This is a genomic window from Martelella mediterranea (genome assembly GCF_004342225.1).
Taxonomy (GTDB): domain Bacteria; phylum Pseudomonadota; class Alphaproteobacteria; order Rhizobiales; family Rhizobiaceae; genus Martelella; species Martelella mediterranea_B.
This window is the reverse complement of the sequence record NZ_SMAR01000030.1, coordinates 1-47,081: the sequence shown is the minus strand read 5'-3', so window position 1 is coordinate 47,081 and position 47,081 is coordinate 1. Positions and strand designations below refer to the sequence as shown.

Here is a 47,081-nt window from a genome sequence, read left to right as displayed (position 1 = left end):
ACAGCAATCATGCGAAAGCTTATCGAAATCGCAAACGCACTCATCCGCGACGACAGAAAATGGGCGCAAAATCCTGCTTGATAAAGACGGATACTTGTCATTTCAGCAATGAGCGGCCCCAAGAATTGAGAAGCCGGTATACCTGCCTTCAGGCCGCAAATGATGATACAGCAAGTATTTTCAGCATTATGGGTATCGTGCTGGCCGGGTTGGACGGTACTGACGGAGCGCTCAGCCTCGGTATAATGGATATTGCTTGTTTGTACTGAACTTTCGCAATGCACAGCCGCCAGGCTGACAGAAGGTGACAGCACGACAAGCGCGATGGCCGTGACAATCAACAGCACATTCATCATCGCTTTTGTTTGCTGCATAGGCGTCATGTCAGATCCATTTATAGCACGGGGATCAATTTCTTGCCTGAAACCGTGTGATGGAAAATTCAGAAATGCATATAACTGCGTTCGCTCAGAGCATTTCACAGTTAGATGGAGACCTCTGACGTTCGCGAGAATACGTCGAAACAAGTAGATAAAGCAGCCCCGTTAGCGTTCCGAACTTCTCGCGCAACGCGACGTGCCTTTCCAAAAGTCCGGCGTGACATCGCCATGCAGAGTTGTACGGGAAGACAGATAAGATGGCGGCCGGCCAGTTGGAAACCCATCTCCAAATAGTCATCAACGCCTATAATTTCGGGCGGCGTTTGAAAACCATGCACGGCCTGACGCCATACGAATACATCTGCAAAATCCGGGCTTCTATATCACAATGGTTCAAACTTAATCCGATCCGCTTGACACCAAATGCCGGAATCAAAAGAACCACTAGCTAAATTTATGTTTCTAGTGGAATTTTCGAATTTGACATTTGAAACGATCACTGGCGGCAGGTGGGATTCAAATGTCAAAATCATTCCACTAGGTCATTGTAATAAATAAACTTTATAGCTAGAAACGCCTCGTTTGCTGAAAAAACAAGAGCCGTATTGAGGAATTTCATGCGCCTTAAATATCTGTCTATCGCTCTCCTTATATCCGCCTCTGCCGCCACCGCTCAGGACTGGGCCGACCCGGACCACCCGGAAATCGATTACTCCGGCGTTTACGGCCAGCTTGCATCGGAAAACGGCTATAAAGAAATGATGGGCTGGTGGTCATATGGTGACGACAGCAAGGGCTATGACGACATTGATCAGCTTGTTGTTGCGGCCAATGAATATCAGCTGATGAATGAGCATAAACACTGGACGCTCGCCGGTGAATGCCTTGATGGAACGCTGATCGTTGCATTGAATCACGATGTATCTGCAGCGCCGCGGACCTTTGCGGTCGCCGACGACGGCTTTATCGACGTAAATTACACCGTCGATGGCAAGCACCGTTACGAGGAAGGCTGGGTCGAATCCATGGCAGGCACACGGGCGGCCCTGTACAATGAGGATGCCTATACGATCCTCAAGGATTTCGCCGAAACCAGCGAAGTTGTCTTCGAGGTCACCAGTGCGGACGGTACAGCCAATGAACTGAAGTTTGATCTGACCGGCTCAGAAGAAGCTTTGCCCCGCTTGTTTGCGGAATGCGGACTTTAAAACGGATCTTCTTTTTTGAAAAGCACGACCATTCTGGTTGGTCGTTATAGCGATTTTTTGCGGGCGTCGGGTGATTTCACCTGACGCCCGCGACGTATATCAGTCGAAAATCTCGGCAAGATCGGCGTAGCCGACGCCCTCCTTGATGTCGCGCAGCCGTGCATAGGCCACCGAAACAGCGATCGAGACCAGAGCGGTCGTAACACCGTTGATCAGTCCCAGAATAATCGCGACGAGAATTGCCGGAACCGGCAGAAAGGCAGCTGCCATGGCAACAAGAAACGTGATGACGCTGATGATGATATAGGTGAGGACAACAAACCCGACGATCGGCCAGCGGTACTCCTTGGTCAGTCTGCTGCTGCGCGCAAGAGCGCCAATGCCCAGACCTTCAATCATGATTGCAGGAACGCAGACTGCCCAGACACCTGCAAGCCACAGGCCTGGCACGAGGAACAGCATAGAACCGATCGTGATGCCCAGCGCCGCGATAATGGTCACGATCACCAGTGCTGGCAGGCGGCGAACCGTCGCAGTCAGATAGGCGCCGAAACGAACAGGGCGGCCTGCTTTGGTATCATAAGCCGCCATCACCATCATGCCCGTCATCACCGCGTAGACGAGGATCGGCAAAACCCCCAGAACGAAGATGGCTGTGCCGACAGATTGCGTCATTGCGGCGGTGGCTGCCGGATCGGCCTCCAGAGGATTCGTGGTCCCCAGACCGGTCGCATAGGACGCAAGCTGCACAAGGATGCCCGGCACGGCGGACAGAATGACAAAGGTCAGGAACCGCTGGCGCAATACGGAGAAGGTTTCTCCGATCCGGTCGGCAACCCCAAAGGATGGCTGGGTGGTCGTTGCGTCGGTGGATGTCATGTCTGGTCTGCTCCTTCAACTGCTTCAGACGTGGAAAAGATCGTGTGTAGTGAACGTGTCAGAACAAAAAGTCTATAAAATTCAATAAAAAAGCACGCTCAGCTTGCATCGGAATGCTGTGCGTCGTGATACTTGTCGGCACGTGCATCCCCAAATAGTTTTTTCTGTTCGAGATACCCGCGCTGCGCGATGTAAAAGGCCTGGAGAAATTCCTCTTCCTCGTGCGGCGCGACAGTTTCCTCATAGCCGATCTTGCGACGAATACGCATTGCCACATCGGAAAGCCGTGGCCGGTTTACATCGTTCCGCTCACCACGCAGCAACTGCTCCAGAACCTGAAGTTCATACGCGCCATAGAGATCCATCTGAGCGGGCGTGAAAACGAACCGTTCGGCTGATGGAATTGTCGCAGACTGGCTGGCGAGATCAGGCAATAGTGCCGCAGACGGTTTCGCAATCACTGCCGTTCCGGCAATCAGGTCTCCGATACGCTGAGAGTGCCTGGTTACGGCAGGGAAAATAATGACGACGATCAGCCATAAGATTGCCATCAGGGGGATAAGCAGATTATCGGCCGACGATGAGAAAAGAAGGAGGATTGGCGTGAAGATCTCAATCTCCTTCATCAGATTGCGTACCACAATGCGGTGCACAGACAATCCGCCGCCATCAACGGCGACAACGCGGATACCAAGCATCCGCTTGCCGGGGGTCCTTCCATTCGAAAGCAGTTCGGCAATGATATAATAAGGCGTGCCAATAAAGAGAAAAATCAGGGATGCAATCGCCTGGGCAGTATCAAAATCAACCGATCCGGTCAGTCCGAGTGCCAACAGCAAAAGCAGGCTGGAAACAACGGTAATGATGATATCGATGATCTGAGCACCAGTCCGTGCAAACAGGCTGGCTAACCGGAGATCGAACGGTACGCCCTCGGGCGGCACGATCGTAAGGACCCTTCTGCCGCCTGCTTTCCTTTGCGTCCGCGGTTTCCGCTTGCCTTTCACGATCCCGGATTTTGCGGCTGCCTCCCCGGCCTTCATGACGCCACCTCCGTGACCAGTTGACGGGCATCTTCATCATCCGCCGAACGTGCTTTTGCCAGCTCCCGTTTCCGCCCTGCGCCCAGCAACCATAAAAGCCAGAGCGCACCGATACTCCAGCCGATCACGATCCGCCACATCGGTGCGCTCACCAGTTGCCGGGCGAAGCCTTCCAGAAGGCCTGCAGCCAGCAGCATCAGGGCCGCAAGCACTGCGAGCTTGACCGCATCGTGCGCGGCATATGCAAGAGCGGCCTTGCGTGTTTTTTCTCCCGGAAAAAGGACTGCGCGGCCCAGGCGGAAGCCGCCCGCCGTTGCAATGGCAATCGCGGAAAGCTCTGTGACGCCGTGGATCGAGAGCCATGCGAACAGGTCGAGCCCCAGACCTTTGTCGGCATAAATCGCCCCCATCGCGCCAATAATGCTGCCATTGTAGAGCATCAGCAGTGCGCTGGGCACACAGGCGATGATGCCGAGAACGAAGGAGAAGATCGCTACACGCGTATTATGGGAAAAAAGATAGGTCGCAAAAGCGCCGAGCTGGTCAAGCGCGCCCGGCTCGCTGTCGTAGATCACCCTGCGCAGCGCATCGGCGCTGGCCTGAGGCCCGCGCCCCGCCGCCAGTCCTTCCGGAACGAAGGCATAAAACCAGGTCGGATCCGTTTGTGTCAGCACAAAAGCGGCCACCCCACCCAGAACCATCAAAGCGAAGGCAGCCAGAAGCTCTAGACCGGAACGGCGAAATGCCAGCGGCGCGCCTGAACGGAAGAAGCGAGCAACAACGCCGCGAACACTGGCGCGAGGTGCATAGACAACCAGATAGGCGCGTGCGCACAAGCTCTCCAGATAGACGATAATCGCGCTGTCGAGCGAGATCTCACGTGCGACGGAAAGCGCATTGATGGCTTGACGGTAGAGCGTTACGAGATCGCGTGCATCTTTAAATGCGAGGCTTTTCAAGCCTTTCCGTTCGGCTTGGTCCAGAATGGTTTGCAGCCGCAGCCAGTCGTCTTCGCGCTCCAGGCGGAAGCGGCTTGAACGGATCGTTTCGCCGGATGTTTTCATATCAACTCCCGCGACCTGATGGAGAGGTAGGTTGAGATAAGTTCCGGCCTGAGGGCGCCCGGTGCTGTTTCAATGACGAACACGCCAAGCCGGGACAGCTTGTCCAGCACCCGCCGGCGCTCACGCTCAAGGTCTGCGGCAGCCACAACCTCGGAAACATTATTGAGACTGTTTACCGGCTTGCGGTGATAGGCCTCAAGCAGCGGGTCGCGCAGACTGACGAAAACCACGACATGATGCCTGTTGAGCACCTGCATGTTTTCAATCAGAAGCTCTGCCGTCGTTGTGTCGACGAAATCGGAGAACACGACGATCAGACTGCGCCGTGAAAGACGCTGATGCAGGTGACTGAGCGCAAGCGTATGGTTGGTTTCGACCAGCCTGTATTCCAGCCCGGCGGTGTGAGAGCGCAACTGGGTGAAGGCGCGTCGCCCATCCATTGGCGGAACGAACAGGCGTGGCCGGGCATCGAATGCGAAGAGGCCAACTCTGTCCCCGCTCTGGATGCCTGCCCAGGCAAGCGCCAGCGATGCATTGATCATGTGATCGATCTTGGTAAGCCCGTTGATCGGCTCGCGCATCAAATGGCCGTTGTCGAGCGCAAGCACAATCGAATGGTTGCGCTCCGCCTGCATCTGGCGCGCCACCAATGCGCCATGCCGTGCGCTGCGCTTGTAATCGATCGTTCGGGTATCCATCCCGGCCACGAATTCCCGGAGTTGATGAAACTCCGAGCCTTCACCATGAACGCTGGCTGCTTTCGCTCCGAATTCCGTTGCCGCCAGTTGCATGTCGATTTCGCCCGAGGTGATCGAGCGGATATTCGGAACCACCGATATTTCGTGTTCAATCGGATGCCTGCCGATCAGATCGATCAGGCCGAAACGGCTCTTGCGAAGGGTCCAGACGGAAGTGAGCTGCCACTTGCCTCTTCTCATCGCGCGCGCAGCAAGATCGACAGAGGCTCTGTCTCCACCACTGGGCATAAGCCTGAAAGTGCCCGAACCGTTCACGCCATCCGGCCAGCGCATCCGCCCGAAAGCTGGCGGAACCGGCTGTCTGCCATCTCTGCGCTTCAGGTGAAATGCGACAATCGCCTCCTCGCCCAGAAAGATTTCAGCAGGGGCGCTCACGTCCATCGTGAAGTGACGTGCGCCCGGGCTGAGAATCCAGTCTGAAAGACCGGCAGCGGCGAGCAGCAGCCATGCGCCGACAGCGATTTCAACCGGAGCCGAAGGCACAGCAAGAACAGCGACCGTCAGAGCCGCAACAGCACATGCCAGAACCAGAGCGAGAACGGATGGACGCATCAGCGCGGTGCCTCGGTTCTGTCGAGGATAGCATCCAGCACCGCCCTTGGTGTGCGGCCCTCGATTTCTGCAGCAGGTCCAAGAACGATCCTGTGACGCATCACCGGGATAAACAGGCTTTTGACGTCGTCGGGAAGCGCATAATCACGTCCGTCGAGCGCAGCGCGCGCACGAACCGCGCCACACAAGGCATCAGCGGCGCGTGTCGATACACCGTAGGCGATATCACCATCTTCACGCGTCGCCCGCGCAAGCGCCAGCACATAACGCAGGATCGTGTCATCCAGTCGAATTTCGTCGATCAATGCCTGTCCGGCGCGGATGTCTTCCAGACCCGCAACGGGGGTAATCGCCGCCTGTCGCGCATGCGCATCAAGTCCCTGATTGGCATGACGCTTGAGAATTTCCAGCTCCGCGGCCTCATCCGGGTGGTCAACGATCAGCTTGAACAGGAACCGGTCAAGCTGCGCTTCCGGCAAAGGGTAAGTGCCCTGCTGTTCTATCGGGTTTTGCGTGCCGATCACAAAAAACACATCGCCGACGGAATGGTCGACGCCGTCAATGGTCGCCTGACGTTCGCTCATCACCTGCAGAAGGGCAGCCTGCGTCTTCGGCGGCGCGCGGTTGATCTCGTCGGTGAGCAGGATGTCGGTGAAGATCGGCCCTTTGACCAGTTCGAAACGCCGCGCATCGAAGTCGAATATGTTCGAGCCCGTCACGTCTCCCGGCATGAGATCGGGCGTGAACTGGATACGCTTGAAATCGAGGCTGAGTGCCGCGGCGAGGCTGCGCGCAAGCAGCGTCTTGGCTGTGCCGGGCGGCCCTTCGAGCAGGCAGTGACCGCGCGCAAACAGGGAAACCAACAGGAGCTCGACAATTTCGCCCTGCCCCTGCACCGCTTTTTCAATCTCACCGGTCAACCGGTCACGAAGGTCGCGAAGCATGTCCAAATGCATCAAGGGTCTCCTGAAATGCTTTTTCAAAGGGTATGAGCGCAGCAAGGCGCTGTTGTGAAGCCGCGGCAGGGCCGGCAACCTGATGATAGGCATCCGACAGACGCGCACCGGTTTCCGGAACGCGGTGCCTGACCCGCCGGAGTATCTCGGCGGCCACCTCATCGCCGCTCATCGGACGCCGGGCTGCGCCAAGCACGATATCATCAAGTGTCACCATGCGGGCCCGGAGATAGGCAGAAGCAAGATCGTCCTGACTTCCTGAAAGCCTTAACAGTCTGGCAGAAGCTGCAATTGTGCGCACCTTGGATGCCACATCGAGGATTTGGGCTTCGCCGACAGGCGCGCCGAAACGACGGCTTCCGCGCCAGAGCGCGAGCCCGGACGCGATGACAATACCGATCCAGAACAGCGAGAACGGGTATTCGAAGAACCGCCGCAGATCCGCAAGCGAACGCTGCCGCGGGTCAAGCCCGCTTGTATCGGCGATATTGGCATAGGTGGTCGTATCGATATAGACCGGACGGCCTTCGGCAAGTTTCGAGATTATCCGCGAAGCCAGATCGGCATTGTCGCCGTTGGCAAGTCCGTGATTATTCACCAGATCGGGGTCGGACAACAGGTAGAAGCTTAGCCCTTCGCCCCAGATATCTGCGCAACGGGCCAGAAGCGTGCCGCGTCCGGCCAGCGTCAGTATTGGCTCGCAAACATCTTCGAGGCTATCTCTGAGCACACGCGGCGCATAGAGTGCGGCATCGCCTTCAAACGTTTCTCCGGTCTGATCCCCAGTAATGGCAGACTGCACAAAACCATCACCGGCGGTGGTAATCAAAGAGCCGCGGCCATAGCCAAAGACCGTCATCTGGCCTTGTGGAATAAGGACACCGGGGTCAGCTGTCCCGCTGGTGATCATGTCGCTACGCCATTTGGGCAGCACCACGAGCGTATCCGCACTTTCAATCTTGGCCAGAAACGTTTCAAGAGACAGGTTGCGAAGGGTCGCGCGCGGATAATCTGCGTCCGCTTCCTCTATATCCTGACGCCCGGCGGTCAGATCGGTGTCGTAGAGCGGCAAAATCCGCAGGATTGGTGTCTTTTCGCCGACGATCTCTTCGGGCGCTTTCTTCTCGACCCCAAGTCCCTGCTCTGCCAGCCATATTCCAAGGCCATCCGTGCCTATGGCACTGCGCTCAATACGCCCTGACGATGAAAAGAACATCAGCGCAATTCCGGCAATCACAACCGAAGCCAGGACAATGAGAGGGACGGAATTGCCGGACGCACCGTCCGGTGATCGCTCGTTCACGGCTTTGCCCTCCTGAGAAAGGGAGCCGCCAGATCGAGGCAATGTTGATATTGCTCTGGTTCGATCGGCTTGCCACCGAAAACAACGCGTTCGACTTCGGACGCCAGTGTTTCGAGCGCGGACCGGTGCGAAAATTGACCCGGCAAACGCTGCATGATTTCCCGCGTGGTCAGGCTGCGTTTGACCGCAACACTATTTTCCTGCGCCGCGAGCACGAGAAACCTCTGAAGAACAGTCCGCAAGCCTTCACCGGCGTCCGGCTCCGCACGCAGTCGCTCAATGAGATCATGATCGATTGGTGCGGACGCCTGTTTCAACGGCTCTTGATCCGATGGCAATGGGCCTCGTGCTTTGGGGCCGGCCATTTCCCCCAGCGCATTGCGTGACCGGTATATGATAACGGCCATCGCCAGAGCCAGCAGCGCCAGCAACACCCAGCCGGTGGTTTCACCTAAATCGAACCATCCCCCGTCAAGGTTTTTGGAAAGTTCGGGCTCGGAATGATCGTTATCGGCGACCCGATAGGTGATTTCGGTTTGCAAGCCGTTTCCGCCGGTTAAATCGAGGTAGGCTTGCGAGGATGCGCCACGTGGTGGCAGGAGCTTGCGCCCGGCTTCAGCAGCGAAGGTGCTGCCCGCGCTAACGGCCACCAGCAGGAAAACCATGCAAGTCGCTATAAAGGTTCGAATTCCCGGTTTCATCGAATCTTTCCTGTCGAACGGCTTTGCGGGTTTAGCACGAGCCTAAAACGGCTTCCAACCGATGAAAGAGCGCATATACCTTTGAACTTCAATCTAGTGTGGTGAATTTGAAATTCGCCTCACTATTGCAGCAACCTCAAATACGAATTCCAAATTCGAAAACCACACTAGAAACATAAACTTGCTAGTCACCCTCGTTGAATCTGACGTTCGTTCAGAGCAAGCGGAACAATGAGACGAACTTCAGATTCGGGTGACTAGGGGCGCGCGCCGGAAGCGACACCGGAAACGACAGTTGCAATGTCCGTTCACGGCGACATTCAACGGTTCCACCCCCTGCTGAACCACCGCATCATCGAATATCAAGGCAGCGCCCGGACGGATTTACTATCAATGGGAAACGCAGTGCTTTGCAGATCATTCCGGCAAGCTGTTTACTTGCTTTTCCAGTAGACCACCCGCATATTTAGTAAAATTTTACCCACTCAGGCACAACAGCCTCAGGACTGTGTTAAAGATCACAACACCCTAAGGGTAAGACAATTGAGAAGCCGAGGAGAATAAGACGTGGTGACGATACGCGAAATTGCACGGGCTGTCGGCGTTTCATCCGGCACGGTTTCGCGGGTGCTGAATTATGATCCTTCGCTTTCAATTTCCGAACCGAAAAGAAAGGCGATCATCGAAACCGCCGAGGCGCTGAACTATGAAACGCCACGCAGCCGGAACCGGCTCAAAATGGCCCCGCTACGCGCCGCTAACCGCATGCCCGGCCTGCAGCAGCTTGCGACGGTGCATTTTCTGGAAGCCGACGAAGAGCTGATCGATCCCTACTATATCGGGGTCCGGCTTGGTATCGAACGGCGCTGTCGGCAGTTTGATGCGGATATTATCAAAGTTTTTCATGCCGACCTGGCTTCAAGCGCCGCACTTTTGGAAAGCATGGCTGGTGTTATCGTGATCGGCAAACACCGGCCTGCCGATATCGATTTTATTGCTAGCCATAACCGTCATGTCGTTTTCGCTGATTTTGTCCCGAAAGATGAGAACTTTGACTGTGTTTTCAGTGACCTGGGTGCTGCAACGCGAACGATTCTCGATGGCCTCAAACATGCAGGCTACCAGCGCATCGCTTTCATCGGAGCACACGACCGCATTGACGAACCCTGCCAGCCCTACAGCGAAGTACGCTGCCGCGCCTATGTTGACTGGCAAAAGGCCAATGGCACGTTCGATCCGGCACTGATTGCGCTCAACGACGATTGCAACAACGGCCAGAACCTGAAGCTTGAAGTCGGTTACGAGCAAGCCAGAACACTTCTTTCAAACGACATCAGACCGGATGTAATCGTGACAGCAAACGACAATATCGCGATCGGCACGGCAAGAGCGGCTCTGGAAGCCGGGCTGACAATACCCGACGATATTGCCATCGCTTCCTATAACGATATCCCGGTTGCCCAGTTTTTGAACCCTGCGCTCTCGACCATGAAAATACCGGGCGAAGCCATCGGCGAGACGGCCGTCGATCTGCTGGCCGAGCGGATCAATGGCCGGGAAGACTATGCCAAACGGGTTACGATACCGACGACCATGATCTGGCGAGACAGCTGCCGCCCCCCGAAAGATCGGTAGCTGGATGTGCTGGCCTGATAAATTTTACTAAATTTTTTCTTGCTTAGATTTGTGTTTTGTCGTTACCTTCTATCAGCGGCAGGGAGAGAGCCGCCTGGAGCGATAATCCGATTGGGAGGAAACCATGGACACGCATTCCGTGCTGAAGCGGGCTAAGGCTGCTGCCTTGTCCGGTGCTTTTATGATGACTGCAACCACCGCATTTGCCGGTGAAATCACAGTCTGGTGCTGGGACCCGAACTTCAACGTCGCCATTATGGAAGAGGCTGGCGCACTTTACACCGCCGAGCACCCCGACACGACCTTCAACGTCGTCGACTTCGCCAAACTCGATGTCGAACAGAAGCTGCAGACTGCCCTTGCCTCCGGCACCACCAGTGCGCTGCCGGATATTGTTCTGATCGAAGACTATGGCGCGCAGAAATATCTTCAGTCCTTCCCCGGCTCGTTTGCGCCGATGGATGATGTTGTCGATTATTCCAAATTCGCGCCCTACAAGGTCGAGCTGATGACGCTCGATGGCAAGGTTTACGGCATGCCCTTCGACAGTGGCGTGACCGGGCTTTACTATCGCAAGGACTATCTGGAGGAAGCCGGATTCAAGCCGGAAGATATGGAAGGGATCACCTGGGACCGTTTCATCGAGATCGGCAAACAGGTGGAGGAAAAGACCGGTCACAAGATGACCTCGATCGACCTCAACGATGGCGGTATGACCCGCATCATGATGCAGTCTGCTGGCGGGTGGTATTTCGATGAGAACGGCGACCTTGATATAGTCGATAATCCGGCGCTGAAGGCTGCACTCGAAACCCAGGCCAAGATGGCCAATGCCGGGATCCTTTATCCGGCAACAGGCTGGGCCAATTATGTTAACGCATTCACCTCGGGCAACACCGCATCGGTGATTACCGGCGTCTGGATTACCGGCACGATCAAGGCGCAGGAAGATCAGTCCGGCAAATGGCGCGTCGCCCCCATTCCCTCACTTGATGGTGTCGACGGCGCCACGCATGCCTCCAATCTCGGTGGTTCAAGCTGGTATGTTCTCTCGTCTTCCGATGTGAAGGACGAAGCCATCGATTTCCTCAACGAGATTTACGCCAACGATGTCGACTTCTACCAGAAGATCCTGACCGAGCGTGGTGCTGTCGGCTCCCTGCTGGCCGCACGCGATGGCGCTGCCTATCAGGCGGCTGACCCTTATTTCGGCGGCGAGGAAGTCTGGCAGCAGTTTTCGGACTGGCTGAATGAGATCCCCGCAGTCGACTACGGCATCTTCACCAACGAACTGGATACCGCAGTCACGGCCAACCTGCGTTCGCTGGTCGATGGCAAGCCCATCGACGAGGTGCTCAAGGCAATCGAACAACAGGCCAAATACCAGATCCAGTAAAGGGCGATCGCGGCAGCGGGCTTTTGGCGCTCGCTGCTGGCGCTTTCTCCGGCGGGCGGAAAGTCCGCCGGACGATCTGGCTGTTTTCTTAAAGGCTTGTGGGGCAAGAGACGGACATGGTGAATGCAAGATCCGGCAATCTGAAACGGTTTTACGACGTGAATGGCTGGCTGTTCGTGGTGCCGGCGCTACTGTTGATCGGCACATTCATGTTCTATCCGATCATCCGCTCGCTTGTGCTGTCGTTCTATTCTGGACGCGGCATGATGATGAAATTCGTCGGATTTGGAAACATCGAGCGGCTGTTCAACGACCCGGTGTTCCTGCAGGCACTGACCAATACGCTGACCTTTCTGATCATTCAGGTACCGGTGATGATCATGCTGGCGCTGATCCTGGCCAGCGCGCTCAACAGTCCGAAGCTGAAATTCCGCGGGCTTTTCCGTACCGCGATTTTCCTGCCCTGCGTCTCGTCGCTGGTGGCCTATTCGATCCTGTTCAAGAGCATGTTCGCCACCGACGGCATCGTCAATTCAACGCTGCAATCGCTCGGTCTCATCGACATCCCGATCCCGTGGTTCACCGATCCCTTCTGGGCGAAGCTTCTGATTATCCTGGCGATCACATGGCGCTGGACCGGCTACAACATGATTTTCTATCTGGCCGCACTGCAGAATATCGACAAGTCGATCTACGAGGCGGCTCGTGTCGATGGTGTACCGAAATGGCGTCAGTTTATGCATCTGACGATCCCGATGCTCAAACCCGTGATCCTGTTTACCACCATCACCTCGACCATCGGCACGCTGCAGCTCTTCGACGAGGTCTATAACCTGACCGAAGGCACCGGCGGTCCGGCCAATTCGACACTGACGCTGTCGCTTTACATCTACAACCTGACCTTCCGTTTCACGCCCAATTTCGGTTATGCCGCGACGGTTTCCTACGTCATCGTCGTCATCGTCGCCATCCTGTCCTTCCTGCAATTTTATGCCGCGAGGGAACGCAAATGATGCCGCGTTACACCACACGCTATCTTTCGACCGCGCTGCTTTACGGTGCGCTGGGGCTTGCCGCCTTCATCTCCGTCTTTCCGTTTATCTGGATGGTGATTTCGGCGACGAACACGACGGCCGACATCGTCACCGGCAAGGCATCGTTCGGGCTGGCGTTTCTCGACAATATCAAAATGTTCTTCTCTCAGGTCGATGTACCGCTGATCATGTGGAACTCGGTGAAGATCGCCATTGCCGGAACGGTGCTGACGCTGCTGGTCTCATCTCTGGCCGGTTACGGCTTCGAGATTTTCCGGTCAAAATTTCGCGACAAGGTCTACACGCTGGTGCTTTTGACGCTGATGGTGCCGTTTGCCGCAATCATGATCCCGCTGTTCATGCTGATGGCCAAGGCTGGGCTGATCGACACCCATATCGCTGTTATCCTGCCAACCATCGCCTGGGCCTTTGTGATCTTCTATTTCCGGCAGGCATCCAAAGCCTTCCCGTCAGAACTGCGCGATGCCGCTAAGGTCGACGGGTTGAAGGAATGGCAGATCTTCTTCTACATCTATTTTCCGGTGATGCGCTCGACCTATGCGGCAGCCTTTGTCATCGTCTTCATGCTGAACTGGAACAATTATCTGTGGCCGCTGATCGTGCTGCAATCAAACGAGACGAAAACGATCACGCTGGTCGTCTCCTCGCTCGCATCGGCCTACTACCCCGATTACGGCACGGTGATGATCGGCACTATTCTCGCCACGCTCCCAACCCTGATTATTTTCTTCGCCATGCAGCGCCAGTTCGTCCAGGGCATGCTTGGCTCGGTCAAATAGGATGACGACAATGCGCCAGATGGAAAAATTCAATGCAGGCTGGACTTTCCGTGAAGGCTTCGATGCCAGTTCGCCTCAGTCTTTGCAAACGGGCGAAGCAGTGCGCTTGCCCCATACGGCGGTTGAGCTGCCCTACAACTATTTCGATGAACGGTGTTACCAGAAAGTATTCACCTATCAGAAGGTGCTTGCCTGGCAACCTGCATTTGAGGGCAAACGGGTTTCGCTTGTGTTTGACGCCGCGATGGCGGATGCAACGGTCTATCTGAACGGTGAGCAGCTGGCCCGTCACAGGGATGGATACACGCCTTTTGAAATCGATATCACAGCGCATCTTAACCGTTCCGGTAATCTGCTGACTGTGCGGATCGATGGTTCGGAAAATCCTGAAATTCCGCCATTCGGCGGCCAGATCGATTATTTGTGCTATGCCGGGCTTTATCGCGATGCCTGGCTGAAAGTCACCCCGCTTGTCGCAATCGACAAGGTCAAGGTCGAGACACCGGATGTGCTTTTTGATAAGAAAACCGTCTCGGCGCGCGCTTATCTGATCGGCGATATGGCAAAGGCGCAAAATGGCGAACTGCATGCAAAACTGACCGATGCAGAAGGCAATGTGCTTGCCGTGGCGAAAGTCACGATCACCGGCCCTGAAGCACTGATAGAGCTGCGCGAACTCGATGGCATCCGCCTTTGGGATATCGACGATCCTGCACTTTATACGCTTTCATTCACCCTGGAGACAGACGCGGGCACGGATATGCTGGAGACACGCTTCGGCTTTCGCTCAGTATCGTTCGGGACGGATGGTTTCCGTCTGAATGGCCGCCCGCTGAAGCTCAGAGGCCTCAACCGCCATCAAAGCTGGCCGCATCTTGGTTATGCCATGGGCCGCCGGGGGCAGGAAAAGGATGCCGATATCCTGAAATACGAGCTGGCCTGCAATGTCGTGCGCACATCGCATTATCCGCAGTCGACCTACTTTCTTGACCGCTGCGATGAAATCGGCCTGCTCGTGTTTGAAGAAATTCCGGGTTGGCAGCACATCGGACCTGAGGTCTGGAAGCAGGAATCCATCGAAAATGTTCGGCGGATGATCACGCGGGACTGGAACCATCCCTCAATCATCATCTGGGGCGTGCGCATCAACGAGTCAGCTGACGACCACGACTTCTATGCTGAGACCAACCGTCTGGCGCACGAACTCGACAGTACACGACCAACCGGCGGTGTGCGCTGCATCGAAAACAGCGAATTGCTGGAAGACGTCTATACGATGAACGATTTCGTTCTCGGCGATGAAGAGCTTCCCGGCCGCAATGCCAGTCGCCGGTTCCGCCGCGAACAGAAACAAGTCACCGGGCTCTCCCACGATGTTCCCTACATGATCACCGAATATTGCGGACATATGTATCCGACAAAGCGGTTCGATCAGGAACAGAGGCAGGCAGAGCATGTGACCCGCCATCTTCAGATGCTCAATGCCATTGCCGGAGATACTTCGATTTCTGGCGGAACCGGCTGGTGCATGTTCGACTACAACACACATGAGGATTTCGGCTCCGGCGACCGTATCTGCTATCATGGCGTGCTGGACATGTACCGGGAGCCCAAATTCGCGGCCTATGCCTATGCGTCACAGGGAGATCCCAGGCAAAAGATTGTGATGCAGCCAGTCACCTTCTGGGCGCGCGGCGAGCGCAATATCGGCGGTGTCCTGCCGCTGATCATCCTGACGAACTGCGACTATGTGGAATTACGTTTCGGCGACGAAGCACCGAAGCGCATCGAGCCGGATCACGCGACCTATCCGCACCTTCAGCATCCGCCGGTGGTGGTCGATCTGCGTTCCGTCACGCCGGAGGAATTCGGCGAATGGGGGCGCGTCTGGCACGATGGAACGATCACCGGCTATCTGGATGGCGAGGCGGTCACGACGGTCAGGATGCCCGCCGGGCCGGTTCCGACAACCCTTCAGATCGATCCCGATGCGACCACGCTTTATGCGGAGGAAAAGGATTGCGTTCGCGTAATCCTGCGGGTGCTTGACCAGTGCGGCAATCTCCTGCCGTTCTTCGATGAGCCGGTGCATGTCTCGCTCACCGGTCCGGGGCGCATTGTCGGGCCGGACAGCCTGAGTTTCAGAGGCGGCACGGCCGGTCTCTATATCGAAGCCGGAGACAGCACCGGCGATCTGACGCTTCAGGTGCGCTGCAACGGTTTTGCAGACCAGACCATTCGCTTTTCTGTCGAAGGAGCACGGACCGATGGCTGATGTAACGCTTTCCGGCATTCGAAAGTCGTTTGGCAACCTCGAAGTGATCAAAGGCGTCGACCTCGATGTCGCCTCAGGTGAATTCATCGTCTTTGTCGGACCATCCGGCTGCGGAAAATCGACCCTGTTGCGTATGATCGCGGGCCTTGAGGATATCACTTCCGGCGCGCTTGCAATCGGCGGCAGGGATATGACCGACGAGGACCCGGCCAAGCGCGGTATTGCCATGGTGTTTCAGACCTACGCGCTCTACCCGCACATGACGGTGAAGGAGAATATGGGCTTTGCGCTTCGCTTCGCAGGCATGGATAAAGGCGAGATTGAAAGCCGCGTCGACGAGGCGGCCCGGATGCTGGAACTCGAAGCGCTTCTGGACCGCAAGCCGAAGGCGCTTTCCGGCGGCCAGCGCCAGCGTGTCGCCATCGGCCGCGCCATCGTGCGCCATCCGGATGTTTTCTTGTTCGATGAGCCGCTATCCAACCTTGATGCCGAGTTGCGGGTGCATATGCGGGCTGAGCTTTCATCGCTGCACGACCGGCTGAAGACGACGATGATTTATGTGACCCACGATCAGGTGGAGGCGATGACGCTGGCCGACCGCATCGTGGTTTTACGACAGGGACAGGTGGAGCAGATCGGAACCCCGCTTGAACTCTATAATGAACCTGCGAATACATTTGTGGCAGGGTTTATCGGTTCGCCCTCGATGAATTTCCTGCCCGCCACCGTCAGCGCCGGTGACGACGGTGCGCCGGCCCTTAACCTGTTCGGAGAGGTGATGCCGGATATCCATCTGCCTCCATCCGTCAAACCCGACGCAAAGGTGACCGTCGGCGTTCGCCCGCAAAGTATTCGCCTGGCCGAAACAGGTGCTGCGGCGATTGAAATCACCACAACGCTGGTTGAGGCGCTGGGCGCGGAGACCGTCGTCTATGCCACGACAAAGCGCGGTGAAGACATGCTGGCGGTTCTGTCCGGACAGCATATGCTAAAGACCGGCACAGCGATCCAGGTGACGTTCGACAGAGCCGATATTCATCTTTTCGACGAAAACGGAAAACGGCTTGCAGGGTGAGGAAAACGCATGTTCTGCGAGGCCCTGAGCGACTCCATAATGAAACGCAAAGACCGCCGCTCATGGCGGCAGCGCCGCGAAACATGGCACTTATCGCCGTCAAAGCAGGTCCGCGCGGTCGTTGACTTTTGTCATATCAGGGATTTTGCATAATAGGGACCAATCTGATTTATTCCGGCAGGATCATAAGATCCAGGCTCTTTCCCGCAGCGCCACTCACCACAAGGAGCATGCCGATATGAAGACGGTTTCCGCGACATTCCTGACCGGAGAAAAGGCGGGACAGGAGCCCGAGGACGAGCGCGAACTGGTAGCCGCTTTGGCGGAAAAGCAATTGCTCTGGATCCATCTGGATGCTGGTGCAGCGGAAACACGACTCTGGCTTGAGCAGAACCTGAAAGCGCTGGACCCCACAACCATTGATGCCTTGCTGCAGAATGAGACCCGTCCGCGCGCCGAAACACTCAACGATGGCGCGTTGATCAATCTTCGCGGGGTGAACACAAATCCCGGCGCCGACCCTGAAGATATGGTCTCAATCCGGATATGGGCCGATGAGTGCCGGATCGTCACCCTGACGCTCAGACCACTGGCGACGATTACGGCACTGCAGGAAGAAGTACGCGCTGGCAATGGAGCCGGAACGTCAGGTGATTTTGTGTGTCGCCTCTCGGAGCTTTTGTGCACACGTATTGAAGGCTTTCTTCGTGATCTTGAAGAACGTGTCGACTTTCTCGAAGCGGATGTGCTTGGCGAACCGGATCAGGCGCTGCGTCAGGGAATAACCGATGCCCGTCAGGACGTGATCCTGTTTCGCCGTTTTGTCGCCCCGCAGCGCGATGCGCTGGCCTATCTCCTGCATTTTCGCTCGCCGGCATTCATGTCTTCCAAAGAGTTGCGACGCCTCAGCGAGGTTCATGACCGGGTCGTGCGCGTGGTTGAGGAGCTTGACGAGTTTCGAGACCGGCTCGTCGTCATTCGCGATGAGCTGGCAAATGTGATGTCGGAGCGGGTGAACCGGAACCTTTACCTGCTTTCTGTGATCTCGCTGATCTTCCTGCCCCTCGGTTTTCTGACCGGCCTGCTGGGCATTAATGTCGGCGGCATTCCCGGAACGTCTGAACCCGTCAGCTTCTGGGTTGTCTGCGCAATCTGTATTGCTGTTGTTGCACTGCTGCTGCTTGTCCTTCGCAGGAAAAACTGGATCTGATCGCAAAAGTGCTGCAGGGCACTACGCAACCTTGGTTCAATGCGCACGATCATCCCTTCCCTAAAACCCGGTTTTCGAGCACAATCAATTTGCGGCCCGTGGAGGAGCCCCTGAAGAGCACGGCAGAGGAGAGCCGGTTTTCAAGGGAACGGTTACCGCATGACAGGGAGGAGATACCAATGGCGTTCTTTTCAGGGCGGGCCGAAACCCGCCTGCATGCCGACATCGTTCTTTCTGCGGCGCTTTCAGCGAATGGTCCTGCCCGTTCGCCAGTCGCCGCATCATGGTGGCGATCCCATGTTCAGTACGGATTGGATCCGGCAGGCCCGGCAAGACGGCAGGCCGAAAGGACGACACGCACGGAGCTGAGGCAACGCAGACAGCGCGCAGATTTCTTGCTGCATATGGCTGCAAACCGGCTGGATCGGCTTTTCCGCTGTGTCGCGCAATCCGGCTGCGGCGTATTCTTAAGCGATCAGGACGGCTATGTTCTCGATGGACGATGGCGCAACGGTGATGCATCGAGTTTTGAAAACTGGGGACTGGTGCCAGGTTGCAACTGGTCGGAAGCCGCTGTTGGAACCAACGGTATCGGCACATGTCTTGCTGAAGAGCGGTCGCTGATTATCCACCAGGATGAGCATTTTCTCGAACGCAACATTGCAATGAGTTGCATGGATGCGCCGATCCACGGGCCGGATGGTCAGCTGATGGGGGCGCTTGATGTCTCATCGGCCAGAAGTGATCAGACTGCCGTTGCCAATCAGATGATCGCGGCGCTGGTGCGGCAGGCGGCCCGGCAGATTGAGGCCGACTGCTTTCGCCATAGCCATCACGGCCAGCGCATTATTCTGGTCGGTGAAGCAGAGGATCCGGGCGAACCTTCAGACACCGCTGTAACAGCGCTTGTGGCTGTGAACGAGGATGATCTGGTGATCGGGGCCACGCGCGCTGCCCGCAATATACTGGGGCTGAAAACGGTCGGTGCATTTTCTCCCCTGCCCGCAGATGATCTGATCTCTGCAAAGACACAGCCCGGCGGGTTCTGGTCTGCGGAGCGCTCGACCATCGTCAAAGCGCTGGCACGCCAGAACGGCAATATCAGCAGTGCAGCCCGCGAACTCGGCATCGGACGGGCCACGCTTTACCGACGCATGAAACGCCTTGGTATCACCGCAAACGATGAGGCACCGTCTCTGCGTTCCTGAGTCAGCTGAAAAGCATTGACCCCTTGCAAAGCCATTCGGATTTCCGCCGAAACTGTCTCATTTGTGAGACACAAATGGCTGGTGGCCGCACCGTCTCAGCAGACACAATGGGCTTCAGGGTTTTACATTCAGGCATCACGCAAGTTCAGACCAATTTCTGGGAGGAGATTCATGAACGAGATGCCGAAAGCAGAAGGGCTGCTGAAATCCCCCTTCAAGGACCGCTATGACAATTTCATCGGCGGCAAATTCGTCGCGCCCAAAAACGGGCGCTATTTCACCAACACGACACCGATCACCGGGGCGGCGATCAACGAAATCGCCCGTTCAGATGCCGCTGATATCGAGCTGGCGCTTGATGCCGCCCATGCTGCAAGGGCGGCCTGGGGCAGCAGGCCACCGGCAGAACGTGCCAATATGCTGTTGAAGATTGCTGACAGGATCGAGGCCAATCTTGAGCTTCTGGCCACCGCCGAAACCTGGGACAACGGCAAGCCAATCCGTGAGACGATGGCCGCCGACCTGCCGCTTGCAGCCGACCATTTCCGTTATTTCGCCTCCGCGCTTCGCGCACAGGAAGGCTCGATGAGCGAGATCGACGACGATACGGTCGCCTATCATTTCCATGAACCGCTGGGCGTTGTCGGTCAGATCATTCCGTGGAATTTCCCGATCCTGATGGCATCATGGAAGCTGGCTCCGGCGCTGGCGGCGGGCAATTGCGTTGTTCTGAAACCGGCGGAGCAAACCCCGGCCTCCATTCTCGTGCTGGCCGAGCTGATTGCCGATATCCTGCCGCCGGGTGTCCTGAACATCGTCAACGGTTTCGGTCTGGAAGCCGGTAAACCGCTGGCGCAAAGTCCGCGCATTGCCAAGATCGCCTTCACCGGTGAAACGACAACCGGTCGTCTGATCATGCAATATGCAACTGAAAACCTGATCCCGGTCACGCTGGAACTGGGCGGAAAATCGCCGAACATCTTCTTCAAGGATGTGATGCGTGAGGACGACAACTTCCTCGACAAGGCGGTTGAGGGGTTTGTATTTTTCGCCCTCAATCAGGGTGAGGTCTGCACCTGCCCCAGCCGTGCGCTCATTCAGGAAGACATCTATGATGAATTCATGGAACGCGCGATTGCCCGCACCAAGGCCATCATTCAGGGCGATCCCCGCTCCGCAGACACGATGATCGGGGCGCAGGCGTCCAGCGAACAGCAGGAAAAAATTCTCAGCTATTTCGATATCGGCAGGCAGGAAGGTGCCGAAGTTCTGCTGGGCGGCGAACGTGCCGATCTCGGTGGCGAGCTTTCGGGTGGTTATTATATCCAACCGACCATCCTGAAGGGTCACAACAAGATGCGGGTGTTCCAGGAGGAAATCTTCGGCCCCGTCGTCTCGGTCACCACCTTCAAGGATGAGGCGGAAGCGCTGGAAATCGCCAATGACACGCTGTACGGGCTTGGCGCCGGTGTCTGGTCGCGGGATGCCAATACCTGCTACCGCTTCGGCCGCCATATTCAGGCCGGACGCGTCTGGGTCAACAATTATCACGCCTATCCGGCCCACGCCGCCTTCGGCGGTTACAAACAATCCGGTATCGGACGCGAAACCCACAAGATGATGCTCGATCACTATCAGCAGACGAAGAACCTTCTGGTCAGCTACAGCACTGACAAGGTCGGGTTCTTCTAAAACGATCCGGTCTTCCCAAGACCCTGACCGGGCGGCAGGCGGGCATTGTCCTGCCTGCCGCCATTGACCTTTGAAACGGAGGAGCGAGAATGGTCGACACGGATCAGGACATCACCTGTATCACCGACGAAGGCCTTCCCGAAGGGGCTGAATCCGGTTGCCGCGTGACGGCCACGACGGCGGCGCGACAATTGATCCGCGAGATACAGGCCGAGTACGGCGCCATCATGTTTCACCAGTCCGGCGGATGTTGCGACGGCTCGTCGCCAATGTGCTATCCGAAGGACGAGTTTCATATCGGCAGCGCAGATGTGAAGCTTGGCACGGTGGAAGGCGCCGACGTCTTTATTTCCGGCCCGCAGTTTCAGGCGTGGAAACACACGCAGCTCATCCTCGACGTTGTTCCCGGCCGCGGCGGCATGTTCAGCCTCGATAATGGCCGCGAAAAGCGTTTCCTGACCCGCTCCAGGCTTTTAAGCGCTGCGGAACAGCAAGCGCTTGATCAGGCTTCGCCGTAGATGGCTGCACATGCTGTTCCCTGTCCTGAAATGGCGGCGGCTGCGTTTCAGTGAAAAGCGGAATGTGCCTAAGCTTCAACAGTGTTACGTGCAATTTCAACCCGGTTTCGCCCGGCCTGCTTCGCCCGGTAAAGCATCTCATCTGCGGATTTGACCAGTTCCTGATAATCCGGATGGCCTTTAAATTCGGCGATACCGATTGACGCGGTAATATTGACGTTCTGTTCGTCGGTAATCGCGATCGCTTCGCATTCGAAAGCCGAGCGAATACGCTCTGCCATGTTCAGTGCGTCATCCACGCCTGTTTCAACAAGTGCGATCAGAAACTCTTCGCCGCCGTAGCGGAACACGAAATCACCGATCCGCGTGAGGTCAAGGACGCGCTTTGCGCACGCCTGAAGAACAAGGTCACCACCGGCGTGCCCGAACCGGTCGTTAATGCTCTTAAAATGATCGATATCGACCATGATGATGCTGAGCGGGCGGTGCATTTTTCGTGCATAGCTGATCTCGCGCATCAGGATCGTTTCCATGAAACGACGGTTCAGCATCCGGGTTTGTGGATCATGGCCGCCTTCCAGCCGGGTTGCTGCGGCAAAACACTCGCCCAGAAGGGCCTTGATCTCATTCACTCTGGCCTGCAACCGCACCAGATCGGCTGCAGGATTCTGTCCTGATTTAAGGCCCGGCATGATGGTTTTGTCGATCTCAGAGATCGTTGCGTTGACTTTCTTCAGCTCGGCCATGCCCTCGAAAATGACATTGCCTCGATGGGTAACCCAAAGGCCGAATTCAGATTCTGCAAGCGCTGTTCTGTCGCCGGCATAATGGTCTGCCGCAATCGAAAACAGTATGTTCTGCGTCCATTCAGCCAGAGCTGCACGCTGCGCCTCGCGTTCCTGTGAAAGGTTCTGGCCAAGCGAGTAAAGACGATAGGCTTCCTCGCTGCGCGCGGCCCGGGTGGTATCGCGGTTGTAACCGGCTGACATGATCTCAAAGGCGATGTTGAGTGTGGAGGAGACAACGCGAAGCAACGCATTCATCATTGCCTCGGTTTTGCTGTTCCTGAGGATCCGGACCTGCAGATCCTCAGCCAGTATCCGCCAGGCATGATTGACATACTGAACAGGAAGCCCGATCCGGGCATGAACGGAGCCCACCTTTAGCTGCTGCTCCATCATCGCTTCGAAAGCAGGGGGCTGATCTTGCGGGAACAGCGCAAGCAGCCACTGTGTAAGCGTGTGAACCAGGCGGCTTTCGACCAGACCGTCCGGCAGCATGTCCGAAAGCTTTTCGTGGCTTTGCAAGATTGCGTAGAAATACTCGACCAGATGCGGTGCTTCGGAACGGACAATTGCTGCCAGTTGCATGCGCTCAGACTTTGAAAGCGAGTTTTGCAGAGCGTCCCACTCCTTTTCAAGTTCAGTAGAGTCAAGGTCGTCGAGAGAACCGATAGGCATGAAAGACACTCTTTGCGCAGGCATGTCAGTAATGCGCCACTGATACCGCAGAGGCATGCAGTTGCGTGATTTCAGATTTTTGTACCTACTAAACGAGGTTTCTATGAAGTCAAATATGTGACGGGGATTTGACTGCCTGTCCGCTTGTCCGGAGACTGGCCCGAGGCCGGATCAAACGTGTTTCGCCTCCGTGCTTTTGAAATGAACCGGCGCAGGACGAGACATTAAAAAGATGGTTCCCTGACCATGCCGTGAAACGGCGCGGCCTGCACCTTCAGCTATTCTGAATTGATTTTCACCGGAAGGCTGCAGAAAGCTCGTCACTGAACGCAACAAAAGGAAACCAGAATGCCAGTTTCTGATCTGATGTCTATCCGCCGGTCACACTCATCCGGTGACCTGCCTTCCCTGCCCACCGAAGCTATCCGGCGGAAGCAGGCTGGCGCGCTTATGGGCGAAGCAAAAAGGCTGCAAACGTGGACAGATGCGCGACTCCCCACGCTCCGTCAGGAACTGGAAAAGCAACCGGCGGTAAAAAGCATCGAAGAGCAGTTGGACATGACTTCAATGATCGCCAACCTAAGCCAGAATAGCAAGCAACTCTGTGAAACTGTCGACAAGCTGTCTAGTCTATTGAAGCAGGCTGAAAAAGCCACCTCTGATCTCTTGCTTCGCCAACCGCTTTCTCGCGGCAGGCGTGCTGACCGGCAGCACACTCTGATGATTTCAGAAGATACGAAAGCGGAGAAACGCTCGCAATCTCTCAGCCGCGGGATCGCACAACACCGAGCCGTCAGTAAGCAGTTGCCACCCAATCCCAAAGATCACCCGCTGGTATCCCGAGACGCATTCGGTCTGATGGTCAATCGCGTCAAGTTGCTTCAAGAAGCTGATCGTCTCAACGGAGAGGAAGATCTTGGCGCAGAAGAAAAGCAGCTTATACGCGAACTTTACAATACCCTTGATGATACTGCGAATAACCTCTTCGATCTGAGCAACCTCGTACATAGTCTGTGCGATGGCCTGGCGATGCATCAGCAGTATCAGCAGGAAAACGCCCACCTCTTGCAGACTTGTAATGAGGAAGCCGGCAACCGGTTGCCGCCAGCAGAGTGACAAACGTCTGTAGTGGGCCAATGCGGTGAATTTCAAATTCGAAACCCACATTAGAAACAACAACCTTTAAGCCACCTTCCTTGAACCTGACGTTCGTTCACAGCAAGCCGAGCGATGCGACGAACTTCAGGTTCGGGTGACTGGATGTTGGTGTTCGTACAAGAGATTGCCCAGGTCTCGGGAGAAGAACATGGCTTCGGCTGCCCTGGAACGCCTTGGAATCGAAAGCCTGGTGATTGTCCGTCGTCGAATGATTATGGACCGTATGGTCGCTGCCAGCGTATCTGAAGGTTCTTCAAAGGAATACCTTCTATATCGGTTCCGGGATCACTGCTCTGGAATGAGGATATGAAAACCGTCGGATCAAAGTCCCTCATCCAGGTGAACACACCCAAGCGTGCTCCAAGGTCAGGTTGAATTTACGTACAATCCGCTCGGTTCTATTTGCTCGATTCCACGATAGGGACTTGCATGGGCCGTTAATAACCAGAGGCTCGTCGTGGCTGCAAGCACATAAAGGAAAATCGCGATACTCCCGGCGCCTTTTCTATCTGCGTGGGTCACCGCGATTGTAACGGATGTCAGGATGGTCAAGGTCAGAAGCATGTACCATTTATACTGACTGACAGTCGTGCTGGCGATGGCCAGACGCAGATCACGTGTTTCCTGCAGGTCATTGAAAATGGCGACGGTCTGATTGATGATGGGCGCGGGAGCATCACTTTGTGCGATATCCATGATGATGATACGTATTTCCTGAAGAATTTGTTCGACCGAAGCCGCAGGGCGAAGGTTGCCCTTGCCCTCCCATTCATCTGAAATCACCTTTTCACGATAGGATTGAATCGCCAATTCAAGGTCAGGCCTGTTCAGCACTTTCGCTTCAGCATTTCCGATCAACCGATTGATCGCTGATCTTTCAGAAGTGAGTTCGTGGTCAGCTTTCGCATGTAAGGTCCAGATGTCAGCGGCAACAAAGCCGAGAGAAAGGGCCCAGGATGTCGCGATCGTTCCAATGAACGCGCCCAGCGGAATGACGAGAGCATCCTTACGGGCATACCGGCCAAAAAGGCAAAGGATCCAGTAGGTCATGGCGAACAGGGAAAGTCCGAAGACCAGAAACAGCAGGAGCGACGGAAACAGGGCGAGGTTCAGGAAATACGACATTGAAATCCACTTTAAGGAAAACAGGGATTACGCTTTCATGAAGCTACAATTGTCGGGTTAAAATTCTGATTACTGAAACGATCGGGTATAAATCGTGAACTGAAACCCGGACGCGATACCCAATGAGAAAAGCCGGTCCGTTTTACCGGGCCGGCTCAATATCCGATGCGTTCTTGCTTCAGTTATTCGGCGCCAATGGCATCAAGGCCGACACGGGCGCACATGGCATCGATATCGCCTGTCGGCGCGCCACCGACACCGATGCCGCCGACCAGGGCGCCATTGAAGCTGATGGGCAGGCCACCCGCCTGGATCACCATCCGTCCGTCCATGTCGCGCATGCCGTCATTTTGCGGATTGGCGCCGATGAAATTGGCTAGTCCGGCCGTTTCCCGGCCCATGCTTGCAGACGTGAACGCCTTGCCGAAGCTGCTGCCAACCGTATGTGGGCCGGCATTGTCGGCGCGCAGCAATACCTTTTCGACGCCGCTGCGGGCAACGATCGAGACACTGACATTGTGGCCTTCAGCCGAGCATGCCTGAACTGCTGCCTGGGCGGCATTGGTTGCCAGATCCAGCGGCAGGTAGGGGTTGGTGGGCAGATCCTGCGCGAATGCGGAAACGGGTGCGAGCAGGGCGGCGGCGAGAGCAGTTTTACGGATCATGTCTGAGTTCCTTTCCGAAGTTGGTGAAAGGAATTTAGCCCGGACATGCGCTGGCTGATATTCGTAGTGCTTGCGTGACACTCGGTAGTTCTACGGAGTGTGCTGCGCCTCCAGCCACAAGCGTGTCAGTTCTGCCGGGGAGCTTGTGCCGGCCTTGTGCCCGATCGCGGCGCGGTGGCTGTCGACGGTTCGTGGCGAAAGCTCAAGCGCATCGGCAATCTGACGTGATGTCAGCCCGCGCGCGATCATCTCCAGTACTTCAATTTCGCGGCCTGTCATGCTGGCCAACATCTGTCTTGTCTCGCTGGTCTCCGATGCTTCACGGGTCTGCACCTCAAGCGCGGCATGTCCTTTCTGGATCGCGTCGATCAGGTCCTGTTCGTCAACCGGTTTGGACAGAAAATCGATGGCACCGTTGTGAAATGCCCGTCGGCAGGCCTCGATATCGCCATGGCCGCTGATGATCACTGTGGGCCAGTTGAGGCCACGTGCGCCAAGCTGTTCCTGAAGCTTCAGGCCGGAGATCAAGGGCATCCGGATATCGAGAATGAGACATCCGGGTGAGAGAGCGGCCAACTGCGCAAGGAAACGTTCCGGAGACGCGAAGGCGTGCACCTCCAGGCCGATCGTGCGCAGCAGCAGGGACAAGCCGTCCCGCACGGCTTCATCGTCATCGACAAGGTAGATCGGGTAGCTCATCCTTTGGTTTTCCCTCCGTTGCGGCCCTCAAGCGGAATTCGGACCCGAAATGTGGTCCGTCCCGTTCCAGGCAAAAGTCTGATATCTCCGCCCATTCCTTCGGAAAGCCGTTGGCAGAGCGTTAGCCCGAGACCGGTTCCATTCGGCTTTCCCGTTGTGAAGGGCTCAAACAGGTGGTCGCGGATTGCGTCGGGAACACCGGGACCTGAGTCGCTTACGTTAATCTCGGCAAACGAATCTTGCGCGCGAACCGAAACACTGACCTGCTTTTCAAGCATGCCTTCGACGGCCTCAATGGCATTGCGGACAAGGTTGAACACGATCTGCTCCAGTGCGACCTGATCACCGCGTACGCTTAAGCCTGGCTCTGCGGTGTTCACCGCCAAGGTGACGCCGTTTTTTCGCGCCTCTGCCGATAGAAGAAGCTCTACGTTCTTCAACACGCCGGCAAGATCGACCTCGGTTTTTTCCTCCGGGGCCATACGGCTCCAGTTGCGAAGGCGCATGATGATCGCAGAGGCCCGCTTGGATTGATCGGCAATGCTCTGCAGCACGTTTCCGACTGCCTCCATATCGCCGCGCGCTGCCAGATGCCGGCCCGCCTGCGCCTGGCTGAGTATCGCGGTCAACGGTTGCGTCAGCTCATGCGCCATGCCGCTCGCCATTTCACCAAGAGCGTTGACGCGGGAGGCATGCGCCAGCCGTGCTTCGCGCGCGCTGATCTCGGCCTGGCGCTCGGCCCGTCGGGTAAACACGCGTTGACGCAGCCAGAGCATGAAAGCAAGATAGACAAGTGAAGACAGGACAATCAAGGGGATCACCAGCACCCACGGAAGAAGATCGGAGAGCGCCGGACGAATGCCCGCGCTGAGTTCAAGTGGCTGCGACCGGCTGCTGAGGCGCCGCATGAATTGCGGGCTCTGCGTCGGAGGCTCTCCTGCCAGAAGCGATCGATCGGGCAGAGCAAGCGAGCGCGTCACGGCGGGCCGTGACCAGAAATCCGAGTCCATACCAAGCAGCGACAGCCCGTCCACTTCAAGAGCCAGCCCGTAGCGGGCATTCTCGTTGTTGGGGCTGCGCTTGATCAGCAGGTAGCGCCCGGCATCGCCGGGGGCCTTTGTGATGACCAGTTCACCATGCGAGCCCTCGGCGGCGGCCCTTATCATCTGTTGCCGTTCCGCCGAGAGACCGTCGCGGGTCGACAGGACCGTTCCGCCCGGCGTCAGGGATACGAGGTCAACGTCTTTTACCCGAGGGTAGAATTGCTGGATCGTGCGCGCCACATTCAGGAACACGCGGTCGCGGCCATCAGTTTCGCTATCGGCAATTGCCGAAAGGGCGGTGAGATGTGCGTCATGCTGATCGGCCCGTTGTGACACGAGCCGATGCATGACCGTGGCCTCATCGTAAAACTCCGACATCAGCCGTCTGTGCTCGAAACCAACTGCGGCGGCAAGCATGACAACCGTCACGACAACCCAGCCCAGAAACAGGAAGAGAGGGCTGCCCAGGATCTGGTAGATGCTATGCCTGTTGTTCATGCCTTACGTTATCACCGTACATCGCTTTAAGAAACTGTTCTGAATGACCCTCTGCACTGAACGGACAGACCGTCAGTACTGTTTTTTCTGTTGAGCCCACCATGTCTCGTAAAGGTCAGTCATTCCAGTCTCTTCGGGCGGTGTATGCCTGACCAGAGCCCATGCCTGGGACTCGGTCGGAGCACGCAATTCGTCGGCAACCGCCTCTGTAGAAAGCCCATACGGCTCACCTTCAGCATTTGAAAAGGCATAGAAAATCTCTGAAATGCCGGATAGCCGCATGGCGGCCAGACACATGGGACAGGGCTGACCACTTGCATAAACGATACAATGATCCAGCCGAGTTGTACCCAGTTTCTGACCGGCCATCCGCAATGCCAGAAGCTCGGCATGTGCGGTAGGGTCATTGTCGATGTGCATGAGGTTCACTGCTTTCGCGATGATCTCCCCATTCTTCACGACGACAGCACCAAACGGGCGCCCGCCTTCTGCGATGTTTTGATGCGCGATCGCGATAGCCTCTTGCATGAACTGTCCGGTATTCATCGCGCCCCCTCCTGCACAAGTATAGCAACAATTTCAGTGTATCCACTCTGGCGGGCGTGCTGAAGCGGCGTGACGCCGTTGTTGTCGGCAAGGTTAACGTCAGCTCCGGCGGTGACGAGCTGGCGAACGATCTCGGTGTGACGCTCTCCGCCGTTTCCAAGAATGATGGCCTCCAGAAGCGCCGTCCATCCCAGATTGTTGACGTGATCGATGTCCACACCTGCATCAATCAGCGTCTTCACCGTCTCGACATGACCCCGTTCTGCTGCAGGAATCAATGCAGTGCCACCATAACGGTTGGTATCGGAAAGATCGGCGCCGTTTGCAAGCGTCAGCTTGAGGATCTCCAGATGTCCTCGCGCGCCGGCATAAAGATACGGCGTATCCTCTATAGCGTCTTTCGCATTGACGTCAGCTCCTGCTTCAATCAACGCCCGCGCACTATCCACCTGGTTGGCATGTGTTGCCGCCAGAAGCGGCGTGCGCCCGCGCTCATCGCGCACATTGAGTGGCTGGCCGCTACTGATGCTATTGCTCAGAGCTCTCAGCTCCCCGCTCTCAGCTGCGGCGATAAAGGCCTGATCGGCCTGGGAAGCGGATGCTTCGTTGGTCGAAATCATCATGAACGATCCTGCAAGTGTCAGAAGAGCCAGAGAGAGCGGCTTGGTTTTGAGCATTTTCATCTCCAAATTGGTTTCAGCCTTTCAGATGGGATGGATAGCGTTCATTTTAAAATCACATAATCGTATGTCGGAGGGACAAATGCATGCGTCCTTCAAGCTGGATATGTTGTTACCCAAATCCGATATCGTGACAGGTCGGCGACACCTCAAACAGAATGGGAAAGACCCAACATGAAGTGCCATTGCCTTTCTGTTTCTGTGGACCAGCTGGCGAACATCTGGCTTATATTTTGGTTAAAGCTTACAAAAGGCAATGCTACAAAGGACGCTCTAACGTCAGTCTTCAGCTTTGCCGGACGGGGGAACACGTTGAAAAAACAACTCATTGCATGCGCTCTATTTCTGTGCGTACCCCAAATTCTCCATGCGGCTGACACGATCGCCGCAACCCCGGAGGCCTCAACACCTTCGCAAACAGTCGCCTCTGACTGGGCGCTTCAGATTACTCCCTATCTGTGGGCTACCGGCGTCAAGGGGAAGGTTTCCCCCTTCGGCGTTGGGCCGACCGTGAACATTGATCGCTCTTTTTCCGAGGGACGCGACGGGCTGAATATTGCTGGATTTGTCAATCTCTGGGGGCGCTACGACCGTTTCGTGGTCTCTGCGGATATGATGTATACGGATACAAGCGACGAGAACACATACTGGTTTCCGGGCACTTCGCTGCTGCCGCCGTTTGAAGCGAACGGCAAACTCAATACAAAGCAGTTCATGGCCACCGTGCAGGGCGGATACCGCGTTGTCGATACACCCGCCTTTACGCTCGACGCTTTGGCCGGCATACGTCTGTGGCATATTTCGAACGAAATCACGGCCAGTGGACTGGGCAGATCGGTTCGTTATGACGAAAGCTTCGGCTGGGTTGATCCGGTCGTCGGTGCCCGTGTGTTTTTCAATCTGACAGACAGATTATCGGTCCAGGCTCAGGGCGATATCGGTGGCTTTGACGCCAACTCCGATCTGACGTGGTCTTTCCTCTCGACGGCGAACTATACCTTCACCGAACACCTGTCACTTTCCGCGGGCTACAAGATCGTCGACACCGATTACGAAAAAGACGGCCATGTCTATGATACGAGGCTGAGCGGGCCGGTTGTGGGGCTTACCTACAGGTTCTGACCGATACTGACTTGGTCGCGAATATCCGCGATTGGAACGACAGGTCCCGTTGAGAACAGAATGATCCGGCCACCGCACGGGACTGCGGTGGCCGGCATGTCTCAGTTGACCGGCTCGAACTGGAAAGGTTCAGCAGGCTTGAATTCTGCCGAGACCTCGCCTGACTTGAGTTTGACCATGTCAACGCCCAGATCCAGCATCCGCACCCCGGCCTCAGCCGAGAAATCCAGATTGTTCAGGTCGACCCAGAACAGGTTCGGCGAAATCGCGGACTCGACATAAAACAGCTTGTCCTTGTGATCCGCGACGACCCTCCAACGCGTGGTAGAAAGGTTCGGCGCGTCCGGCGTGTTGATGCCATAGGGAACAGACGCATTGCGGATCACGCTCATGGCGGCGGCTGCCGCGATACGCGGTTCATCCGACTGGACCACCATGTCGATATAGGTGTCAGCACGGGTAAAACGATCCGGAGAGCGGGTTGTGCCGGGCAGCGACTCACGCGGATTGACGTCCTGCCAGTACCTCTTGATCGCCAACTGCTGATCATATGGCGGATCGTTCGTCATGGTACGGTATTGCGGGCCGTGATGGATGACCAGTTCGCCATCCAGCCATTCCAGAATGGCGCTGTCGCCGCTTGCGTCCGAGAGGGAAAGATGCACCTTCGCCAGGCGGCCGGGCTGATCGGGAACGTCGGCGGTCACCACGTCGAAAGGATTGGCTTCCATATCGGCGACGGCTTCAGCAACGCTGCCGTAATTGTCCAGGAAATACTGCGCCCAGATCGACAGCGATATTTCGGGTCTTGACCCGTCATTCTCGGGGTATTCGGACGCCACAAGCCAGAGCATATTGGCCACCAGACCGGCTTCGTTCATGCCGTCCACCGTGGAGAAGTCATAGCCGGAGACAATCATGCTTCCGTATTTCGACGTCCAGGTCAGCGAATTCTCGCCCGCTTCGCCATTTCGCTCCATGCCGCGCGGGAACACCCACAGGTTGGAAAGCATCGGCAGGCTCCAGTCCATGGAACGCGCCGTCAGGATGCGGTCTTCCGGGCCATGATAGACGACCCGCGTACAGGCGTCGGCGATTGGTGCCGCAGCGACGGACAGGGTAACTGCCAGTGTCAGACTGCGCCAAAGCGATCTGTTTGCTTTCAAAATCATTCCTCCAGTTTGGACAGCGGCCACCCTTTGAACCTCAGGGGAAAGACCGGCTCAACCAACTTGGACGGTCGCAGGCGTGTTGGTCAAGGTTAAGTGGCCGCAAACACACTACAAGCCACCTAAATCTTGAGTTTGCCTGCTTTTGGGGTTTGAAGCTCTTCCCGGTAAGAGTGGGAATGCGCTGCGGCTTTTCGTTTTGCTCAAATGAGTGGGATCCGGCAGGCAAAAGACGCCTAGATGTGAGCTTTCAGGAGGTTGTCCATTCGGAGCGGACCGAGGAGACTGGAGTTACCACGCTTCAGCACTCACCGGATAAGCTAATGCTGCTTCCGCAGCACTTTCAGAAACGACCGCTATTCAGATGAGCAACGGCCCGTCAAACTGTCCGGGATGGAGGCTTCCAGACCGGAAGAAACGGGGACGAAAGCGGACTGGCGGGTTTGGAATCGCGTGAAACGCAAAGCGGGCACTCGCATTCTGCGAATGCGCAGTCGATTCAGGTCCGAAGCTGCTGCCCGTTCTATCTGCAGCGAAGGATTGCAACGAGCGCAACCCGGCCTGAGGTGACGAACCAACAGTGTCAGACGAAAGTTTAGTTTCATGATCCCTGGCCCGTATTCGTCAAGAGCTGGCATGCTCGAGCATAATCAGTTGACGTAACGGTTTTAGATGTTTATTTCCAACCGGTCGGAAATAAACAGGTGATCCATGGCACGTCCCAGAAAACACGATCAGAGCAAGATACTGGATGCGGTTGAGCGCGTTGTCGCACGGGACGGCGTTCTGACCGTCGATGCCGTGGCGAAGGAAGCCGGTGTTTCGAAGGCCACGGTGCTTTACGAGCATGCCAGCAAGCGCGAGCTTGTTGCAGCATTGGTGGACCGCACGATCAGGGCCGACAACGCCTTCAACGAAGCCTGCGCGGCGCAGTTCGCAGGTGAGGCGGATGCCCCCCTCAAGGGCCGGATCGAGGCGGCCCGGCGCAGTCCGCCGCTGCCCGAAGGAAACCCTGCGGTGTTGAGCCTCGTCTCCGCCCTGATGCAGGATGCCGATCTGCGCGCTCAATTCCGCCAGAACCAGAAGACCCTCTCCCGTCAGTTGCTGGCGGAAGCGAGCGATCCCCGGGCTGCACGGCTCGCGTGGCTTGCACTGGAGGGTCTGAAATACCAGCAACACCTCGAACTGCACGACTGGGACGATGCCGAACGTGCAGAGATCCTGCAGGATATCGAAACCCTCGCCGGGTTAGGCAAAGACAGCATCGGAGATGACAATGCCTGAAAGTCACGTATTCATCACCGGCGCCGCAGGCTATGTCGGGCGCAACCTGTTGCGCCACTTCATCGCCAAGGGTCACCCGGTGACCGGACTTGTCCGCAGCCCGGAGGCAGCCGAGCGGGTCGTGTCGTGGGGCGCGCGGCCTGTTCTGGGCGACATGCTGACGACCGATCTGGCACCGCTCATGTCTGGCGCCGACATGCTGATCCACGCAGCGGCCAATGTCGATCATGGAGCGGGATCGAAGGCCGCCTCCGTCAATCCGGATGGCACGCGCCGGGTCCTGCAAGCGGCAGACGAGGCCGGTGTGAAAGCGGTGGTTCACATCAGCACGGATTCCGTGCTGCAGGATGGCCGTCCCCTGCGCAACGTCGATGAAACAACGCCTTATCCGGATCATCCCGCCGGCGCCTATTCCGCCGGCAAGGCCGAGGCGGAAAGGATGGCCCGGAACGCCGCAGCCCGGGGCCAGCATGTTGTCATCCTGCGCCCGCGCATGGTGTGGGGTCGCGATGACACGACCGCGCTTCCGGTACTGGCCGATGCGGTGAGGAGTGGCAAGTTCGCCTGGATTTCAGGCGGCGGTTACCGCTCCTCCACCCTGCATATCGCCAATCTCTGCCATGCCGTGGACCTTGCCTTCACCCACGGAGAGCGCGGTGAGATCTACCATATTACCGACGGCCCGGCGCACACGTTTCGCGAAACCGTCAGCGGTCTGCTGGCAAGCCAGGGACTGGAAGCCGGCAACAAGAACGTGCCGCGCGGCGCAGTCCGTCTGATCGCCCGCGTTGGAGACGGGTTATATCGCCTGAGCGGCGGCAAATTCAGCGGACCGATGAGCTATCAGGACTATGCCACCAGCGCTGTCGAGATCACACTCGACACCCAAAAGGCAGAACGCGAACTCGGATACCGGCCGGTCATGACCTGGGAGGAAGGCCTGAGCGAATTGCGGACTCTTCGGTAACCGGACAAGACCAATGAACCTTTGGGCGAAAATCGCCCGTGCATGAAAGACGAAACAGGCCGGCGCTATGGTGTGCCATCGTTGCCGTCAAGTTTACACTGTCCTTTTGCCTCTCCGCTCAGGCTACATGTCATCTTTTGATCGCAATTATAGGTAGAAGTTTAACGGGTTTCCCGTATTTGCGTTACAAAGAGAGGATCGAACATGAACAAGCAAGCGATGAGGTTTGGCGCGGTTGTGCTAACTTGCGTACTGGGCGTGATGCCGGCCATAACGGCAATGGCAGCGGAACCGTTGAGCGCGTCGGAGGCCGAGGAGATCGCCATCGGCGCCTATCTCGTTGGCTATCCGCTTGTGACCATGGATATCAGCGAGAAGGTCACGACCAATTGCGCCCAGGCCGGCAGCAGTTTCGGCGCGGCGATCAACCAGTTCTCGAACATGAACGAGTTCCCCGACGCTACATTCACCGATGTCGTCCGGCCGAATGCCGATACGCTCTATTCGTCGCTGATGTATGATGTCTCGAAGGAGCCGCTGGTCATTTCGGTGCCCGCATCAGGCGGTCGCTACTGGCTTTTGCAGATCATGGATGCCTGGACGGATGTCTACACGACGCCGGGCTCGCGCGCGACGGGCAACGAGGCCCAGACTTTCGCCATTGTTCCGCCCGGTTGGCAGGGAACCCTTCCCGAAGGCGTGAAACGCTATGACAGCCCTACCGATCGTGGCTGGGTGCTTGGCCGCGTTCAGACTAATGGAAAGGCTGATTACGGGAACGTCCATGCCTTTCAGAAGGGGCTCAAGGCCGTTCCGCTGAGCGCTTCCGGCAAGGATTACAAGGCGCCTGCCTGTGTCGCCGATCCCTCCATCGACATGCGCGCGCCGATCGAACAGGTCAATGGCATGGATGGCAAGGCCTTTTTCGAGCATTTCTCCGAGGCGATGAAGCAAAATCCGTTGCATGCCAATGACTATCCGGCCGAAGACCGTATGGCCCGCATCGGTATCGTACCGGGCAAGGATTTCGATTTCAACGCCCAGCCAGCGGTTGTCCAAAAAGCAATCGAGGATGCGCCGTCAAAGGCGCTGCCGCTGATCGAGGCGACATCGGAACATTCCGGTATCAACATCAACAACTGGCGTGTCAATCTGATTGGCATTGGCACCTATGGCGCCGATTATCTCAGCCGCGCAGCCGTTGCCTATTACGGGCTCGGGGCCAACAAGCCCGAAGATGCGATCTATCCGACGGCAGACCACGATGTGAACGGCAAACCGCTCGACAGCGGCGAGAAATATGTCCTGCACTTTACCAAGGATCAGATCCCGCAGGCGCGCGCCTTCTGGTCGCTGACGATGTATAACGACGCCCAGACCTTTGCCGACAATCCGATCGATCGCTACACGCTCGGCGATCGCAACAAGCTGACCTATAATGACGACGGTTCGCTCGATATCTGGATTCAGCGCGACAATCCCGGCGCCGACAAGGAAAGCAACTGGCTGCCGACGCCGAAAAGCGGCGGCTTCTCGATGACCATGCGCATTTACTGGCCTGATCCGGCCATGATGACCGGCGGCTGGTCAATCCCCGGCATCACGCCGCAAAACGCGTCGTGAACAAATCCGTGCGCAAATGACAAAGGCCGCACCGTTTTCGGTGCGGCCAGCAGCCTCCCCACAATATGCCAGTCTTCACCCGTCGTCAGATCGCCGCCTGCCAGAGCGGCTTTATTTTTGAGTGATTTGTCGAAAATGAGAAAAACAATTTGTCGTATAAATATAAATATGAAATAAAAATTATTTATATGCATTATTTTTACATTTAAATTTGTAAGTAAACAATAATATATTTTATTACTTTTACCTATATAAGTAAAATATGATTTTATTTTCCAGGGAGCATTAATTTGTGAAGCGGGGGCATTGTAGGGTGATGCTGAAATGCGGGTGGTCCGGGGTGTGCCATAGAGCTTTTGATCTTCCGGGAACAAAATTGAAAGGTGCAAGGGGGTCGGCACTCTGGATCGTCTGTCTTTTGTTTCTCCCTGCTTGCCAGACCGCGTCCGAAGCGCCCTTGCCTTCCGCGAAAGGCGATGCACCGGCGGCTGTTGCCGCTTCGCAGGCTGAAACGCCGCCCGCGCTTTCGTCCATGGCTTCGGTTGTGCGCAAGGGGCTTGCCAACAGTCCCGAGGTCAACAAAAGTCAGACCGACCGTCTGGTCTCGGGACTTTCTGTGGGTGTGGCCCGCGACGCGTTCTGGCCGACGCTTTCCGGCAGCATTGGCGCTGATACGCATAGCGAGGGCAATTATGATCTGCGGCTCACGCAGCCGATCTTCGATTTCGGTGCGCGCGCGGCGGGCCTGCGCGGTGCGCGTGCGCAACAAAGAGCAACGGACAGAGAGGCCTTCGGCACGCATGAGGATGTGGCGCTGAACAGTGCCAAGGCCTACATCACCGTCAAGCGCTATGAAGCGCTGGTGAAGGTTGCCGATGACAATATCGCTGCGCACCGCCGTTTCCTCGATCTCGCCGATACGCGGCTTGGCGGCGGTGTGGCCGACCGGGCCGAAGTCGATCTGGCCGAGGTGCGGCTGGCCACTGCCAGGGCAACGAAAGCAGACTTCGAGGGGCAGCTTGCCAGTGCCCGCTCGCTTTATACGCTGTTGATCGGTGAGCCGCCAAACGGACTTGACGAGCCGGGCATGCTATCGCTTCAGACATCGGAACTGGTTGACATCGATGTGTTCGCAGAGCAGTCGCCGCGTGTCGAACAGGCCATTGCCGAGATTGCCGTGGCCGACAACCAGATCGGTGTCGAACGTGCGGCCCTTCTGCCGGAACTGCAGGGCGAGGCAGTGCTGGCCGGCGATCATGACGACAGCCCGACACCCTATATCGGCGTACGTCTCGTCGGGCCGACTTTTACCGGTGCCTCTCAGTTTCGCAATGTCGAAATCGCGCGGGCGCAGAAGCTGGCTGCGGAATATGAAGCGCAGGCGGTACGCCGGGAGGTGAAGGATACCCTGTCGCGTTTCGTCGACAATGACGGCGCGCTTGCCGACGAAATCCGCATTCTCAAAGGCCAGATATCGCGCGCGCAATCGCTCAGAAAGGTCTATGAGGACCAGTTTGTGCTCGGCACCCGCTCATTGACTGACCTCATCAGTGTGCAAAACGACATTTTCGGTATTGCGCAGACGCTGGTGCAGAACCGCTATGACCGCATGGCCATCCAGTATGAAGCCACAGCGGCAATCGGGCGCTTGCAGCAGGAACTGGGGCTGCCGTCCAGCCTGCTGGATCTGTCGCATACAGGTGGGGCCAATCCGATTGTTTTCGTGGATGAGGAAGAAGAGCCGAAGACATGAGCTGGCAGGGAGGCAAGCTGAGGGCGGTGCGGGACGACCAGGGGCGGGCAGTGCGGCAGGCGCGACCTGCGCGCACAGCACCCGGCGCCATGCCGCTGACCATGCTGTCTCAGGCCGAAATTGAAAAGGCTGTCAATGGTGCGGACCTGATCGACGCGCTGCTCTACTTTGCCCGGCTTCACGATCGTCCGGTCACCGGCGCAAAGCTTACTACCGGCCTGCCCAGGGGCGAAAAGGGCCTTGCGCTGGATCTGATGGGACGAGCGGCCAGACGGGCGGATCTGCACTTTCGTCTGCGCCGGAATTTCGCCTTCAAGCGTTTTTCCGAGGCCGTTCTGCCGGCCATGCTGGTGCTGCGCGATGGTCGCGTGTGCATTCTGCTCGACATTTCCGGCGGCGGTCAGGCGCGGATGGTCTTCCCTGAGCTTCCCGAGCGTGAAGTCACCATGACGGCCGGGCAGCTTGAAGCCCTTTATGCCGGAATTGCCGGTTTCGCGACGCCAGAGCAGCGCAGCGACGAACGGTCATCGGATTATGTTGTCGGGCAGAAGCGTCACTGGTTCTGGAGCCGGATCGCCGCTTACAAATGGCATTTTGCCGAAGTGGCCTTCGCTGCCGGTCTCGCCAATCTGCTGGCGATCGCGACATCGCTTTACATGCGCCAGATTTATGACCGGGTGGTGCCCAATCTGGCGTTTTCAACCTTGTGGGTGCTAACCATCGGCGTGGCTATAGCCATCACCATGGAAATGATCGTGCGCATTGTGCGCGCGTTCCTGATGGATGCGACCGGCAAGGAGCTGGATCAACTGATGTCGCGGGACGTGTTTGCGCAGGCCATGGGCATGCGTCTCGATACGCGTCCGAAATCGACGGGTTCCTTCGTCAATCAGGTGCGTGAATTCGATGCGGTGCGGGAGTTCTTCACCTCCAGCACGATCGGCACGCTTACGGATATTCCGTTTGCCTTTCTGTTCATCCTTGTCATCTGGCTTCTCGGCGGGCCGGTGGCGTTCGTGTTGCTTGCCGCCGTACCGTTGATCGTCATTCCGGGTCTTCTGGCACAGTGGCCGCTGGCGCGTTATGCCGAAGCGCATATGAAGGAAGGCTCCATTCGCAACGGTCTTCTTGTGGAAGCGATGACGAGCGCGGAAACCGTGAAGGCGATTGAGGGCGAAGGCCGGTTCCAGCGCCTGTGGGAGGAATATACCTGGCTCCTGGCCAAGAATGGCATGCGGGTGCGCCAGCTGACCGCCACGCTAGGCTTTTCGGCAGGCGCGGTGCAGCAGTTTGCCTATGTGATGGTGATCGTCGTCGGCGTCTATCAGATATTCAAAGGCGAAATGACGGTGGGATCGATGATGGCCTGCTCGATCCTGTCTTCGCGCGCGCTGGCGCCGATGACCCAGCTCGCCGGGATTTTTTCGCGTTATCAGCAAATGAGGACCGCGCTCAGCGGCATCGACCGGATCATGGCTGCGCCTGTCGAGCGGCAACCATCCCGCGCCTATGTCAGCCGGCCAAATCTCACCGGCCATTTCAAGTTCGACAACCTCACCTTCACCTATGAGGAGAATATGGAACCCGCCTTGCAGACAGGCGCGCTGGAGGTGATGCCCGGCATCGGCACGGCGCTGCTTGGGGCAAATGGCTCCGGCAAGACGACGCTTTTGAAGGTCATGGCCGGGCTCTATCAGGGGCAGCAAGGCAGCCTTCTGGTCGATGGCGTGGATATACGGCAGATAGAACCGCAGGATTTGCGCCGCGCGGTTGGCTATCTGCCGCAGGAGACCCGGCTGTTTTATGGATCGCTGCGCGACAACCTGCTTTTGGGGCTTGAGGAACGCGACGATGCAGAACTGATTGCCGCGCTTGCGTTTTGCGGCAGCGAGCATTTTGTCAACGAGCATCCGATGGGCCTCGACAGGATGATCGGCGAAGGCGGGATCGGCGTTTCCGGCGGCCAGCGTCAATCGGTCGGCCTGGCGCGGTTATGGCTGCGTGATCCGCCGATTGTGCTGCTCGACGAGCCGACCTCGGCAATGGATCACGCCCTGGAAACGCGCGTTCTGGAAAACCTGGCGCAGTGGGCCAAGGGGCGGACAATGGTGATCGCCACGCACCGACAATCCGCCCTGGCGCTCGTCGAGAATGCCATCGTCATGCAACGCGGAAGGCCGGTTGCAAAGGGCCGGGTCGACACTGTTCTGGCGGGACTGTCCGCGCCGCCGTCGGGTCAGTCAGGCGGAGAATAGCACTATGGCGGTGAAACGCGGGAAATTGGCAGATCCGGTCGCTCCGGCAGGGTTCGAACGGGAAACCGAAGGTGTGAGACGACGCCACAGAACGGTTTTATGGCTTTTTGCGGTTTGTCTCGTCATTGGCGTCGGCTGGGCTTCATTTGCCTCGCTGGAGGAAGTGACGCGCGGCAGCGGCAAGGTCATCCCGCTCAGCCGCGGCCAGATCATCCAGAGCCTGGAAGGGGGGATCATCGAGAGGATCGACGTGCAGGAGGGACAGGAGGTTGATGCTGGCGAAGTGCTCGCCGTGCTGGACGATACGACCGTCAGGGCGGAGTATAACGATCTGGTGGCCCAGACGGTCGGTCTGAGAGCTTCTCTGGCGCGTCTCAGGGCGGAGATGGAAGGGCGGGACGCGATCCGGTTTCCGGACGATGTGCGCACTCATGAGGAGGTGACAGCCATTGAACAGGCGCTGTTTGACGCGCGGCGGCGGAATTTCGTTGAAACCACGCAGTCGCTGGAAGAGCGCATCGCGCTTGCCACGCAGCAGTCCGATCTCGCCGGAAAAATGGTGTCGCGGCAAGCGATGAGCATTGTCGAAGGGTTGAGGATCGACCAGGAACTGGCCGATATGCGCGGCAAGCTGGCAGAGGTGCGCAACACCTATTATCAGGAGATTTCCGACGAGATCGCCAGGCGCAATACCGAGCTTCAAAGCCTGCTGCAACGGCTGGCGCAAAAACAGGACACGTTGACGCGAACCGATCTGCGCTCACCGGTACGCGGCATCGTCAAGAACCTCAATGTCACCACAAAAGGCGCGGTCGTGCGTCCGGGAGAAAAGATCATGGAGATCGTCCCGCTCGACGACAAGCTGTTCGTCGAAGCGCGGATCAAGCCGCGCGATGTGGCCTTTCTGCACACCGGCCAAACGGCCAATGTAAAAATCACGGCTTACGACTACACCACCTATGGCAGCCTCGAAGGCGAGCTTGTGTTCATCAGTGCCGACACCATTATCGACGAAAACCAGCGCGACCCGGAGCCTTTTTATCGTGTTCGGGTGTTGACCGATCGAGCCTATCTTGAGGGGCCGCAGGGGGCGTTGCCGATCAAGCCCGGCATGGTCGCGGAAGTGGATATTCTGACCGGCAAGCGCACGGTGCTCGCCTATCTGATGAAGCCGATCCTGCGCGGACAGGAGGCTTTGTTGGAGCGCTGACTGGAGCGCTGTTCGGTTCAGGTTGAGCACATCTCGTTATCCAGGCTCTGTATGTTTGTGTGAATTTTATTAGTTATAAGTAATATTAATAAATATACATGAAAAAAATCTATATATTTTAATGTTTTGTAATTTTAAATTGATTAATAGATTTTTAATATTGTTGTTTATTTGAATTTATTTCTGTATTATTCGAACGAATTGATTTTTGGTTCAGCTGCCATATTGATTATGGGGAGGTTAGCATGCAGGTAGTCGTTTCCACTGTAGCTGCTGCATCGTCGACGGCGACGACATCGACTCTTGCCGGGGCTTCGGGCGTTGTGAACGCCGAAGGATTGTCCAGTCTCGCACTTGGTGTCGATGTTACGCAGGTGAGCGAATATATCCGTTCCGGCAACGACCTTCTGATCGTTCTTGAGAACGGTGAAATCATTACGGTGAACGGCTATTTTGCAGCCGCCGTTCCGCCCGATCTCTATCTTATGGATGGCCTTGAGGCGGTTGAGGCCGGCATGGAAGGCGCCATCGAGGGCGCGGTTCATCCGCAGTTTTCACAGGTGGCGAACATGGCGGCAGATCCTGCGGTTTCGGCCATGGCGCAGGCGTCTGTGGCAACCGGGTCGGTCAGTGGCGGTCTCATCGCTGGCGGCCTTGCCGTGGCCGCAGGCGCGGGGGCAGCCATTGCGGTTTCCTCGAGTGACGATGACGATGACAGCGTTGACTCAGGTGGCGAACCGCCGGAGGCGCCGCCTGTCGAGCAGCCGTTGACCCTCAGCAATCTATCCGTTTTGCAAAATGAAGACGGATCGCTGAAGATTTCCGGGCTGGCGACGCCGGGCACAGTGGCTCACATTACCCTGTCAGACGGAACGCAGGTGGACAGCTATGTCGGCGATGACGGCATGTTTACCGTTGTCTGGACGCCGGACAACACATCGCTTCCAAACGGCATGATTACGGTTCACATTTCCGACGGTGAACGCACCAGTGAGCCGGGTACGATCGACTATGTCGACACGCTTGCGCCTGAAGCTCCGGTGATCGCTCATTTGCTGACCGATGCCGGGATGCTGGCCGAGGGGGTGGCGACAGCCGATACGACGGTGGGGCTTACGGGCACCGGCGAGGTTGGCGCAACGATTACGCTTTACGCCGGAAACGGCGCGCTGATTGGCCAGACATCGGTTGCTGACGACGGCAGATGGACGTTCGACTATACCGGAGAGGCGCTCGAGGACGGGTTCTATTCTGTGACTGCGGTTCAGACCGATGTGAACGGCAATGCTTCCGGTCAATCGGAGAGTTTCGACTTCACTGTCGATACGACATCGCCTGCTGCGCTGAATTTTGAAATGACCGATACGCTGGGCACGGAAACGGGCCTGGTCGGCGAAGGCGATACGACGGACGACCCGCGCCCGCAGATTACCGGCACAGCCGAGCCGGGCGCCCGCATAACGATGCTGCTCAACGGAGCGCCGTTCGCCACGACGATGGCACATGAAATCACCGGTGAATGGGAGATCGCACTCGAACAGGACATCCCTGCCGGTACGCACAACGTGACCTTCATGCAGACCGATGCGGCGGGTAACAGCAGCCCGGTTTCCGCGCAGTCCTTCACGCGCAGCAATAACAGCCCCGATATCGACGAAAATTCGGGGACGACGGGCGCTGTCAGCGAGCTTGTTGCCGGCGATCCCGGCGAAGGGACCGACACGCACACAGCGACGGGTTCGATCGGCTTTAACGATCATGACAGATCCGACGAGCATATCGTCGCCATCGCGGAAAACGGGATAAACTACCTCGGCGACCTGACGGCATCGGTGAACGGCGAGACCGGCGCAATCGACTGGACCTTTACCGTCAACGATGTTGCGCTGACCTATCTCGGCGAGGGGGAGACCCGCAACCAGACCTACACGCTGACGCTCGATGACCAGAACGGCGCAACCGATACCGTGGACATCACCGTCACGATGACGGGTAGCAACGATGCGCCGGTCGTTTCGGCATCCAGCGTGCTTTCGGGCGCGCTCACGGACCCGGGCACAATCGAGTATGTCAGCAGTGCCGATGAAAACGGTATTCTGTCGGTCACCGCGAAACTGACGCCGGAGATCGGCGCGACGCTGCTCGATCTCGTGCGTAACGGCGAGGGTGACTTCAACAGTGTTTTCACCTCCGTGATCAATGATCTCGGCGGCGATCGGGCGCTGGCCATTGCCATGGTCTGGGATACCGTCAACCGGGCCTATTATGACAGTAGCCTGACCGACCCGCAGAAAGACTATGTCAATGAAGCCAGCGCACGCACCGGAATCGCTTACGCCAGCTATTTGAAGGCCGGCGGCACGCCGCTGGTCGATGTGATCGCCCAGTACAAGCCTGACGATGATGACGCCAATGATACGCCGGAGCGGGTGCAGACCCTTCATGACAATCTTCTGGGCAATATCATCGGCACGGTCATCGCGGGACGCTTCGATGACCCGCTTGAAAGCGAGCTGATTGCCGCAGTTGAGACCATCGACCCGGATTTCCTGACGCGCGTCTATGCCAGCGGCAATGAAGGCACGGAGAGCACCAAAGGCGTGCAGGCCCTCGAATTCGATATCGAACACGGCATTGCGCCGACAGTCACCGGCAAGGTCAGCGCCATTGACCCCGATGCATCCGGATCTGTCGAAAGCTACAGCGTCGGTGAGAGCGAAGGCACATACGGCGCGTTGACAATCGATAGCGATACGGGCGAGTGGATCTATCTGCTGGACACCGACGGCGCAATGACCAGCGCGCTCGCCGAGGGCGAGACCGCTCAGGATGTCTTCACCGTCACCGTGACTGACGATCAAGGTGCGACGACCGAAACCCAAATCGCGATCACCGTGACCGGCAGCAATGACGCGCCGGTGCTGGATGTTGCCTCGGCCATTGACGACAGCCTGCAGTTCAATTCGCAGGATGATCTTGACGATCCCGCCTGGCGCGGCGGTTCCTGGGGCGATATCAATATCGTCAACCCCGGCGATGCGGGCTATATCGAGACGCCAGATGGCACGGCCCATGGTCTTATCTCGCCCGCCAGCTATTTCGGCCCCTATAATTTCTTCGATGCCTATCGCTATGAGTGGACCGGCGGATGGATCGTGGAAACATCGGTTTATCTCGACACCAACTGGCAAGACGGCGAAGGCTTTGATTACACCTCTGCGGCTTGGGGCTCGGATGCCACCCACCAGCGCGATTTCGTCTTCCATGTGCTGAAGGACAATGGCGGACTGTATATTTCCGGTAACAACAATGCCGGCTGGTCACCAACCCCAAGCATCGTAACCGGCCCCAGTGCGCATAATTACGAGATCGTGGACAGCGGCTGGTATACATTGCAACATTTGTTCTACGAGCAGGATGGCTATCTGGCCGTCGACCTTAATCTCGTTGATGCGTCCGGCAATATTCTGTTCACCGAGACACGCACCAACACCACGCAGGACGGTATCGAAAATATCGGCAGCAATGGCTATAGCTGGTTCACCTATTCCACGGTTGCCGACGGGCTGGCCATAGACGGTATCGACCTGAACCTGACCGGCGTTCAGCCCGGCGTACGCGAGATGAGCGATGGGGCCGAGGGTGAGGGCGTGACCATGCTCACCTCAAGCGGTTCAATTGCCTATAGCGATGCCGATAGTGGCGACAGCCACACTGTCAGTATTTCGGCCAATGGTGAGGACTATTACGGCGCGCTCACAGCCGTCGTGAATGCCGGGAACGGCACGGTCGACTGGCATTTCGAGGTGCTGGACGCGGATATCGAGTTCCTGGATAACGGCGTCAACATGACGCAAAGCTACACACTGACGCTGATGGACAGTGAAGGCGGCGTCGATACGACAGAGGTGCTGGTCACGCTCCGCGGGCGCAATGACGCGCCGGAAATCAGCGGCGAAACCTCCGGCGCCATCATGCAGGTGGGCGATCTTGCCGGCGTCAACGAAGCCGATGCCGATGGCGGACTTACGACCGATGTCACCATTTCGGGCGCGACGTTGGCTGCATGGAGCGCAACGCTTGCGGACCCGGACCCGGTCAAATTTGCGACATTCTACAGTTCCCTGCTTGAAGACACCGGAAATGATGTTGCACTGGCCATCGCCACGGCCTGGGATATGCAGGATGCAGCCTATGCCGATCAAGCCAACGGCACGCCTGAGATCAATACAAACGGTGTTTATATCGGCGTGGAGTATGCGCAGTATCTGGAAGGTGGCGGTTCGCCGCTTCTCGGGGTCACCGCGAAATATACGCCCGATAATGGCGACGCCGGTGTATCGCCGCAACGTGTCCAGAGCCTGCACGACAACCTGCTGGGCAATATCTCGGGCGGGGCGTTCACTCTCACCCGGTTCGTGACGCAGGATATCATCGACGAATTGAAAGCCTATGTCGCCGACAATACATCGACCTCCATTGCCAATGCGCTCGGCGTGCCGAACGACCCGGCGGTCGATGGCCGGCCCTATATCTCGGGCAATGAGAACGAAGACGATACCGCCGGCCGCAGCTGGGATAGCGCCAATGGCTATGGGGCGGTTGCCACCGGCCAGCTCATTGCGACCGATATCGATGACGGCCATTCGATCACGTGGTCGGTCGCCGACAGCAACGGCACCTATGGCACGCTGATGATCGATGATTCCGGCAAGTGGACCTATGTGCTCGATACCGAGAGCAGTGCCACCCGCGCGCTTGGCCTGAACGGTCAGGGAAGCGACACATTCACGGTGATTGCCGAAGACGATTTCGGGCTGGAGGATCAGGTTGAAGTTACGGTCACGGTCAACGGAAATTACCAAATGCAGGTGGTGACCGGCGACGATGATGACAGGATCGTCATCACGCAGGATGGCTTCGAGCATATTCTTGCCGGTGGCGGAACAGACACGCTTGTGCTGGCTGACGATGGCATCGATATCGATTTCACCCAGCTCAGCGAAACGCAGGTCATGGGTATCGAGATCATCGACATGGACAATGGCGGCGCCAACACGCTGACCTTCGACGCGTCCGATATTATCGCCCTTCTGCAAAGTTCGGAAACAGGGGACCTCTATATCGCGGGCGACGATCAGGACAATGTCGCGCTTTCATCCGGCTTTGCCAAACAGGGTGCAAGCCAGGTCATCGACGAGGTGTCCTACGCGCTTTATAGCAACGGTTCGATACAGCTTCATATCGATGACGATATCGACGTGGCGGTCGCAGCGGGCGTGTAGGTATCCTGAGCGCCGCGCGTGCCAAATGCTGGTGTTGACTTTCGGATACCAGAAAGGCCAACTCCCCCACATGCTGTTGTATTTTAAGGGAGATTGACGATGCAGAAAACCGCGATGATGGCGATCATGTCCACGGCCCTTCTCGCCAGCGCAACCGTGGCGGCTGCCAACGATAACATGAGCGAGGACCAATGCCTGGCCATCATGATGGCCATGTCGAAGCTTGAAATCTCCATGATCGGCAAGGTGCCATTCGGTCAGGCTTCTGCCGCTTTGGCTGAGGTTCAGCCGTCTCTTCCCGCAAGCGTCACGCCAACCGTAGACGACCTGATCGTCGTGGCCGAAAAAGCGCAAGGATTTAAGACAGGAGATCCGGCGCACCCCATGGCAACAGGCGAGTTTCAGACGGCGAATCGTCGCTACCGTGAAGCTCTGGCACCCTATTGCCCTGACTTCAATCTGGATTACTGACCTTGGAACCGAGAACAGAAGGTTGACGCTTTCCTGAAACTGACCACATTTGAAGTTCGTTTCAGGGTGCAATGCTCTGCTCAAATTGCAGCGCCTCTGCCCGCTATTTTTTAGGTTTCAGGAATCCGCAGTTTTCCAAAACACCGCAGGCAACTTTTTCAGGCGGAAGACGTTTTTCTTCAAAAGGAGAAAACAATGTCAAAATCCGAATTCTGGAAAGAAATGGACGATGTTCGCGCCGCGATGCTGGGCATCGGATCGGCCCGCCATGTGCCGATGTCGCCCTTGGACTTCCCCTTCAAAAGTGGAGGGCTTCTGTTAGATAAGACTGACAGGAGACTTGGAATTGAAGCAGCGAGAATTTACAGAAGAGTTCAAACG

At 57.0% G+C, this 47,081-nt stretch carries 38 protein-coding genes and 2 pseudogenes; 23 read left to right on the top strand and 17 right to left on the bottom strand.

The genetic code is table 11. The annotated features are described in order from the left end of the window. The coding region (locus EDC90_RS16030) for a hypothetical protein (protein WP_132313432.1) at positions 1–383 on the bottom strand (383 nt) is incomplete at its 3' end. 266 nt (positions 384–649) lie between these two features. On the opposite strand from EDC90_RS16030, the pseudogene EDC90_RS21250 reads away from it, so the two are divergent. Together EDC90_RS21250 and EDC90_RS16020 are read left to right on the top strand one after the other, a co-directional pair. Continuing rightward, a pseudogene (locus EDC90_RS21250) lies at positions 650–832 on the top strand (IS481 family transposase); the annotation flags it as partial. Between the two features lie 165 nt (positions 833–997). After that, positions 998–1,588: a hypothetical protein gene (locus tag EDC90_RS16020; RefSeq protein ID WP_132313431.1), complete on the top strand. Its 591-nt coding sequence runs from the start codon at positions 998–1,000 to the stop codon at positions 1,586–1,588. A 99-nt stretch (positions 1,589–1,687) separates the two neighbouring features. Here the strand turns inward: EDC90_RS16020 and EDC90_RS16015 are convergent, their stop codons facing one another. The 7 genes from EDC90_RS16015 to EDC90_RS15985 form a co-directional block, all read right to left on the bottom strand. Further along, positions 1,688–2,467 (bottom strand): hypothetical protein, encoded by a 780-nt coding sequence (locus EDC90_RS16015; protein WP_132313429.1) that lies wholly within the window; start codon positions 2,465–2,467, stop codon positions 1,688–1,690. 98 nt (positions 2,468–2,565) lie between these two features. Continuing rightward, the gene (locus EDC90_RS16010) at positions 2,566–3,510 is read right to left on the bottom strand and encodes an RDD family protein (RefSeq protein ID WP_132313427.1); all 945 of its coding nucleotides are present in this window, start codon (positions 3,508–3,510) and stop codon (positions 2,566–2,568) included. Next, positions 3,507–4,574, bottom strand: a complete 1,068-nt coding sequence (locus EDC90_RS16005) for a stage II sporulation protein M (RefSeq protein ID WP_245511087.1) — start codon at positions 4,572–4,574, stop codon at positions 3,507–3,509. The genes EDC90_RS16010 and EDC90_RS16005 overlap by 4 nt, the downstream gene beginning before the upstream one ends. Next, positions 4,571–5,884 (bottom strand): DUF58 domain-containing protein, encoded by a 1,314-nt coding sequence (locus EDC90_RS16000; protein WP_132313425.1) that lies wholly within the window; start codon positions 5,882–5,884, stop codon positions 4,571–4,573. Before EDC90_RS16000 ends, EDC90_RS16005 begins: the two co-directional genes overlap by 4 nt. Beyond that, complete coding sequence (locus tag EDC90_RS15995; protein ID WP_132313423.1) at positions 5,884–6,840, bottom strand: AAA family ATPase; 957 nt, start codon at positions 6,838–6,840, stop codon at positions 5,884–5,886. The genes EDC90_RS16000 and EDC90_RS15995 overlap by 1 nt, the downstream gene beginning before the upstream one ends. Next, entirely contained in the window at positions 6,809–8,143 is a 1,335-nt protein-coding gene (locus tag EDC90_RS15990) for a hypothetical protein (RefSeq protein ID WP_132313421.1), read from the bottom strand. The genes EDC90_RS15995 and EDC90_RS15990 overlap by 32 nt, the downstream gene beginning before the upstream one ends. Further along, the gene (locus tag EDC90_RS15985) at positions 8,140–8,844 is read right to left on the bottom strand and encodes a DUF4129 domain-containing protein (RefSeq protein WP_132313419.1); all 705 of its coding nucleotides are present in this window, start codon (positions 8,842–8,844) and stop codon (positions 8,140–8,142) included. Before EDC90_RS15985 ends, EDC90_RS15990 begins: the two co-directional genes overlap by 4 nt. Before the next feature lie 567 nt (positions 8,845–9,411). On the opposite strand from EDC90_RS15985, the gene EDC90_RS15980 reads away from it, so the two are divergent. The 10 genes from EDC90_RS15980 (at position 9,412) to EDC90_RS15935 (ending at position 21,687) form a co-directional block, all read left to right on the top strand. Next, positions 9,412–10,479 (top strand): LacI family DNA-binding transcriptional regulator, encoded by a 1,068-nt coding sequence (locus EDC90_RS15980; RefSeq protein WP_132313417.1) that lies wholly within the window; start codon positions 9,412–9,414, stop codon positions 10,477–10,479. 124 nt (positions 10,480–10,603) lie between these two features. Then, complete coding sequence (locus tag EDC90_RS15975; RefSeq protein ID WP_132313415.1) at positions 10,604–11,875, top strand: ABC transporter substrate-binding protein; 1,272 nt, start codon at positions 10,604–10,606, stop codon at positions 11,873–11,875. Between the two features lie 116 nt (positions 11,876–11,991). Beyond that, on the top strand, positions 11,992–12,888 hold the full coding sequence (locus EDC90_RS15970; protein WP_132313413.1) for a carbohydrate ABC transporter permease: 897 nt from the start codon (positions 11,992–11,994) through the stop codon (positions 12,886–12,888). After that, entirely contained in the window at positions 12,888–13,709 is an 822-nt protein-coding gene (locus EDC90_RS15965) for a carbohydrate ABC transporter permease (RefSeq protein WP_132313411.1), read from the top strand. The genes EDC90_RS15970 and EDC90_RS15965 overlap by 1 nt, the downstream gene beginning before the upstream one ends. Before the next feature lie 10 nt (positions 13,710–13,719). Next, positions 13,720–15,984, top strand: coding sequence for a glycoside hydrolase family 2 protein (locus tag EDC90_RS15960; RefSeq protein ID WP_132313409.1), 2,265 nt, complete (start codon positions 13,720–13,722; stop codon positions 15,982–15,984). Continuing rightward, complete coding sequence (locus EDC90_RS15955) at positions 15,977–17,059, top strand: ABC transporter ATP-binding protein (RefSeq protein ID WP_132313407.1); 1,083 nt, start codon at positions 15,977–15,979, stop codon at positions 17,057–17,059. The genes EDC90_RS15960 and EDC90_RS15955 overlap by 8 nt, the downstream gene beginning before the upstream one ends. Before the next feature lie 238 nt (positions 17,060–17,297). Continuing rightward, the gene (locus EDC90_RS15950; RefSeq protein ID WP_132313405.1) at positions 17,298–18,269 is read left to right on the top strand and encodes a zinc transporter ZntB; all 972 of its coding nucleotides are present in this window, start codon (positions 17,298–17,300) and stop codon (positions 18,267–18,269) included. A 179-nt stretch (positions 18,270–18,448) separates the two neighbouring features. Then, a complete protein-coding gene (locus tag EDC90_RS15945; protein WP_132313403.1) occupies positions 18,449–19,477 on the top strand; it encodes a GAF domain-containing protein in 1,029 nt (342 codons plus the stop codon). A gap of 171 nt (positions 19,478–19,648) precedes the next feature. After that, positions 19,649–21,169, top strand: coding sequence for an aldehyde dehydrogenase (adh, locus tag EDC90_RS15940; RefSeq protein ID WP_165972864.1), 1,521 nt, complete (start codon positions 19,649–19,651; stop codon positions 21,167–21,169). Between the two features lie 89 nt (positions 21,170–21,258). After that, positions 21,259–21,687, top strand: coding sequence for a DUF779 domain-containing protein (locus EDC90_RS15935; protein WP_132313401.1), 429 nt, complete (start codon positions 21,259–21,261; stop codon positions 21,685–21,687). Positions 21,688–21,755: 68 nt separating this feature from the next. Here the strand turns inward: EDC90_RS15935 and EDC90_RS15930 are convergent, their stop codons facing one another. After that, positions 21,756–23,147, bottom strand: coding sequence for a GGDEF domain-containing protein (locus EDC90_RS15930; RefSeq protein WP_165972863.1), 1,392 nt, complete (start codon positions 23,145–23,147; stop codon positions 21,756–21,758). 348 nt (positions 23,148–23,495) lie between these two features. Here EDC90_RS15930 and EDC90_RS15925 point away from each other — a divergent pair, with 348 nt between their 5' ends. Continuing rightward, on the top strand, positions 23,496–24,263 hold the full coding sequence (locus EDC90_RS15925; protein WP_132313397.1) for a hypothetical protein: 768 nt from the start codon (positions 23,496–23,498) through the stop codon (positions 24,261–24,263). Positions 24,264–24,671: 408 nt separating this feature from the next. Here EDC90_RS15925 and EDC90_RS15920 read toward each other — a convergent pair whose 3' ends face one another. From EDC90_RS15920 to EDC90_RS15895, 6 genes are all read right to left on the bottom strand, one after another. Next, a complete protein-coding gene (locus EDC90_RS15920) occupies positions 24,672–25,430 on the bottom strand; it encodes a DUF4239 domain-containing protein (RefSeq protein WP_132313395.1) in 759 nt (252 codons plus the stop codon). A 182-nt stretch (positions 25,431–25,612) separates the two neighbouring features. Continuing rightward, on the bottom strand, positions 25,613–26,095 hold the full coding sequence (locus EDC90_RS15915; protein WP_132313393.1) for a GlcG/HbpS family heme-binding protein: 483 nt from the start codon (positions 26,093–26,095) through the stop codon (positions 25,613–25,615). Positions 26,096–26,185: 90 nt separating this feature from the next. Continuing rightward, a complete protein-coding gene (locus EDC90_RS15910; RefSeq protein ID WP_132313391.1) occupies positions 26,186–26,794 on the bottom strand; it encodes a response regulator transcription factor in 609 nt (202 codons plus the stop codon). Next, positions 26,791–28,335, bottom strand: coding sequence for a sensor histidine kinase (locus EDC90_RS15905; protein ID WP_132313389.1), 1,545 nt, complete (start codon positions 28,333–28,335; stop codon positions 26,791–26,793). Before EDC90_RS15905 ends, EDC90_RS15910 begins: the two co-directional genes overlap by 4 nt. 72 nt (positions 28,336–28,407) lie before the next feature. Further along, positions 28,408–28,881: a nucleoside deaminase gene (locus EDC90_RS15900; protein WP_132313387.1), complete on the bottom strand. Its 474-nt coding sequence runs from the start codon at positions 28,879–28,881 to the stop codon at positions 28,408–28,410. Next, positions 28,878–29,558 (bottom strand): ankyrin repeat domain-containing protein, encoded by a 681-nt coding sequence (locus EDC90_RS15895; RefSeq protein WP_245511086.1) that lies wholly within the window; start codon positions 29,556–29,558, stop codon positions 28,878–28,880. Before EDC90_RS15895 ends, EDC90_RS15900 begins: the two co-directional genes overlap by 4 nt. A gap of 315 nt (positions 29,559–29,873) precedes the next feature. Between EDC90_RS15895 and EDC90_RS15890 the strand changes: the two genes are divergently transcribed. After that, a complete protein-coding gene (locus tag EDC90_RS15890) occupies positions 29,874–30,683 on the top strand; it encodes an outer membrane beta-barrel protein (RefSeq protein WP_132313385.1) in 810 nt (269 codons plus the stop codon). Between the two features lie 101 nt (positions 30,684–30,784). Here the strand turns inward: EDC90_RS15890 and EDC90_RS15885 are convergent, their stop codons facing one another. Further along, entirely contained in the window at positions 30,785–31,855 is a 1,071-nt protein-coding gene (locus EDC90_RS15885; RefSeq protein WP_132313383.1) for a linear amide C-N hydrolase, read from the bottom strand. Positions 31,856–32,563: 708 nt separating this feature from the next. On the opposite strand from EDC90_RS15885, the gene EDC90_RS15880 reads away from it, so the two are divergent. From EDC90_RS15880 to EDC90_RS15870, 3 genes are all read left to right on the top strand, one after another. After that, positions 32,564–33,136 carry a TetR/AcrR family transcriptional regulator gene (locus EDC90_RS15880; RefSeq protein WP_132313381.1) on the top strand — a complete coding sequence of 191 codons (573 nt, stop codon included), beginning with the start codon at positions 32,564–32,566 and terminating at the stop codon, positions 33,134–33,136. After that, on the top strand, positions 33,129–34,103 hold the full coding sequence (locus EDC90_RS15875) for an NAD-dependent epimerase/dehydratase family protein (protein ID WP_132313379.1): 975 nt from the start codon (positions 33,129–33,131) through the stop codon (positions 34,101–34,103). Before EDC90_RS15880 ends, EDC90_RS15875 begins: the two co-directional genes overlap by 8 nt. 279 nt (positions 34,104–34,382) lie before the next feature. Further along, positions 34,383–35,726, top strand: coding sequence for a DUF1254 domain-containing protein (locus EDC90_RS15870; protein ID WP_207903934.1), 1,344 nt, complete (start codon positions 34,383–34,385; stop codon positions 35,724–35,726). On the opposite strand, the gene EDC90_RS20925 is transcribed toward EDC90_RS15870, so the two are convergent. Then, the gene (locus EDC90_RS20925) at positions 35,654–36,115 is read right to left on the bottom strand and encodes a hypothetical protein (protein WP_165972862.1); all 462 of its coding nucleotides are present in this window, start codon (positions 36,113–36,115) and stop codon (positions 35,654–35,656) included. The two genes, EDC90_RS15870 and EDC90_RS20925, sit on opposite strands and share 73 nt — an antisense overlap. Positions 36,116–36,183: 68 nt before the next feature. Between EDC90_RS20925 and EDC90_RS15865 the strand changes: the two genes are divergently transcribed. The 6 genes and pseudogenes from EDC90_RS15865 to EDC90_RS15840 all read left to right on the top strand — a co-directional run. Continuing rightward, positions 36,184–37,479, top strand: coding sequence for a TolC family protein (locus tag EDC90_RS15865; RefSeq protein ID WP_165972861.1), 1,296 nt, complete (start codon positions 36,184–36,186; stop codon positions 37,477–37,479). Beyond that, positions 37,476–39,734: a type I secretion system permease/ATPase gene (locus EDC90_RS15860; RefSeq protein ID WP_132313375.1), complete on the top strand. Its 2,259-nt coding sequence runs from the start codon at positions 37,476–37,478 to the stop codon at positions 39,732–39,734. Before EDC90_RS15865 ends, EDC90_RS15860 begins: the two co-directional genes overlap by 4 nt. A gap of 4 nt (positions 39,735–39,738) precedes the next feature. Then, positions 39,739–40,944, top strand: coding sequence for an HlyD family type I secretion periplasmic adaptor subunit (locus EDC90_RS15855; RefSeq protein ID WP_165972860.1), 1,206 nt, complete (start codon positions 39,739–39,741; stop codon positions 40,942–40,944). Between the two features lie 245 nt (positions 40,945–41,189). Continuing rightward, complete coding sequence (locus EDC90_RS15850) at positions 41,190–46,229, top strand: VCBS domain-containing protein (protein ID WP_132313371.1); 5,040 nt, start codon at positions 41,190–41,192, stop codon at positions 46,227–46,229. 99 nt (positions 46,230–46,328) lie between these two features. Further along, complete coding sequence (locus EDC90_RS15845) at positions 46,329–46,700, top strand: hypothetical protein (RefSeq protein WP_132313369.1); 372 nt, start codon at positions 46,329–46,331, stop codon at positions 46,698–46,700. Positions 46,701–46,895: 195 nt separating this feature from the next. Continuing rightward, positions 46,896–47,081 (top strand): annotated as a pseudogene (locus EDC90_RS15840) (pyridoxamine 5'-phosphate oxidase family protein); the annotation flags it as partial.

Bases quoted from the DNA above. Each gene is read 5' to 3' on its own strand.
- EDC90_RS16020 (WP_132313431.1), top strand. From the start codon at position 998: ATGCGCCTTAAATATCTGTCTATCGCTCTCCTTATATCCGCCTCTGCC.
- EDC90_RS16015 (WP_132313429.1), bottom strand. From the start codon at position 2,467: ATGACATCCACCGACGCAACGACCACCCAGCCATCCTTTGGGGTTGCC.
- EDC90_RS16010 (WP_132313427.1), bottom strand. From the start codon at position 3,510: ATGAAGGCCGGGGAGGCAGCCGCAAAATCCGGGATCGTGAAAGGCAAG.
- EDC90_RS16005 (WP_245511087.1), bottom strand. From the start codon at position 4,574: ATGAAAACATCCGGCGAAACGATCCGTTCAAGCCGCTTCCGCCTGGAG.
- EDC90_RS16000 (WP_132313425.1), bottom strand. From the start codon at position 5,884: ATGCGTCCATCCGTTCTCGCTCTGGTTCTGGCATGTGCTGTTGCGGCT.
- EDC90_RS15995 (WP_132313423.1), bottom strand. From the start codon at position 6,840: ATGCATTTGGACATGCTTCGCGACCTTCGTGACCGGTTGACCGGTGAG.
- EDC90_RS15985 (WP_132313419.1), bottom strand. From the start codon at position 8,844: ATGAAACCGGGAATTCGAACCTTTATAGCGACTTGCATGGTTTTCCTG.
- EDC90_RS15975 (WP_132313415.1), top strand. From the start codon at position 10,604: ATGGACACGCATTCCGTGCTGAAGCGGGCTAAGGCTGCTGCCTTGTCC.
- EDC90_RS15970 (WP_132313413.1), top strand. From the start codon at position 11,992: ATGGTGAATGCAAGATCCGGCAATCTGAAACGGTTTTACGACGTGAAT.
- EDC90_RS15965 (WP_132313411.1), top strand. From the start codon at position 12,888: ATGCCGCGTTACACCACACGCTATCTTTCGACCGCGCTGCTTTACGGT.
- EDC90_RS15960 (WP_132313409.1), top strand. From the start codon at position 13,720: ATGCGCCAGATGGAAAAATTCAATGCAGGCTGGACTTTCCGTGAAGGC.
- EDC90_RS15955 (WP_132313407.1), top strand. From the start codon at position 15,977: ATGGCTGATGTAACGCTTTCCGGCATTCGAAAGTCGTTTGGCAACCTC.
- EDC90_RS15950 (WP_132313405.1), top strand. From the start codon at position 17,298: ATGAAGACGGTTTCCGCGACATTCCTGACCGGAGAAAAGGCGGGACAG.
- EDC90_RS15945 (WP_132313403.1), top strand. From the start codon at position 18,449: ATGGCGTTCTTTTCAGGGCGGGCCGAAACCCGCCTGCATGCCGACATC.
- adh (WP_165972864.1), top strand. From the start codon at position 19,649: ATGAACGAGATGCCGAAAGCAGAAGGGCTGCTGAAATCCCCCTTCAAG.
- EDC90_RS15935 (WP_132313401.1), top strand. From the start codon at position 21,259: ATGGTCGACACGGATCAGGACATCACCTGTATCACCGACGAAGGCCTT.
- EDC90_RS15930 (WP_165972863.1), bottom strand. From the start codon at position 23,147: ATGCCTATCGGTTCTCTCGACGACCTTGACTCTACTGAACTTGAAAAG.
- EDC90_RS15925 (WP_132313397.1), top strand. From the start codon at position 23,496: ATGCCAGTTTCTGATCTGATGTCTATCCGCCGGTCACACTCATCCGGT.
- EDC90_RS15920 (WP_132313395.1), bottom strand. From the start codon at position 25,430: ATGTCGTATTTCCTGAACCTCGCCCTGTTTCCGTCGCTCCTGCTGTTT.
- EDC90_RS15915 (WP_132313393.1), bottom strand. From the start codon at position 26,095: ATGATCCGTAAAACTGCTCTCGCCGCCGCCCTGCTCGCACCCGTTTCC.
- EDC90_RS15910 (WP_132313391.1), bottom strand. From the start codon at position 26,794: ATGAGCTACCCGATCTACCTTGTCGATGACGATGAAGCCGTGCGGGAC.
- EDC90_RS15905 (WP_132313389.1), bottom strand. From the start codon at position 28,335: ATGAACAACAGGCATAGCATCTACCAGATCCTGGGCAGCCCTCTCTTC.
- EDC90_RS15900 (WP_132313387.1), bottom strand. From the start codon at position 28,881: ATGAATACCGGACAGTTCATGCAAGAGGCTATCGCGATCGCGCATCAA.
- EDC90_RS15895 (WP_245511086.1), bottom strand. From the start codon at position 29,558: ATGCTCAAAACCAAGCCGCTCTCTCTGGCTCTTCTGACACTTGCAGGA.
- EDC90_RS15885 (WP_132313383.1), bottom strand. From the start codon at position 31,855: ATGATTTTGAAAGCAAACAGATCGCTTTGGCGCAGTCTGACACTGGCA.
- EDC90_RS15880 (WP_132313381.1), top strand. From the start codon at position 32,564: ATGGCACGTCCCAGAAAACACGATCAGAGCAAGATACTGGATGCGGTT.
- EDC90_RS15875 (WP_132313379.1), top strand. From the start codon at position 33,129: ATGCCTGAAAGTCACGTATTCATCACCGGCGCCGCAGGCTATGTCGGG.
- EDC90_RS15870 (WP_207903934.1), top strand. From the start codon at position 34,383: ATGGCAGCGGAACCGTTGAGCGCGTCGGAGGCCGAGGAGATCGCCATC.
- EDC90_RS15860 (WP_132313375.1), top strand. From the start codon at position 37,476: ATGAGCTGGCAGGGAGGCAAGCTGAGGGCGGTGCGGGACGACCAGGGG.
- EDC90_RS15855 (WP_165972860.1), top strand. From the start codon at position 39,739: ATGGCGGTGAAACGCGGGAAATTGGCAGATCCGGTCGCTCCGGCAGGG.
- EDC90_RS15850 (WP_132313371.1), top strand. From the start codon at position 41,190: ATGCAGGTAGTCGTTTCCACTGTAGCTGCTGCATCGTCGACGGCGACG.
- EDC90_RS15845 (WP_132313369.1), top strand. From the start codon at position 46,329: ATGCAGAAAACCGCGATGATGGCGATCATGTCCACGGCCCTTCTCGCC.